Origin of the sequence: Saccharopolyspora mangrovi, assembly GCF_035320975.1 — a bacterium.
Classification (GTDB): Bacteria; Actinomycetota; Actinomycetes; order Mycobacteriales; family Pseudonocardiaceae; genus Saccharopolyspora; species Saccharopolyspora mangrovi.
The window spans coordinates 111935-169605 of sequence record NZ_JAWLNX010000001.1 but is presented as its reverse complement, the minus strand read 5'-3'; the positions used below and the strand labels follow the sequence as shown (position 1 = coordinate 169605).

General features: G+C 70.2%; 50 protein-coding genes, 3 tRNA genes and 1 other RNA gene (2 of these 54 running past the window's edge). 34 read left to right on the top strand and 20 right to left on the bottom strand.

Annotation, left to right across the window (positions count from 1 at the left end; genetic code table 11):
- Positions 1–1052, bottom strand: partial view of a zinc-dependent metalloprotease gene (locus tag R4I43_RS00845; RefSeq protein ID WP_324263526.1) — the 5' portion only. The gene continues 382 nt to the left of window position 1, outside the view; only the first 1052 of its 1434 coding nucleotides appear in the window; its start codon is at positions 1050–1052; its stop codon lies beyond the left edge, outside the window.
- Between the two features lie 106 nt (positions 1053–1158).
- On the opposite strand from R4I43_RS00845, the gene R4I43_RS00840 reads away from it, so the two are divergent.
- Positions 1159–2193: a YlbL family protein gene (locus R4I43_RS00840; RefSeq protein ID WP_324263525.1), complete on the top strand. Its 1035-nt coding sequence runs from the start codon at positions 1159–1161 to the stop codon at positions 2191–2193.
- Between the two features lie 219 nt (positions 2194–2412).
- Here the strand turns inward: R4I43_RS00840 and R4I43_RS00835 are convergent, their stop codons facing one another.
- Positions 2413–2928, bottom strand: coding sequence for a PPA1309 family protein (locus R4I43_RS00835; RefSeq protein ID WP_324263524.1), 516 nt, complete (start codon positions 2926–2928; stop codon positions 2413–2415).
- A 210-nt stretch (positions 2929–3138) separates the two neighbouring features.
- Between R4I43_RS00835 and R4I43_RS00830 the strand changes: the two genes are divergently transcribed.
- From R4I43_RS00830 to R4I43_RS00820, 3 genes are all read left to right on the top strand, one after another.
- Positions 3139–6027 carry a UPF0182 family protein gene (locus tag R4I43_RS00830; protein WP_324263523.1) on the top strand — a complete coding sequence of 963 codons (2889 nt, stop codon included), beginning with the start codon at positions 3139–3141 and terminating at the stop codon, positions 6025–6027.
- A gap of 275 nt (positions 6028–6302) precedes the next feature.
- A tRNA-Met gene (locus R4I43_RS00825) sits at positions 6303–6376 on the top strand.
- A gap of 303 nt (positions 6377–6679) precedes the next feature.
- A tRNA-Met gene (locus R4I43_RS00820) sits at positions 6680–6753 on the top strand.
- A 48-nt stretch (positions 6754–6801) separates the two neighbouring features.
- Here R4I43_RS00820 and R4I43_RS00815 read toward each other — a convergent pair.
- Positions 6802–7026, bottom strand: a complete 225-nt coding sequence (locus R4I43_RS00815; protein WP_324263522.1) for a hypothetical protein — start codon at positions 7024–7026, stop codon at positions 6802–6804.
- A gap of 357 nt (positions 7027–7383) precedes the next feature.
- On the opposite strand from R4I43_RS00815, the gene R4I43_RS00810 reads away from it, so the two are divergent.
- From R4I43_RS00810 to R4I43_RS00775, 8 genes are all read left to right on the top strand, one after another.
- Positions 7384–7881 (top strand): PadR family transcriptional regulator, encoded by a 498-nt coding sequence (locus R4I43_RS00810; protein WP_324263521.1) that lies wholly within the window; start codon positions 7384–7386, stop codon positions 7879–7881.
- A 142-nt stretch (positions 7882–8023) separates the two neighbouring features.
- Entirely contained in the window at positions 8024–9130 is a 1107-nt protein-coding gene (gene prfB / locus R4I43_RS00805) for a peptide chain release factor 2 (RefSeq protein WP_324263520.1), read from the top strand.
- A gap of 102 nt (positions 9131–9232) precedes the next feature.
- On the top strand, positions 9233–9922 hold the full coding sequence (gene ftsE, locus R4I43_RS00800) for a cell division ATP-binding protein FtsE (protein ID WP_125091433.1): 690 nt from the start codon (positions 9233–9235) through the stop codon (positions 9920–9922).
- 74 nt (positions 9923–9996) lie between these two features.
- Positions 9997–10899: a permease-like cell division protein FtsX gene (ftsX, locus tag R4I43_RS00795; protein WP_324263519.1), complete on the top strand. Its 903-nt coding sequence runs from the start codon at positions 9997–9999 to the stop codon at positions 10897–10899.
- A gap of 78 nt (positions 10900–10977) precedes the next feature.
- Complete coding sequence (gene smpB, locus R4I43_RS00790) at positions 10978–11454, top strand: SsrA-binding protein SmpB (protein WP_093414952.1); 477 nt, start codon at positions 10978–10980, stop codon at positions 11452–11454.
- A 1-nt stretch (position 11455) separates the two neighbouring features.
- Positions 11456–12358: an amidohydrolase family protein gene (locus R4I43_RS00785; RefSeq protein ID WP_324263518.1), complete on the top strand. Its 903-nt coding sequence runs from the start codon at positions 11456–11458 to the stop codon at positions 12356–12358.
- A gap of 84 nt (positions 12359–12442) precedes the next feature.
- Positions 12443–12812: a transfer-messenger RNA gene (gene ssrA / locus R4I43_RS00780) on the top strand.
- 265 nt (positions 12813–13077) lie between these two features.
- A complete protein-coding gene (locus R4I43_RS00775; protein WP_324263517.1) occupies positions 13078–13587 on the top strand; it encodes a DUF7144 family membrane protein in 510 nt (169 codons plus the stop codon).
- Positions 13588–13614: 27 nt separating this feature from the next.
- Here R4I43_RS00775 and R4I43_RS00770 read toward each other — a convergent pair whose 3' ends face one another.
- The 3 genes from R4I43_RS00770 to R4I43_RS00760 are packed head-to-tail and all read right to left on the bottom strand — an operon-like array spanning position 13615 to position 17445.
- Positions 13615–14910, bottom strand: coding sequence for a mannitol dehydrogenase family protein (locus tag R4I43_RS00770; RefSeq protein WP_324263516.1), 1296 nt, complete (start codon positions 14908–14910; stop codon positions 13615–13617).
- Positions 14907–16403, bottom strand: a complete 1497-nt coding sequence (uxaC, locus tag R4I43_RS00765; protein ID WP_324263515.1) for a glucuronate isomerase — start codon at positions 16401–16403, stop codon at positions 14907–14909. The genes R4I43_RS00770 and uxaC overlap by 4 nt, the downstream gene beginning before the upstream one ends.
- A 52-nt stretch (positions 16404–16455) precedes the next feature.
- Positions 16456–17445: a LacI family DNA-binding transcriptional regulator gene (locus R4I43_RS00760; RefSeq protein ID WP_324263514.1), complete on the bottom strand. Its 990-nt coding sequence runs from the start codon at positions 17443–17445 to the stop codon at positions 16456–16458.
- Positions 17446–17610: 165 nt separating this feature from the next.
- On the opposite strand from R4I43_RS00760, the gene manD reads away from it, so the two are divergent.
- The 6 genes from manD to R4I43_RS00730 all read left to right on the top strand — a co-directional run bounded on the left by manD (position 17611) and on the right by R4I43_RS00730 (position 27579).
- The gene (gene manD / locus R4I43_RS00755; RefSeq protein ID WP_324263513.1) at positions 17611–18849 is read left to right on the top strand and encodes a D-mannonate dehydratase ManD; all 1239 of its coding nucleotides are present in this window, start codon (positions 17611–17613) and stop codon (positions 18847–18849) included.
- Between the two features lie 88 nt (positions 18850–18937).
- Positions 18938–21457, top strand: a complete 2520-nt coding sequence (locus R4I43_RS00750) for a glycoside hydrolase family 31 protein (RefSeq protein WP_324263512.1) — start codon at positions 18938–18940, stop codon at positions 21455–21457.
- Between the two features lie 11 nt (positions 21458–21468).
- Positions 21469–22503 (top strand): TRAP transporter substrate-binding protein, encoded by a 1035-nt coding sequence (locus R4I43_RS00745; protein ID WP_324263511.1) that lies wholly within the window; start codon positions 21469–21471, stop codon positions 22501–22503.
- Entirely contained in the window at positions 22500–23012 is a 513-nt protein-coding gene (locus R4I43_RS00740) for a TRAP transporter small permease (protein ID WP_324263510.1), read from the top strand. The genes R4I43_RS00745 and R4I43_RS00740 overlap by 4 nt, the downstream gene beginning before the upstream one ends.
- Positions 23012–24316, top strand: a complete 1305-nt coding sequence (locus R4I43_RS00735) for a TRAP transporter large permease (protein WP_324263509.1) — start codon at positions 23012–23014, stop codon at positions 24314–24316. Before R4I43_RS00740 ends, R4I43_RS00735 begins: the two co-directional genes overlap by 1 nt.
- 272 nt (positions 24317–24588) lie before the next feature.
- Positions 24589–27579 carry a glycine--tRNA ligase gene (locus R4I43_RS00730; protein ID WP_324263508.1) on the top strand — a complete coding sequence of 997 codons (2991 nt, stop codon included), beginning with the start codon at positions 24589–24591 and terminating at the stop codon, positions 27577–27579.
- 16 nt (positions 27580–27595) lie between these two features.
- On the opposite strand, the gene R4I43_RS00725 is transcribed toward R4I43_RS00730, so the two are convergent.
- From R4I43_RS00725 to R4I43_RS00710, 4 genes are all read right to left on the bottom strand, one after another.
- A complete protein-coding gene (locus R4I43_RS00725) occupies positions 27596–28165 on the bottom strand; it encodes a hypothetical protein (RefSeq protein WP_324263507.1) in 570 nt (189 codons plus the stop codon).
- Between the two features lie 119 nt (positions 28166–28284).
- Positions 28285–28794: a hypothetical protein gene (locus R4I43_RS00720; RefSeq protein WP_324263506.1), complete on the bottom strand. Its 510-nt coding sequence runs from the start codon at positions 28792–28794 to the stop codon at positions 28285–28287.
- A gap of 131 nt (positions 28795–28925) precedes the next feature.
- Positions 28926–29981, bottom strand: a complete 1056-nt coding sequence (locus R4I43_RS00715) for a sodium:calcium antiporter (RefSeq protein WP_324263505.1) — start codon at positions 29979–29981, stop codon at positions 28926–28928.
- A 144-nt stretch (positions 29982–30125) separates the two neighbouring features.
- Entirely contained in the window at positions 30126–31484 is a 1359-nt protein-coding gene (locus R4I43_RS00710; RefSeq protein WP_324263504.1) for a DNA-binding protein, read from the bottom strand.
- A 139-nt stretch (positions 31485–31623) separates the two neighbouring features.
- Between R4I43_RS00710 and R4I43_RS00705 the strand changes: the two genes are divergently transcribed.
- The 4 genes from R4I43_RS00705 to R4I43_RS00690 all read left to right on the top strand — a co-directional run bounded on the left by R4I43_RS00705 (position 31624) and on the right by R4I43_RS00690 (position 36529).
- Positions 31624–32157 carry a Chromate resistance protein ChrB gene (locus R4I43_RS00705; RefSeq protein ID WP_324263503.1) on the top strand — a complete coding sequence of 178 codons (534 nt, stop codon included), beginning with the start codon at positions 31624–31626 and terminating at the stop codon, positions 32155–32157.
- A 59-nt stretch (positions 32158–32216) separates the two neighbouring features.
- On the top strand, positions 32217–32633 hold the full coding sequence (locus tag R4I43_RS00700; protein WP_324263502.1) for a YkvA family protein: 417 nt from the start codon (positions 32217–32219) through the stop codon (positions 32631–32633).
- Between the two features lie 147 nt (positions 32634–32780).
- Complete coding sequence (locus R4I43_RS00695; RefSeq protein ID WP_324263501.1) at positions 32781–34880, top strand: AfsR/SARP family transcriptional regulator; 2100 nt, start codon at positions 32781–32783, stop codon at positions 34878–34880.
- A 98-nt stretch (positions 34881–34978) separates the two neighbouring features.
- Entirely contained in the window at positions 34979–36529 is a 1551-nt protein-coding gene (locus R4I43_RS00690) for a PstS family phosphate ABC transporter substrate-binding protein (RefSeq protein ID WP_324263500.1), read from the top strand.
- A gap of 125 nt (positions 36530–36654) precedes the next feature.
- On the opposite strand, the gene R4I43_RS00685 is transcribed toward R4I43_RS00690, so the two are convergent.
- Positions 36655–37533, bottom strand: a complete 879-nt coding sequence (locus tag R4I43_RS00685) for a LysR family transcriptional regulator (protein WP_324263499.1) — start codon at positions 37531–37533, stop codon at positions 36655–36657.
- Positions 37534–37624: 91 nt separating this feature from the next.
- Between R4I43_RS00685 and R4I43_RS00680 the strand changes: the two genes are divergently transcribed.
- Together R4I43_RS00680 and R4I43_RS00675 are read left to right on the top strand one after the other, a co-directional pair.
- Positions 37625–37981: a YybH family protein gene (locus R4I43_RS00680; RefSeq protein WP_324263498.1), complete on the top strand. Its 357-nt coding sequence runs from the start codon at positions 37625–37627 to the stop codon at positions 37979–37981.
- A gap of 19 nt (positions 37982–38000) precedes the next feature.
- Positions 38001–38708: a polysaccharide deacetylase family protein gene (locus tag R4I43_RS00675; RefSeq protein WP_324263497.1), complete on the top strand. Its 708-nt coding sequence runs from the start codon at positions 38001–38003 to the stop codon at positions 38706–38708.
- On the opposite strand, the gene R4I43_RS00670 is transcribed toward R4I43_RS00675, so the two are convergent.
- The 3 genes from R4I43_RS00670 to R4I43_RS00660 form a co-directional block, all read right to left on the bottom strand.
- Positions 38675–39343 carry a hypothetical protein gene (locus tag R4I43_RS00670; protein ID WP_324263496.1) on the bottom strand — a complete coding sequence of 223 codons (669 nt, stop codon included), beginning with the start codon at positions 39341–39343 and terminating at the stop codon, positions 38675–38677. The genes R4I43_RS00675 and R4I43_RS00670 overlap by 34 nt on opposite strands.
- A 183-nt stretch (positions 39344–39526) precedes the next feature.
- Complete coding sequence (locus R4I43_RS00665; RefSeq protein ID WP_324263495.1) at positions 39527–41431, bottom strand: UvrD-helicase domain-containing protein; 1905 nt, start codon at positions 41429–41431, stop codon at positions 39527–39529.
- Positions 41432–41538: 107 nt separating this feature from the next.
- Positions 41539–43197, bottom strand: a complete 1659-nt coding sequence (locus R4I43_RS00660) for a DUF885 domain-containing protein (RefSeq protein ID WP_324263494.1) — start codon at positions 43195–43197, stop codon at positions 41539–41541.
- A gap of 76 nt (positions 43198–43273) precedes the next feature.
- On the opposite strand from R4I43_RS00660, the gene R4I43_RS00655 reads away from it, so the two are divergent.
- From R4I43_RS00655 to R4I43_RS00625, 7 genes are all read left to right on the top strand, one after another.
- Positions 43274–44095, top strand: a complete 822-nt coding sequence (locus R4I43_RS00655; RefSeq protein ID WP_324263493.1) for a GNAT family N-acetyltransferase — start codon at positions 43274–43276, stop codon at positions 44093–44095.
- 240 nt (positions 44096–44335) lie between these two features.
- Positions 44336–45586, top strand: coding sequence for an MFS transporter (locus tag R4I43_RS00650; protein ID WP_324263492.1), 1251 nt, complete (start codon positions 44336–44338; stop codon positions 45584–45586).
- Between the two features lie 83 nt (positions 45587–45669).
- A complete protein-coding gene (locus R4I43_RS00645; RefSeq protein ID WP_324263491.1) occupies positions 45670–45906 on the top strand; it encodes a DUF6158 family protein in 237 nt (78 codons plus the stop codon).
- Positions 45899–47242 (top strand): NAD(P)/FAD-dependent oxidoreductase, encoded by a 1344-nt coding sequence (locus R4I43_RS00640; RefSeq protein ID WP_324263490.1) that lies wholly within the window; start codon positions 45899–45901, stop codon positions 47240–47242. The genes R4I43_RS00645 and R4I43_RS00640 overlap by 8 nt, the downstream gene beginning before the upstream one ends.
- A 216-nt stretch (positions 47243–47458) precedes the next feature.
- Positions 47459–47531 (top strand) — tRNA-Ala (locus tag R4I43_RS00635).
- Positions 47532–47831: 300 nt separating this feature from the next.
- Entirely contained in the window at positions 47832–48059 is a 228-nt protein-coding gene (locus R4I43_RS00630) for a DUF2795 domain-containing protein (RefSeq protein ID WP_324263489.1), read from the top strand.
- A gap of 44 nt (positions 48060–48103) precedes the next feature.
- Positions 48104–48973, top strand: a complete 870-nt coding sequence (locus R4I43_RS00625) for a M15 family metallopeptidase (RefSeq protein WP_324263488.1) — start codon at positions 48104–48106, stop codon at positions 48971–48973.
- A gap of 4 nt (positions 48974–48977) precedes the next feature.
- On the opposite strand, the gene R4I43_RS00620 is transcribed toward R4I43_RS00625, so the two are convergent.
- Complete coding sequence (locus tag R4I43_RS00620; RefSeq protein WP_324263487.1) at positions 48978–49604, bottom strand: TetR family transcriptional regulator; 627 nt, start codon at positions 49602–49604, stop codon at positions 48978–48980.
- A 254-nt stretch (positions 49605–49858) separates the two neighbouring features.
- Between R4I43_RS00620 and R4I43_RS00615 the strand changes: the two genes are divergently transcribed.
- Positions 49859–51205: a lipase family protein gene (locus tag R4I43_RS00615; protein WP_324263486.1), complete on the top strand. Its 1347-nt coding sequence runs from the start codon at positions 49859–49861 to the stop codon at positions 51203–51205.
- A gap of 37 nt (positions 51206–51242) precedes the next feature.
- On the opposite strand, the gene R4I43_RS00610 is transcribed toward R4I43_RS00615, so the two are convergent.
- Positions 51243–52682 carry an ATP-binding protein gene (locus R4I43_RS00610; RefSeq protein WP_324263485.1) on the bottom strand — a complete coding sequence of 480 codons (1440 nt, stop codon included), beginning with the start codon at positions 52680–52682 and terminating at the stop codon, positions 51243–51245.
- Between the two features lie 197 nt (positions 52683–52879).
- On the opposite strand from R4I43_RS00610, the gene R4I43_RS00605 reads away from it, so the two are divergent.
- Entirely contained in the window at positions 52880–53638 is a 759-nt protein-coding gene (locus tag R4I43_RS00605) for a PIG-L deacetylase family protein (protein ID WP_324263484.1), read from the top strand.
- A 4-nt stretch (positions 53639–53642) separates the two neighbouring features.
- Here the strand turns inward: R4I43_RS00605 and R4I43_RS00600 are convergent, their stop codons facing one another.
- The 3 genes from R4I43_RS00600 to R4I43_RS00590 all read right to left on the bottom strand — a co-directional run bounded on the left by R4I43_RS00600 (position 53643) and on the right by R4I43_RS00590 (position 55757).
- On the bottom strand, positions 53643–54353 hold the full coding sequence (locus R4I43_RS00600) for a DUF4190 domain-containing protein (protein ID WP_324263483.1): 711 nt from the start codon (positions 54351–54353) through the stop codon (positions 53643–53645).
- A gap of 145 nt (positions 54354–54498) precedes the next feature.
- Positions 54499–54840, bottom strand: a complete 342-nt coding sequence (locus R4I43_RS00595) for a VOC family protein (protein WP_324263482.1) — start codon at positions 54838–54840, stop codon at positions 54499–54501.
- A gap of 116 nt (positions 54841–54956) precedes the next feature.
- A complete protein-coding gene (locus tag R4I43_RS00590) occupies positions 54957–55757 on the bottom strand; it encodes an ion transporter (protein WP_324263481.1) in 801 nt (266 codons plus the stop codon).
- A 228-nt stretch (positions 55758–55985) separates the two neighbouring features.
- Here R4I43_RS00590 and R4I43_RS00585 point away from each other — a divergent pair, with 228 nt between their 5' ends.
- Positions 55986–56909 carry an alpha/beta hydrolase gene (locus tag R4I43_RS00585; RefSeq protein WP_324263480.1) on the top strand — a complete coding sequence of 308 codons (924 nt, stop codon included), beginning with the start codon at positions 55986–55988 and terminating at the stop codon, positions 56907–56909.
- Positions 56910–57115: 206 nt separating this feature from the next.
- Here R4I43_RS00585 and R4I43_RS00580 read toward each other — a convergent pair whose 3' ends face one another.
- On the bottom strand, positions 57116–57671 hold the final stretch of the coding sequence (locus tag R4I43_RS00580) for an acyl-CoA dehydrogenase family protein (RefSeq protein ID WP_324263479.1). The gene runs 653 nt beyond the window's last position; only the last 556 of its 1209 coding nucleotides appear in the window; its start codon lies beyond the right edge, outside the window — the gene reads right to left on this strand; its stop codon occupies positions 57116–57118.

The window sequence follows — 57671 nt, the reverse complement described above, 5'->3', positions numbered from 1 at the left end:
CCCGGCAGCCGGTCGCCCAGCGCGTCGGCCACGACCACGTCCACCCAGCCCTCGACCAGCGCCAACAGCGTTTCGAGCCGGTTCAGCGCGGCCTGCTGCTCGGGAGTGGTCTTCGGCTCGAGCATGCCGGAGCTCATCATCTCCTGCATCGACGCCGGGTTGGTGGGGTCGACCTTGCTCGCCAGGTCCTCCAGCGCCGAGGTGTCGATGTGGATGCCGCGCGCGTACTCCTCGACCGTGGCCAGGAGGCGCTGCGCCAGCCACGGGACGTGCCCGAACAGCCGGTGGTGCGCCGCCTCGCGGGCGGCCAGGAACAACGTGGCCTCGCTCGTCGGCCGGTCCAGCCCCTCGATGAACCGCTCGATGTTGGCCGGCAGCAGCGCTGCCGTCCCGGTCGGCCCCAGCGGCAGCCCGACCTCGGTGGAGGTCAGCACCTCGGCGCCGAGCTGCGAGAGCCCGCTGCCCAGCTGCGAACCGAAGGTCATGCCGCCCATCTGACCGAGCATGTTCAGCAGCGGCCCGGCCGCCTGCTTGGCCTCCTCCGGCAGCGCCTCCAGCCACGCGGCGGACATGCGCTGCGCGATCGGGTCGCACAGCCGCTGCCAGACCGGCAGCGTCTTCTCGACCCAATCCACCGAGGACCAGGTCTGCACCGCGCGCACCCCGGCGGGCAGCGAGGTGCTGGCGTCCAGCCACAGCTCGGCGAGCCGGACCGCGTCCTCGATCGCCTTGACCTGCTCCTGGCTGGGACGCTCGGTCCGCTGGTTGTTGTGCAGCTGCTGCACCGCGAGCTGCTTGGCCAGGTCGTAGTTGACCGGCCCGGACTGGCCGCTGCCACCACCGGAGTGGCTCAGCGCCTGGCCGAGCTGGGTCAGCATCTGGCCGAGCTGCCCGATGTCGAAGTTGCCGCCCGGACCGGGCATGCCGGCGAAACCGAAGGGATTGTCCCCAGGGTTGCCACCGGACCCGCCCTCAGAGCGGCCTTGCGACGAGTCGCCCTTGTCTGGGTCGTCGGGGTCCTGCGAACTGAACCCGAACGGCATATTGGTCATAGTTCCACCGTACGCGGCATGGGCCGTCCCTTTGAAGGAGTCGTTGCACTGGTCGGGTGCGAACACCGGGGACATCGCCAAGAGCGAACACGTACGCTGTCGCCTCGTGAACCGCCGTACCTGGACGCTGTTGACGAGTGTCGTGCTGGTTGTCGCCTTCGGTCTGCTCGGGGCGTTCGCGCGGGTGCCGTTCGTGGCGCTGGGGCCCGGACCGACCTACGACACGCTCGGCTTGGATGGCGACCACCCGGTGATCAACGTCGAAGGGCACGAAACGTACCCGACGGCAGGTCACCTCAACATGACCACGGTATCGGTCACCGACCAGTTGTCGCTGTTCGGTGCGCTGGGCCTGTGGGTCTCCGGTCGCTACGCGCTGGCGCCGCGCGACGTCTACTTCCCGCCGAACAAGAGCGAGCAGCAGATCGAGCAGGAGAACACCGAGGCGTTCAACGACTCGCAGACCACCGCCGAGAGCGCTGCGCTGCGGTTCCTCGGGTACCCGCACAAGGTGCTGGTCGGTCAGATCGTCAAGGGCAGCCCGGCCGACGGCACGCTGGAGCCCGGCGACCGCCTGATCACCGCCAACGGCAAGCCCGTCACCGACGCCGCGTCGCTGAAGGCGGCGCTGGGCGGCACCAAGCCCGGCGACCGGGTGGAGCTCCGCTACCAGCGCGGCGACCACCCCGAGCAGGTCGCCAACGTGCAGCTGGGCCGCAACACCGAGCCGGACGGCGACCAGTCGCAGGGCTTCCTGGGCGTGGGTGCGACCGAGCGCCCGGACGTGCCGTTCGAGATCAAGATCAGCCTCGCCGACGTCGGCGGCCCCTCGGCCGGGCTGATGTTCACACTGGCGATCATCGACAAGCTGACGCCGGGCGAGCTCAACGGCGGCAAGTTCGTCGCGGGCACCGGCGAGATCGACCCGGCGGGCAACGTCGGCCCGATCGGCGGCATCCCGTTCAAGATGGTCAAGGCCAAGGAGGCCGGCGCCACGACGTTCCTGGTCCCGGCGGAGAACTGCGCCGAGGCCAAGTCCCAGGCCCCGGAGGGCCTGCAGCTCGCCCGCGTCGCCAACCTCGTCGACGCCACCAAGGCCCTCGACGCCCTCCGCGACAACCAGGCCCCGGCGGCCTGCTGAGCAGGAACTATTCATTCCGTGGTCGTCTTGCTCAGCGGTGCGGGTAGCGGAACCTGAGGCGCCTTCTGGACTCCGTGCGCCACTCCTGATGCATGTCCTAATGCACGGCGTCGCGGCGTACTCGCCAGAAGGCGTGTCAGAACCCGCGGCGGTGCAGGTTGCGAGGGTGGTCTTCACTGCTCGCGGCACCGCCGCTTGCAGACGTTCGGCCGCGGCGTTTCAGGCGAAGGTCGCCTGCAGGGCCTTGAGCAGGTTCGGGGCCAGCGACGGGTCGCTGAGGACCTCGTCCTCGTCGCCCCGGAGCCGCATCACGCAGGACTGAGCACCGCCGCCGCGCAGCACCGCCGCCACCAGCCGGGCCTCACGGCGGTCCGGGTGCTCGGCGGCGATCTTGCGGGCGCCTTCCTCGTCCTCGGGCAGCGCCGCCTCGGCCTCCGGCGGCAGCACCACGATCTCCTGGACCAGGGCGCAGCCGACGACCTGCTCCGGCCACTCGATGCGGGCCAGCGCCTCGCCGAGGTCCTCGGCGGGCAGCGACTCCTGGGCCAGCGGCGTCAGGGGCGAGGCCATCGGGTCGAGCTGGTCGGCCAGGTCGGGCGCGGCGGCCAGCATCGTCTCGGTCGCCACCAGGGCGAAGATCTGCGTCGGCTGGTCCCAGCCGGCGGCGGCGACGAACTCCTCGACCTCGCGGGTCGCGACGGGCAGGGCGAACCCCAATTCCTCAACGGACGGCATGGCGGCAATCGTCCCAGAACCGGCATCCGCCCGATCAGGCGCGCCGACCCGAGTTGATCGATATCGATCTGTGTCCGAAAAATACCGTTCGCGCGGGGCCTTCCAGGAACTTCTCACCCGGGTCGTAGAGTTGAACATCACGAGGCAATCGTGTTCACGGGCACGATCGCCAAGTTCAGCTGACCGTCCCCAGGAGCGTGCGCTGTGGCCATGCGGCCCCCGGTAGGAATGCCGAAACTATCCCGGCGAAGCAGAATCCTGCTGATTCTGGGCGGAGTGGTTCTGCTCGCCCTGATCCTCGGTTCGCGGGTGCTGGGCGCCTACGTGGACTGGTTGTGGTTCGGCGAGGTCGGATACCGGCAGGTCTTCACCACCCAGGTCACCTCGCGCTTGGGGCTGGGCGTGGTGGCCGCCGTCTTCCTCGGCGGCGTGCTGCTGGTCAACCTGTGGCTGGCCTACCGCAACCGGCCGGTGTTCGTGCCGGTCAGCGGCCCGGACGACCCGCTGACCCGGTACCGCACGATCATCACCGAGCGCTCCCGCCTGTTCGGCCTGGGAGTCCCGCTGCTGATCGCGGTGATCGGCGGGCTGGCCGCGCAGGCCGACTGGCAGACGCTGCAGCTGTTCCTGCACAGCGTCCCGTTCGGCCAGACCGACCCCGAGTTCGGCAAGGACATCAGCTTCTACGTCTTCCAGCTGCCGTTCTGGCGGATGCTGCTGTCCTGGGCGTTCATCGCCGTGACCGTGTCGTTCCTCGGCGCGCTGGTCACCCACTACATCTTCGGCGGCATCCGGCTCACCGGCCGCAGCGGCCAGCTGTCGATGCCCGCGCGCGTCCAGCTGGGCGTGCTGGCCGGGTTGTTCGTGCTGCTCAAGGCCGTGGACTACTTCTTCGACCGGTACGACTTGCTGCTGTCCCAGCGCAACAACTTGTTCACCGGTGCCAGCTACACCGACCTCAACGCGGTGATGCCGGCGAAGCTGATCCTGATGTGCATCGCGGTGTTCTGCGCACTGGCGTTCTTCTCGGTGATCTTCCTGAAGAACCTGCAGATCCCCGCGCTGGCGACGGTCCTGCTGCTGCTGTCCAGCGTCGTGGTCGGCGCCGTGTGGCCGGCGCTGCTGGAGCAGTTCTCGGTCCGCCCGAACGCCAACCAGCGCGAGGCCGTCTCGATCGAGCGGAACCTGGCGGCCACCAAGGCCGCCTTCGGCATCGGCGACGACAAGGTCAACTTCGTCGACTACCCGGGCAAGACCCAGCTGCAGCCCAGCGAGGTCGCCGAGGACTCCGGCACCATCCCGAACATCCGGCTGCTCGACCCCAACATCCTGGCGCCGACGTTCACGCAGCTCACCCAGCAGTACAACTTCTACGGCTTCCCGGACAAGCTCGACGTCGACCGCTACAAGGACGCCAACGGCGAGCTGCAGGACTACCTGGTCGCGCTGCGCGAGATCAACACCGACGGGCTGGCCGTCAACCAGCAGAACTGGATCAACCGGCACACCGTCTACACCCACGGCAACGGCTTCGTCGCCGCACCGGCCGACCGGGTCGACTCGACGTTCAACGAGGGCGCCACGCAGGGCGGCTACCCGGTCTTCCAGATCAGCGACGTCGCCAACAAGGGTCAGGGCGCGATCCCGGTCAAGCAGCCGCGCGTCTACTACGGCGAGCTCGTCGGCCCCGACGACTACGCCATCGTCGGCGGCAACCCGGGCGAGGCCCCGCGCGAGTACGACACCGACACCCAGCAGTTCACCTACGACGGCCGCGGCGGCGTGCCGATCTCCAACCCGATCCAGCGGCTGGCCTTCGCCGCCTACTACGGCGAGCGGAACTTCCTGTTCAGCGGCGTGATCGGGGAGAACTCCAAGCTCATCTACGAGCGCAACCCGCGCGACCGCGTCCAGAAGGTCGCCCCGTGGCTCAAGCTCGACGGCGACCCGTACCCGGCCGTGGTCGACGGCCGCATCAAGTGGATCGTCGACGGCTACACCACGCTGAACAACTACCCGTACTCGAAGACGACCGAGCTGGGCGAGGCCACCAACGACACCCTCACCGGTGTCGAGCGCCAGCCCAACCAGCAGATCAACTACATCCGCAACTCGGTCAAGGCCACGGTCGACGCCTACGACGGCACCGTCGACCTGTACGCCACTGACGAGAACGACCCGGTCCTCAAGACCTGGGAGGGCGTGTTCCCCGGCGTGATCAAGCCGGCCAGCGCCGTCACGCCGGAGCTGCGCGAGCACTTCCGGTACCCGGAGGACATGTTCAAGGTGCAGCGCAAGCTGCTCACCGAGTACCACGTGGACAACCCGGGCGACTTCTTCTCCACCCAGACCTTCTGGGAGGTGCCCAACGACCCCACGGCCCGCGGCACCGTCGGCAGCAGCGAGGGCCAGCAGCCGCCCTACTACGTGCTCGCCCAGGTGGAGGGCCAGCAGAAGCCGAACTTCCAGCTGACCAGCGCCCTGACCGCGCTGCGGCGGCAGAACCTCTCGGCGTGGGTGTCGGTGTCCTCGGACCCGCAGAACTACGGGCAGATGACCGTGCTGCGGCTGCCGACGAACTCGCTGACCCCGGGACCGAACCAGGTCCAGAACCAGATGGAGTCGACTCCCGAGGTCACCGAGAACCGGACGCTGTTCAACAACCCGAACGTCACGGCGATGTTCGGCAACCTGCTCACGCTGCCGGTGGCCGGTGGGCTGCTCTACATCGAGCCGATCTACATCCAGCGCAACGAGCAGGAGTCCTACCCGCAGCTCGCCCGCGTGCTGGTGTCCTTCGGCGGCAAGGTCGGCTTCTCCGAGACCCTGCAGGGCGCGCTCGACCAGGTCTTCGGCTCCGGGGCGGGGCAGGGCACCCAGCCCGGCCAGCCGCAGCAACCGCAGCAGCCCGGTCAGCCGCAGCAACCGCAGCAGCCGGGAACGCCGCAGGCCGGCCAGGCCGTCGGTGACATCCGCAACGCGCTCGAACGGGTCCGGCAGGCCCAGCAGTCCGGCAACTTCGCCGAGATGGGCCAGGCCTACCAGCAGCTCGACGAGGCCATCAAGCGCTTCGAACAGGCCCAGGGCACCGGCGGCTGAGCCGACCGTGTGGAAGTGGGGGGGGGGGGGGGCCGCGGCGGGGGCCCCCCCCCCCCCCCCCCCCCCCCCCGGGGGGGCGGGGAGGGGGCCCCAAAAAACCCCCCCCTCGGTTTGGTTCTGGGGGGGGGTTCTCCGCGGGGGGCCCCCCCCCCCCCCCGACGCATCTCCGGCCGAGGTCAGCGATGGCGTGGACCACTTTCACCACCCCGGGTTTGAAGCCCCGCAACCAGGTGCGTAAGCTGGTGAACACAACAGAGCGGCCATTCGGCCGACGGCGCGGGGTGGAGCAGTTCGGTAGCTCGCTGGGCTCATAACCCAGAGGTCGCAGGTTCAAATCCTGTCCCCGCTACGAGTAGTGTGTTCAAGACCCCCGGCTGGCGCCGGGGGTCTTTTTCCGTTTTTTTGCGTCTTTACGGGGGCCGAGCCCCCGTAGGCCCCCACGGTGCGGTGGTTGCTTCGGTGAGGGCTCCTTGATTTTTTGGTCGTGTTGGCCTGGGTTTTGACCAGCGGTCTTGGTGGGTGCTCGTCGGGTGCTTGAGGGGTGTTTGACCTGGGGGTTTTCTGGTTTGGGGGGTGGTTGTGTTCGGGATTTTGGTGGGGTGTAGAGTTCTATTCACAACAGAACGAAGCGGTTGGAAGTTTCAGCCGACGGCGCGGGGTGGAGCAGTTCGGTAGCTCGCTGGGCTCATAACCCAGAGGTCGCAGGTTCAAATCCTGTCCCCGCTACTAGAGAAAGTGCCTCCGGTGATCCGGAGGCACTTTTCTTTCTCGTGCTCAGTCCTTCAGGCCTTCGGCCCATTTGCGAGCGCAGGCGGGGGAGCAGACCCTGCCCTCGCCGCGGACCACGGCCGTCTGGCGCATGGTGCGGCCGCAGACCATGCAGGAGTCCGTCTCAGCGCCGCGCTGCACCGGGACCAGGGACTTGGCTCGTTCGGTGACCCGCTGGGCCACCTTCTCCTTGCTCTCGTTGACCTTGGTACGCAACCAACTGCGATGCACGCCCGAACCTCCTGCTTTCCATGCCGTGCGCCCGCCGGTGGCCCGGCGGCCTACAGCAGCGTGAGGGTAACCACCTGTAGTTGGGCAGTTTCAGAACGTGATAGCACCTCATTGCGCGTCCAAGAACCCCCATCCAGGCGAACGAAGTGGCGGCTGGTTGCAATCCGTGCATCGACCACGGCTGCATTCGGGTGGGATCTGCGATCGCCGCGCCCTCCGGCGTCGATAATCCGGTGATCCCGGTCTGAGACCAATGGCGGAATCGTTCGTCCACTTGGACCAGTCCAGTGCAACCACTGTGGACAGAAGCGCCGACCACTGTGGACAGCGCACGCGGGACGTGGCACCGTTGGTGTCGTGAGCGAGCTGAATGCGACATCCGCTGCCCTGTTGGGACTACTGCACGAAGGGCCGAAGACCGGTGGCCAGCTGGTCGCTGCGGCCACCGAGCGCTTCGCCGGGTTCTTCAGCGTCACCCGCAGTCAGGTGTACCGCGAGCTGCCCGCGCTGACCGAGGACGGCCTGCTGCGGCTCGGCAAGCAGGGGCCGCGCTCCAGCCAGCAGTACGCGATCACGGCCGCAGGCAAGAAGGCCTTCAAGGCGTGGCTGAACACCGCGCCCGGGCCCGACAACGTTCGCAGTCCGCTGATCCTCAAGCTGGTCTACTCCGGTACCCTCACCCCGCGCCAGCGCGCCGCCCTCGTCGAGTCGGCCCGCGCGCAGACCGCCGTGAAGATGGACGAGGCCCGCAACGCGGCCAAGACGGCCGGCGACCAGTACGAGAAGGCCGCCGCCGACTTCACCGTCGCCTACAACCGGGCGATCATCAAGCTCCTGGACTCGATCCCCGACTGACGGCGGGTCCACGCTCGCGGGAACGGCTGCGCCGCTCGATCGGCGCAGCCGTTCTTCGCGTTCAGCCGATGGCGGAAGCCGATCTCGGTGGTTGCGGCCGTCCTCGTGGGCGGCCGGTTGTGGGTGAAGTACCCTGAGCACTGTGAATCCCGACGTCGCAGCCTCCCTCAAGGAACTGTCCAACACGCTCGAAGGCATCGAGAGCGTGATGGATCTCGACGCACTCCGCGCGGAGATCGCTGAGCTGGAGAAGGAGGCGGCCAAGCCCGACCTCTGGGACGACGTCGAGAACGCCCAGCGGGTCAGCAGCCGCCTCGTGCACCGCCAGTCCGACCTGCGCCGCATCAGCGAGCTCCGCCAGCGGGTCGAAGACCTCGAGGTCCTCTACGAGCTCAGCGAGGACGAGGGCGACAGCTCCGGTCTGGCCGAGGCCGACGAGGAGCGCGAGCGCCTGGCCAAGGACCTCGAAACCCTCGAGGTCCGCACCCTGCTCTCCGGCGAGTACGACCCGCGCGAAGCGGTGGTCACCATCCGCGCCGAGGCCGGTGGCGTCGACGCCGCCGACTTCGCCGAGATGCTGATGCGCATGTACCTGCGCTGGGCCGAGCGCCACGACTACCCGGCCGAGGTCTACGACACCTCCTACGCCGAAGAGGCCGGCCTGAAGTCGGCGACCTTCCGGGTCAACGCCCCCTACGCCTACGGCACCCTCTCGGTCGAGCAGGGCACGCACCGCCTGGTGCGCATCTCGCCGTTCGACAACCAGGGCCGCCGCCAGACCTCCTTCGCCGGCGTTGAGGTGCTGCCGGTCGTCGAGGAGACCGACCACGTCGACATCCCGGAGAAGGACATCCGCGTCGACGTCTTCCGTTCCTCCGGTCCCGGTGGGCAGAGCGTGAACACCACCGACTCGGCCGTGCGCATCACGCACATCCCGACCGGTGTGGTGGTCTCCTGCCAGAACGAGAAGTCGCAGCTGCAGAACAAGGCCGCCGCGATGCGCGTGCTGCAGTCCAAGCTGCTGGCCCGCAAGAAGGAGGAGGAGCGCGCCGAGCTAGACGCCCTCAAGGACGGCGGCTCCAGCTGGGGCAACCAGATGCGTTCCTACGTGCTGCACCCGTACCAGATGGTCAAGGACCTGCGGACCGAGCACGAGGTAGGCAATCCCGACGCGGTGCTCGACGGCGACATCGACGGCTTCCTCGAGGCCGGGATCCGCTGGCGCCGCCAGCAGCAGAGCGTGGCCTGATCAACCCCCTGCGGGTCGATCAAAACCCCTGGTCAAGGCTGGTGCAGCCACCTCTGTGGGTGAGTGCGGGTCGCCCCATCGGGCGGGGGTAAACTCCCCGCCGTGATCCGCCTTGAGCACGTGTCCAAGACGTACAAGACGTCGACCCGGCCCGCTCTCGACGATGTCTCGGTGGGCATCGACAAGGGCGAGTTCGTGTTCCTCATCGGGCCATCGGGCTCCGGTAAGTCGACGTTCATGCGCCTCCTGCTGCGCGAGGATGTGCCCAGCCGTGGCCGGGTCTTCGTCGCCGACTGGAACGTGGCGAAGCTGCCCCGCCGCCGAGTGCCCCGGCTGCGCCAGCGCATCGGCTGCGTCTTCCAGGACTTCCGGCTGCTGAACAACAAGACCGTGGCGGAGAACGTCGCGTTCGCGCTGGAGGTCATCGGCAAGCCCCGCGGCGACATCCAGCGGGTCGTCCCGCAGGTGCTGCAGCTGGTGGGCCTCGACGGCAAGGCCGACCGCATGCCCAACGAGCTCTCCGGTGGTGAGCAGCAGCGCGTCGCCATCGCCCGCGCCTTCGTCAACCGGCCGCTGGTGCTGCTGTGCGATGAGCCGACGGGAAACCTGGACCCCGACACGAGCCAGGACATCATGCTGCTGCTGGAGCGGATCAACCGCACCGGCACCACCGTCGTGATGGCCACGCACGACCACGGCATCGTCGACTCGATGCGCCGTCGCGTCGTGGAGCTCAGCCTCGGCCGGGTCATCCGCGACGACGCCCGCGGCGTGTACGGCGTCGGCCGCTGATCCGGCGCGACCCGATCGCCCGGCCCGTGCACCCGAGGACACACACCCCCGAACGGCAGGAAAGCTGACCCAAGATGCGTGCGAGCTTCGTATTCAGCGAGGTCGTCAACGGCCTTCGGCGCAACGTGACGATGACCATCGCGATGATCCTGACGACCGCCATCTCGGTGGGTCTGCTCGGTGGCGGTCTGCTGGTGGTCCGGCTCATCGACAAGATGCAGGACACCTACCAGGACCGCGTCGAGGTCGTGGTGTTCATGACCGACGACGTCAGCGCCAACGACACCGACTGCAGCCAGCAGCCCTGCGCCGCGGTCAAGTCGGCGCTGCAGGGCGCCGAGGGCGTCGAGTCGGTCAAGTACGAGAACCGCGAGCAGGCGTTCGCCAGCTTCAACAAGGTCTTCGAGTCGCAGCCGGAGCTCAAGGACGTCGCCCGCGCCGAGGCGATGCCCGCGTCGCTGCGCGTGAAGCTCAGCGATGACGCGCGGTTCCCGCAGATCCAGGCTGAGTTCGCCAGCAAGCCGGGGGTGGACAGCGTCGTGGACCAGGCCGAGTACCTGGACCGGCTGTTCGACATCCTCAACGGCGTCCGCAACGCGACCTTCTCCATCGCGCTGGTGCAGGCGTTGGCGGCGCTGCTGCTGATCTCCAACACCATCCAGCTCTCGGCGTTCACCCGGCGCACCGAGACCGGCATCATGCGCTTGGTGGGTGCGACCCGCTGGTACACGCAGCTGCCGTTCCTCCTGGAAGCGATGGTGTCCGGTCTGATCGGTGCGGTCCTGGCGATCGGTGGCCTGCTGATCGCGAAGGCGGCGTTCATCGACAGCGTCATGGGCCCGGTGCTGGGCACCGGCATCATCCCGGCCGTCGAGTGGGGCGACATCGCGCTGATCTCGCCGATCTTGCTGCTGGTCGCGGCAGCGATCTCCGCGGTCACCGGCTACGTCACGCTCCGCCTGTACGTGCGGCTGTAACCTGGTGCTCGGCGGTCCCTCGCGCAGGGGCCGCCGAGTTCGGTTTAAACGGGTGACACGAGGACTAGAGTTGTTCGAATGGTGAAGGAACGCGGCCGCAAGGTCATCTCGCAGAACCGCAAGGCGCGGCATGACTGGTCGGTGCTCGACACCTACGAGGCTGGCATCGCGCTGACCGGTACCGAGGTCAAGAGCCTGCGCCAGGGCAAGGCGCAGCTGGTCGACGGCTTCGCCACGGTGGACGACGGCGAGGTCTGGCTGCGCAACGTCCACATCCCCGAGTACACCGAGGGGACCTGGACCAACCACGAGCCGCGTCGTTCCCGCAAGCTGCTGCTGCACCGGCACGAGATCGAGCGGCTGGTCGGCAAGATCAAGGAGAGCGGGCTGAGCCTGGTGCCGATGTCGCTGTACTTCAGCGACGGCAAGGCCAAGGTCGAGCTCGCCCTGGCGCGCGGCAAGAAGGCGCACGACAAGCGCCAGGACATCGCCAAGCGCGACGTGGAACGCGAGATCCAGCGCGCCATCGGGCGCGCGCGAAAGGGCCGGCGCTGACTTGACGGCACCGCGTGACGACAACCGAATTCCCGCCTGGATCGACGAACTCGGCTTACCGGGCCTGATCGACATCCACACGCACTTCCTGCCGCCGAACGTGCTGGACAAGGTGTGGGCGTACTTCGACAACGCCTCCGAGCACTACGGCACGCGGTGGGACATCTTCTACCGCCACGACGAGCCCACCCGGGTGCGGCTGCTGCGCGAGTTCGGCCTGCGCGCCTACGCCCCGCTGGTCTACGCGCACAAGCCGGCGATGGCCGCGTGGCTCAACGACTGGGTGCGCGACTTCGCCGAGCGCACCCCGGACGCGCTGCCCACCGCCACCATCTACCCGGAGCCCGGTGTCGGCGACTACCTCGCCCGCGCGCTGGACCGCGGTGCTCGCTGCGTGAAGATGCACGTCCAGGTGGGCGGGTTCGACCCCCGCGACCCGCTGCTCGACCAGGCTTGGGGCCTGCTCGCCGAGACGGGCGTGCCGGTCGTGGTGCACTGCGGGCACGGCCCGATCCCCGGTTCCTACACCGGGCTGGACGTGTTCGAGGGCGTGCTGCGCAGGCATCCGAGGCTGACGGCGGTGCTCGCGCACGCCGGAATGCCCGACTACCTCGCCGCGTTGAACCTGGTGGAACGCTATCCGCGGGTCCACCTGGACACGACGATGGTCGGCGTGGTCTTCAGCGAGCAGTTCGCCCCGCTGCCCAAGGACTGGGCAGCCCGGATCGCCGCCCACCCGGACCGGATCGTGCTGGGCACCGACTACCCGAACATCCCGTACCAGTACGCGGATCAGCTCGCGGCCATCGCCGAGTGGGCCGCCGGCGAGCAGCGGCTGGGCAGGACCTTCCTGCGCGCGGTGCTGCACGACACACCGGCGAAGCTGCTGGGCTTGAACGTGTGAGGGGATGTGGGAATGATCGGCAGGACCCGACGCGTTATCCTGTTGGACACCGGTTCGAAAGCCGGATGAGTGGAGTGAAGACATGGGGGTGAACGGTTTCGACTCCGTACGTTGATCCTTGGGAAGCGTGCCGGTGCAGGCGGGAGACCACCGTGAGCGTCGCCGCAAACAAATAAGCGCCGACAAGAGTCAGCGCGAGTTCGCCCTCGCCGCCTGAGCGAGGAGCGACTCTGTCGGACCGGGAAAGCCTCCGTCCCGGAATCCGGCATCAGCTAGGAGGCTCCACTGCGAGGTTCGGTCGCGGGACCTCGTGGGACATCGAACAGCGACTGGGCTCGTCACACCGGCTAGTTCGCGAGACCGGTGGAGCCGAGTAGAGGCATAGCGGACTGCGCACGGAGAAGCCTTGGTGAAGCGACGGAGGACCCGGGTTCGATTCCCGGCACCTCCACTGACCTCGGGGCGAGGTGTGTTCGCGCAACGCGCGAACCACCTCGCCCCGTCGTGTTGGTGGCGGGGGCTGAGCCCCCGCAGGCCCCCACGGCGCGGTGGTCGCCGGTCCCGCTGGTGTTGTTGCGAAGCGTTGGACTTTCTCGCTCGATCTCGGGGCAAGCGCCTGGCGAGCCGCAGCCAGGACGAAAGTCCTGGTCAGGGTGCGTTCTTACCCGAACGGGGTGATGCTGGCCGGAGAGGAGTTCCACTAGGAGGGGGCGGTCGAGATGTCCAGTCCGGAGACCGGCAAGCAGGCCGGTGGCCAGCATCGCGCAGGGCAGGGGGTGCCTGAGCAGCAGGTGTCCGAGCCGCGGGCGCCCGAGGCGGGTCGGGAGTGGGCGGTGTCCCGGGCCAGGTCCGACGCCGCCGGTTCGGGGTGGTTGGCCTTCGGCGGCTGGATGCTGGTGCTGGCCGGGGCCTTCAACGTCATCTCCGGGCTCACGTCGCTGTTGCGGCCCGACTACTTCGTGGCCGACGGCGACGAGCTGCTGGTGTTCGACTTCGGCGCCTGGGGCTACATCTGGCTGGCCGTCGGCATCCTGGCGGTGCTGACCGGTGCGGGCTGCCTCGCGGGGCAGCGGTGGGCCCGGATGATCGGGGTCGGCCTGGCCGGGCTGTCGGCGATCGCGCACCTCGCGTTCATGGCGGCGTTCCCGCTCTGGAGCCTCGCCTCGATCGCGCTCGCGGTGCTCGTCATGTACGCCATGGTGGTTCCGGACCGGGACGCCGTCGCCTGACCGCGGCGGCTCCCGGCCTGACCGGTATCACGAGATGCGCTCGGCGGAGAGCCGCAGGTGCTCGACGTGGTCCTCCACGGCCGAGACCAGGCCGGCGTCGTCGGCCAGGGCGGTGTCCAGCGCGGACAGGACGCGCCGTGCGGCGTCCCTCGACCGGGCCAGCGGGACCAGCTCGTCGGCCCGGGGATCGCTGACCGGTCCGTCGCGCAGGTGGATCAGCCACCCGGCCAAGGCCGCGACCGGGGCCTCCGGCATCCGCTGCACGGCGCGCTCGGCGCGCAGCACCGGCAGGATCCGAGCGGGGAGCTTCTGGGAACCGTCGGCGGCGATCTGCACCAGGTTGTGCCGCACCCCGCGGGAGGAGAAGCGCAGCAGCAGGCGCTGCCGGTAGTCGGCCAACTCCGATGCGGGCAGCGGCGTGTGGCGCGCCGCGACGTCCCACCACGACGCGGTCAAGTTCGCCAGCACCGGGTGCTGGACGGCCTCGTCGACCGTCGCGCAGCCCAGCGCGGAGCCGGCGTAGGCCAGCAAGGTGTGCGCCCCGTTGAGGAACCGGAGCTTGCGCTGCGCGTACACCGAGAGGTCGTCGACGAACCGGGCCCCGGCCTTCTCCCACGCGGGCCTGCCGAGCGGGAAGTCCCCGGACAGCAGCCACTCGCTGAACGGTTCGGTCACCACGGGAGCCCGATCTTCGAACCCGGTGAGCTGCGCGGCGGTGGCGACGTCCTCCTCGGTCGTGGCGGGCGTGATGCGGTCGACGACCGTGTCGACGTAGGACACCTGGTCCTCGAGCCACGAGCGGAAGTCCGGCGCCTCTCCCGCTGCGGCGGTGCGCAGCGCCTCGCGCAGCACGCCGCCGTTGCCGGGGAGGTTGTCGCAGGGGACGAGTGCGATCGGGGCGCCGCCGGCGCGGTGCCGCCCGCGCAGACCGGCCAGGACGCGGCCGATCGCGCTCCCGTCCTGATCACCCCGGTACCCGGCCTCGGTGATCGTCAGCGTCAGCAGCGCCACGTCCGGCGACGCCAGATCGGCGAGCCACTGGTCGGTGTCGCCACCGGGATGAGCCCGGCTGATCGCATCGACGATCACGGCCTCCGGTTGTCCCTCTCCGCGCACCTGCAGCGAGAACAGGCCGTCCTGCTCGGCGAGCCTGCGCGGCAGTTCGGTGTTGCGGAACGTGTACGCCGCGATGCCCCACTCCGGGTCGGCCATCGTGTAGACGGCCTGGTGGGCCCGGTGGAACGCGCCGAGTCCGAGGTGGACGGCGCGCACCGGAGCGGGCGGGCGCGCCTGGGCGGAAGCGCGGGTCAGTCGTGTCGTCACAGGCGGAACGCCCTTCGCGGCTGGCGGTCGTGGAGGTCGTGGATGATGCGGGCGGCGTCGTCCTCGCTGAGCACGTGCTCGGCGACGAGTCCGGCCAAGTGGGCGGCATCCACCCGGCGGGCCGTGTCGTGGCGGGCTGGGATGGAGCAGAACCCGCGGGTGTCGTCGATGAAACCCGCGCTCCGGTAGAAGCCGGCGGTTTCGGTGATGGCGTCGCGGAAGCGGCGCATGGCGCGGGGAGCGTCGAGGAACCACCACGGTGCGCCCAGGTAGACCGAGGGGTAGAACCCGGCGAGGGGAGCGAGTTCGCGGGAGAACACCGTCTCGTCCAGGGTGAACAGCACCGTCTGGAACCGCGGGTTCGTGCCGAAGCGCTCCAGCATCGGTTGCAGCGCGCGGGTGAACTCCGCCTGCAGCGGGATGTCGTGGCCGGTGTCGGGTCCGAACCGGCGCAGCGTGTCCGGGTGGTGGTTGCGCCTGCTGCCGGTGTGCAGCGCCATGACCATGCCGTCCTCGCTGGACATCCGGGCCATCTCGCCGAGCAGCTGCTGCGACAGCAGCCGCGCGTCCTCGGTGGTGGCCGTGCCGGATCGGACCGCCTCGAACAAGCGCCGCGCCTCGGCGATGTCCAGGAACGCCATGCGCGCATCGGGGGCGCTGTGATCGGTCGCGGTGGCGCCGTGCGCGCGGAAGTGCTCCCGGCGGTCCTCCAACGCCCGGACGAGCCCGTCGTAGTCGCCGGTGTCGATGCCGCTGGCGGCGGCCAGGTCGTCCAGCGCCGCCGTCCAGCCGGAGCCGGTCGCGTCGAGGTGGCGGTCGGGTCGGAAGGTCGGCACGACGCGGCCCGACCAGGACGGGTCCTCGGCCAAGGCCCGGTGGTGGGACAGGTCGTCGGCCGGGTCGTCGGTGGTGGCCAGCACTGCGATCGCGAACGAGTCGTGCAGCGCGCGCGGCCGGAACTCGGGCTCGCGCAACCGCGCGGTGAGCTCGTCGAACAGCTCGTCGGCGGTGTCGGCAGAGGGCTGCACCGTCACGCCGAGCACGTCGTGCAGCTCGGCCTCCAGCCAGCCGCGGGACGCGGTGCCGAGGAACAGGTGCCAGTGCTCGCAGAAGGTCCGCCACACCTCCCGCGGCTGGGCCGGGGCGGTGTCGCCGGTGCTGTCGCGCAGTCCGAGGTCGGCCATCGGCACGCCGTGGGAGTGCAGCAGGCGGGTGACGTAGTGGTCGGGCGTGACCAGCAGCGACGCGGGGTCGGTGAACGCCTCGTCGGTCGCGAGCAGCCGGGCGTCGACGTGACCGTGCGGGCTGATCAGCGGGAGGTCGCGCACGCTCTCGTAGAGCCGCCGCGCGATGCCCCGCTGGGACGGTTCCGGCGGGAGGAGCCGGTCCGGGTGCGGGGCCAGCGGTACCCGGCCGGTCGAGCGAGGCGGGGCGGGGGAGTCGTGCTCGTGGCCGTGCGGGGACCCGGGAGTTGCTGCCGTGCCGCGTTCCATACCGGCAGCGTGGTCATCGGGCGCAACGGATGCAACTAGTTGCCATCAGTTGTCATGCGCGTGGAGCGCCGGTGGAGCCCCGGGTCACGAGGTGGGCGTCGAAGAGCGTGGGATCGATCCGCGCGTGATGGGTGAGCTGGGCGTGCAAGGCATCGACGGCGGACCGGCCGAGCCGTTCGGTCGGACCGGCGATCGTGGTCAGGCCGGGGGAGGTCAGGTCCGAGCCGAAGATGTCGTCGCACCCGATGAGGCTGAAGTCCGCGGGCACGCTGACGCCGGCCGCCTGCACGCGCTGCAGGGCGCCGATGGCGATGAGGTCGTTGTAGGCGATCGCGGCGGTCGCGCGCTCCAGCATCAGGGCGTCGGCGGCTTCGTGGCCGCCCTGCACGTTCGGCACGTGCGGGCCCAGGAACGTCGCGTCGAGACCGAGCGAGCCGGATTCGTCCTTCATGGCACGCCAGCGCGCGCTGTTGATCCATGAGTTGCGGGGACCGGCGAGGTAGGCGATGCGGCGATGCCCGATGGCGGCCAGGTGCCGAACGGCCTTGCGCATCCCACCCGCGGTGTCGACCACGAGACTGGGGATTCCCTCGATCTCGCGGTTGACGATGACCAGCGGGCGGTGCTCGGCGATCTGGCGGATGACGTCGTCGGACAGGCGGGAGGTGGCGAGGATGGCGCCGCTGGTGGTGGCCAGCAGCTGCCGCAGGTTGCTGGCCTCGACGTGCGGTGACTCGTCGCTGTCGGTCAGCGCGAGCGTGTAGTCCTTCTCCAGCGCCTGGGACTGGGCCGCCTTGATCAGCGGCACGTAGTACGGGTTGGCGATGTCGGTGACGACCAGGGTGATCGTCCGCGTGCGGCCGGGCGCCTCCGCGCGCGCCAGCGGCCTGGGCAGGTAACCGATCTCCTCCGCGGCGGCGCGCACCTTCTCACGGGTGGCGGGGTTGACCCGGCTGGGGTGCGAGAAGGTCCGCGACACGGTGGAGGCCGCGACGCCGCAGCGCTGCGCGACGTCGTAGATCGTCGGCTTGGTCCCGTCCACCGCGTACCTCCGTGGCCCTGCGCTGTTGATGTTGGCAACAAATGGCAACTGATTGCCAGTCTAGGGGGTGGCTCCTACGTTGAACCGACCACGAGGCGGCCACCGCACCGATCACCAGGACCCGGCGGACAGGCGACCGCTCGTCGTTCCAGTCAAGGAGGACCAGTGCTCATCGAGCGCGCAGACGTCATCGTCACCAGCCCCGGGCGCAACTTCGTCACGCTGAAGATCACCACGGACGACGGGGTGGTCGGCTACGGCGACGGCACGCTCAACGGCCGGGAGCTGGCGGTGGCCAGCTACCTCACCGACCACGTCGTCCCGCTGCTGGTCGGACGCGACGCGCACGCCATCGAGGACACCTGGCAGTACCTCTACCGCGGCGCGTACTGGCGGCGCGGTCCGGTCACGATGGCCGCGATCGCCGCCGTGGACACGGCCCTGTGGGACATCAAGGCCAAGGTCGCCGGACTGCCGCTCTACCAGCTGCTCGGCGGGGCCTCCCGCGAGCGGTGCCTGGTCTACGGCCACGCCAGCGGCAAGGACATCCCCGAGCTGTTCGACTCGGTGCGCGCGCACCTCGAGGAGGGCTTCCGGGCGATCCGCATCCAGACGGGCGTGCCGGGGCTGGACTCGGTGTACGGCGTCGCCTCCAGCGCGGCCGCCTCGATCGGGGACGACACGCGCTACGACTACGAACCCGCCCGCCGCTCGGCGCTGCCCGCGGAGGAGAGCTGGGACACCCGCGCCTACCTGCGCCACGTGCCCTCGGTGTTCGAAGCCGTCCGCGGCGAGTTCGGCGAGGACGTGGCGCTGCTGCACGACGCGCACCACCGGCTCACCCCGATCCAGGCGGCGAAGCTGGGCAAGTCGCTGGAGCCCTACGACCTGTTCTGGCTCGAGGACGTGACCCCGGCCGAGAACCAGGAGGCGCTGCGCTGGGTGCGCCACCACACCACGACGCCGCTCGCCATCGGCGAGGTGTTCAACTCCGTGTGGGACTACCAGCACCTGATCCGCGAGCAGCTCATCGACTACGTGCGCTCGCCGATCACGCACGCGGGCGGCATCAGCAGCGTGCGCCGGATCATGGACTACGCGGCGATGTACCAGGTCAAGTCCGGCATGCACGGGCCGACGGACGTCTCGCCGATCGGGCTGGCGGCCGCAGTGCACTTGGGCATGGCGCTGCACAACTTCGGCATCCAGGAGTACATGGTCCACAGTGAACGGACGCGGGAGGTGTTCGGGCCGACGCACGAGTTCGCCGGCGGTGGCCTGCGGCCGAGCGAGGAGCCCGGTCTGGGCATCCACTTCGACGAGGCCCTGGCGGCCGAGCACCCCTACGAGCGGGCGTACCTGCCGGTGAACCGGCTCCAGGACGGAACGGTCCACGACTGGTGACGTCCGCCACCGCCTCTGCTGCCCCATCCTTGACACCGTCGGCGCTGCCAGCTCGGCAGCGATGCCCGCCAGATCGGGAGAAGTTCACGTGCGCGTCACATCACGAGTCGAGCGAGTGGAACGAGCCGGTGACCGGGTCGACGTCCACACCGATGGCGTCGAGATCCGGCTCATCGTCGTGGCCGACGGAATCCTGCGCGTCCGGGCCGGTTTCGACGGCGATTTCGCCGAGGAGTCCTACACGCTCACCACGACGGCGTGGCCGGACCGGCTCGACGAGTTCATGGGGCCCGAGCGCACGCGGGTGACGCCGCTGCCGCTCGACGTCGACGACCTGGGCGACGTCGTCAGGGTGACCGGCGGGAACCTCCGCGTGGACATCGAGAAGGACCCGTTCCGGATCCGCGTCCACGACGACGAGGGCACCCTGCTGCACTCGGACGTCGTCGGCCTCGGGTACCTGCAGGATTCCAACGGTCGCCGCATCCACACCAGCGAGATCTCGCGGGACGACGCCTTCTACGGCTTCGGCGAGACCACGGGCCCGCTGGACAAGGCGCAGAAGCTCATCACGATGAGCCCGAAGGACGCCCTCGGCTACGACCCGCGCGAAACCGACCCGCTGTACAAGCACATCCCGTTCTACCTGAAGATGAACAGGCAGAACCGCAAAGCGGTCGGGTACTTCTACCACAACACCCACGACTGCGACTTCGACCTCGGCCGGGAGCGCAGCAACTACTGGCCGCCGCACAGCCGCTACCGCGCCGACGGCGGCGACGTCGACCTCTTCCTGATCGCCGGCCCGGGCATCCGCGACGTCGTGCAGCGCTACACCGCGTTGACCGGCAGGCCGCCGCTGCTGCCCAAGTACGCCCTGGGCTACCTCGCCTCGTCGATGTACTACTCCGAGCTCGACGCCGACAGCGACCGCGCGATCACCGAGTTCATCGACATCGCCAGGGCCGAGGACATCCCCGTCGACGGCTTCCAGCTGTCCTCGGGCTACACGGCGCAGGACACGGAGGCCGGGTCGAAGCGGTGCGTCTTCACCTGGAACGAGCGCCGCTTCCCCGACCCCGAGGGGTTCTTCGCCGCGATGGCCGAGCGTGGCATCACCGTGTCGCCGAACGTCAAACCCGGCGTCCTCGACGTCCACCCCCGCATCGAGGAGTTCAGCAGCGCGGACGTCTTCGTCACCCGCAGCGCCGACGCCGCCGCGACGGCCGGTGACGGCCCCGCCGTCGGCGCGTGGTGGGGCGGACCGGGCAGGTTCGTCGACTTCACCAAGCCCGCCGCCCGCGAGGCGTGGCAGCGCTGGCTCACCGAAGCGGTCCTGGACAAGGGCACGACGTCGGTCTGGAACGACAACTGCGAGTACGACGGCATCATCGACGCCGATTCCGGCGTCGACTTCGAAGGCGCAGGCGCGACCATCGGTCGGCTGCGCAACGTCATGCCGAACCTGATGTGCCGGGTGACCCGCGACAGCATCGCCGCGACGAACCCGGCGGCCCGCCCCTACATCGTGTGCCGCTCCGGCCACGCGGGAATCCAGCGTTACGCCCAGAGCTGGGCGGGCGACAACTCCACGTCCTGGGAGTCGTTGCGGCACAACATCGCCACGATCCTCGGGATGGGCCTGTCCGGATTCCCGCACCACGGCTGCGACATCGGCGGGTTCCACGGCCCCGCACCCGAGCCCGAGCTGCTGGTGCGGTGGGTGCAGCACGGCGTCTTCCAACCGCGGTTCTCGATCCACTCGGTCAACTCCGACAACACGGTGACCGAACCGTGGATGCACCCCGCCCACACGCACCACGTGCGGGACGCGATCAAGCTGCGCTACCGGCTCTTCCCGTACCTGTACTCGCTCGCGGCGCGCGCTGCGGCGACCGGATGGCCGATCATGGAACCGCTGGTCAGCGCGTTCCAGAACGACGCCACCCTCGACGAGACGTCCGAGGAGTTCATGCTCGGCGACGCGCTGCTCGTCGCCAACGTGCTCACCCCGGGGGCGAGCACCCGCGTCGTCCGGCTCCCGGAAGGCGAGGTGTTCTACGACGCCTGGACCCGGGAGCGCCACGAGGGCGGGCAGGTCGTGGAACTGCCGGTGGACCTCGGCTCGATCCCGCTGTTCCTGCGCGGCGGCGGCATCGTGCCGGTCGCGGAGAACCAGCTGCACAGCCTCACCCGGGACGCGGTGACGGACCTGCGGTTGATCTGCGTGCCCGAGCGCGACGCCCACTTCACCCTCTACGAGGACGACGGCCTCACCCGCGCTCACGAGGACGGCGCGTTCCGCGAGACCGATGTCCGGATGACCGCGGGCGAGCAGGTGCGCCTGGAGCTGACCCGGCGCGGTGAGCACCGGAGCACCGTCGAGCGACTCCTGTTCGACGTCGTCCGGCCCGGGCAGTGCCCGCACTGGGTCGCCCTCGACGGCACCCGCCTCCCGCAGCACCTCCACCGCGGTCGCTTCGACGCGGCGGAAGTCGGCTGGCACTACGACATCGAGCTCGGATCCGTGCTGATCAAGACCCCCGACCCCGGCGGCGATCTCGCCGTCACGATCTCGTTCGAGCCCGTCGACATGATCGGCATGTGAGAAAGGCAGCCATGAGGAATCGATTGATCAGCGGCACCGTCGCCCTGGTCCTCGTTGCGGCCCTCGCCGCGTGCGCGCCGGCGTCCGGCGCGCGAACGAGCGCTGAGGCGACGCCCGAGAACCCCTTGGTGTTGACCTTGGCGAACAACCTCGATGACGACCACGTCACCTCCCGAGCGCTGGCCTCCTTCGCCGAGGACGTCAAGCGGCGCAGCGGCGGCCGCGTCGTGGTCAAGATCTACGGCAACGGTCAGCTGGGCGCCGAACCCGACGTGCTCGGCCAGCTGCACGAGGGCATCGTCGACATGACCCGCACCAGCGCACCGGGCCTGGCGACCTACGCCCCCGGCTACCACACCTTCGGTCTGCCCTACGTCTTCAACTCCGAGCAGGAGTTCTACGAGGTGATGGATTCGCCTCAGATGGCCGAGTACTTCCGATCGACGGAGGACGAGGGCTTCGTCGGACTCACCTACTACAGCTCCGGCGCGCGGTCCTTCTACACCCGGAACACACCGGTGCGCACCCCGGAAGACCTGCGCGGGATGAAGATCCGCGTGCAGGACATGCGATCGCAGACCGACCTGGTCGGCGGTCTGGGCGCCGCCCCGGTCGTGATGGCCTTCAGCGACACCTACACCTCGCTGCAGACCGGCCTGATCGACGGCGCCGAGAGCAACGAGACGGTGCTCACCGAGAGCGCGCACGGCGAGGTCTCCCACGCGTTCTCGAAGACCGAGCACACCCGGATCCCCGACGTGCTCGTGATCAGCACCCAGACGTGGGAGCGGCTCGCCCCGGCCGACGAGCAGATGCTCGCCGACGCCGCCCGAGCTTCGACCGAGCAGCAGAAGGCCGACTGGGCCAAGACCACCGAGCAGGCGATCGCCGAGGCGAAGGCGATGGGCGTCGAGTTCATCACCGACGTCGACACCACGTCCTTCCGCGAAGCGTCCCGGCCGGTGGTCGACTCCTACGCCCGGCAGCACCCGGAGGTCGCGGAACTCCTCTCCGTCATCACGGCCGGGAAGCGAGGCACACCATGACCGCACTCGATCGACTGCACGGGGTGCGACGAGCGCTCGGCGGCGCGCTGGCGGGCTTAGCCGGTGCCCTGCTCGTCATCATGACCCTGCTGGTGCTGTACCAGGTCTTCACCCGCTACGTCGTCGGCTCGCCCGCGGCCTTCACCGAGGAGCTCGTGCGCTACGCGCTCATCTGGACGTCGATGGTCAGCGCCGCGTACGCGTTCCTCCACCGCAAGCACATGGCGCTCGCCGTCCTGGTGGACCGGTTCTCGCCGGCGACCCGGCGGGCGCTGGTCCTCGGCTCGGACGTGCTCGTGCTGGTCTTCGCCGTGGTCGTGCTGGTGATCGGCGGCACGATGCTGGCGTTCAGCGCGGCCGCCAACTACTCGGCCCTGCTGGGCATCTCCCGGGGCCTGGTCTACGCGATCGGCCCGGTCGCCGGGCTGGCGATCGCGTTCGCGCAGGTGCTCAACATCTGGGAGGACCTCATCGGTGAGGTCTCGATCGAGACGGAGGGGACGGACTGATGAGTGCTCTGGCCGCTGTCGCCATCCTGTTCGGCGCGTTCTTCGTCCTGCTGTTCGGGGGCGTGCCGATCTCGGTCTCGCTCGGGGTCGCCTCGTTCGTCACCGCGCTGGCGTTCCTGCCGTGGGACGACTCGACCTACATCATCGGGCAGCAGATGAACGTCGGCCTCGAGAGCTTCTCGCTGCTGGCCGTCCCGCTGTTCATCTTCGCGGGCAACATCATGAACACCGGCGGCATCGCCCGCCGCCTGGTCGACCTGGCGCTGGTCGTGGTGGGCCGGGTTCCCGGCGCGCTGGCGCACACCAACGTGCTGGCGAACATGCTGTTCGGCGCGCTGTCCGGCTCGGCCGTGGCGTCGGCCGCGGCGATCGGCAGCACGCTGCACGATCGCCAGCGCGAAGCCGGGTACGACCCGGCGTTCGGGGCCGCGGTCAACATCGCCTCGGCCCCGACCGGGCTGCTCATCCCGCCGACGACGGCCGCGATCGTCTACTCGACCGTGGCGGGTGGCGTGTCCGTCTCGGCGCTGTTCATGGCGGGCTACGTGCCGGGCATCCTGATGGGCCTGGTGATCATGGTGATCGCCTTCGTCGTCACCCGGCGGGCGGAGTACCCGAAGGCCGCCCGCGTCACCTCGAGCGAGGCCATCCGGTGCCTGTTCCGGGCGCTGCCCGGCCTGCTGCTGATCGTCGTGGTGGTGGGCGGCATCGTGTTCGGCGTCTTCACCGCGACCGAGGGCGCGGCGGTGGCCGTGCTGTACACGCTGGTGCTGTCGCTGGCGTACCGGAGCATGTCGTGGACGGCCTTGAAGGACGTGGTGACCCGAACGGTCGTCGCGACCGGCGTCGTCATGTTCCTCATCGCGGCCTCCACGGGAATGTCGTGGGTGATGGCCTACACCGGCATCCCGGCGGCGATCACCGAGGCGCTGCTGTCGGTCTCGGACTCGCGGGTGGTCATCCTGGGGCTGATGCTGGTGGTGCTGCTGGTGGTGGGCACGTTCATGGACATCACACCGGCGATCCTCATCTTCACCCCGATCCTGCTGCCGATCTCCGAAGAGCTCGGTATGGACCCGGTCCAGTTCGGCATGGTGCTCATCCTCGCGATGTGCATCGGCACCATGACACCGCCGGTCGGTTCGGTCCTGTTCGTCGGGACCAGCGTGAGCGGGGAGTCGATCGAACGAGTCGTCCCGAAGCTGATCCCGCACTTCGCCGGGCTGATCCTGCTGCTCATCGCCGTCACCTTCATCCCCGCGCTGTCCCTGGCGCTGCCGGGCATGATGGGCCTGCTCGAGTAGCTCCTCCGCTGGAAGAGCGCCCTGCCCCGCGCAGGGCGCTCTTCTTCGTTTCGGGGCGCGCTGCTGATCCGGCAGACCGCGTCCGGTGTGGACGGTGATCGACCGACGTGGGCGGGAAGATCGGGCTGCGGCCTCGTCCGCGTCGAGCGCGGTGGTGGCGCGCTCCCGGCCGATGACGGCGAGCAGCGGCCGAACCCGAGCGTGGCAGAATGCGCGTGTTCGAAAAACCCAGAGTATCCACACGACCACGGGCGATGAAGGGTTCGGAACCGGTGACCGAGAGCAGCACACCGACGATGCAGGACGCGCTGCTGGCGCTGCAGCGCTACTGGACCGGACGAGGCTGCATGATCATGCAGCCGTTCAACACCGAGGTCGGAGCGGGTACCGCCAACCCCGCCACCATGCTGCGGGTGCTGGGTCCTGAACCGTGGCACGTCGGCTACGTCGAGCCCAGCGTCCGGCCCGACGACGCCCGCTACGGCGAGAACCCGAACAGGCTGCAGACCCACACCCAGTTCCAGGTCATCCTCAAGCCCGACCCGGGCAACCCGCAGGAGCTCTACCTGGGCAGCCTCGAAGCGCTCGGCGTCGACACCGAGGCGCACGACATCCGCTTCGTGGAGGACAACTGGGCCTCGCCCGCCCTGGGCGCCTGGGGCCTGGGCTGGGAGGTCTGGCTCGACGGGCTGGAGATCTCGCAGTTCACCTACTTCCAGCAGGCCGGTGGCCTGGTGCTCGACCCGGTGTCGGTGGAGATCACCTACGGCATCGAGCGCATCATCATGGCGCTGCAGGGCGTCGAGCACTTCAAGGACATCCAGTACTCCGACGGCGTCTCCTACGGCGAGATCTTCGGCCAGTCCGAGTACGAGATGAGCCGCTACTACCTCGACGACGCCGACATCGAGGCCACCCAACGCATGTTCGACACCAGCGCCGCCGAAGCGGACCGGCTGCTGGACCTGCGGCTGCCCTCGCCGGCCTACGTGCACGTGCTCAAGTGCAGCCACATGTTCAACGTGCTCGACGCGCGCGGCGCGATCAGCACCACCGAGCGCGCCAAGGCCTTCGGGCAGATGCGCAGCCTCACCCGCCGCGTCGCCCAGCTGTGGGCCGAGCGCCGCGAAGAGCTCGGCCACCCGCTCGGCGTCGTCGAAGCCACGCCGCCCGCCGCGGCCGGCGAGCTGCCGGTGGTGAGCGAACCGGCGACGCTGCTGTTCGAGATCGGGCTGGAGGAGCTCCCGCACGCCGACGTGTCCACGATGGCCGGTTCGGTGCGGGACTCGCTGGAGTCCAAGTTCGCCGGAACCCGCCTGGCGCACGGCGAGATCAGCGCCCACGCCACGCCGCGCCGGATCATCCTGCAGGTCGCCGACGTCGCCCCCGCCGAGCCCGACGCCGAGCGGACCGTGCGCGGGCCGAAAACCTCCGCCGCCTTCGGCGAGGACGGCACGCCGACCAAGGCCGCGCAGGGCTTCGCCGGCAAGCACGGCGTGGCGCCCGAAGACCTCAGCCGCGTCGAGGCCGACGGCGTCGAGCACGTCGCCGTCGTGCGCACCGAGCAGGGCCGCACCGCCCCGGCCGTGCTGTCCGAACTGCTCGCCCAGCAGGTCGGCGAGCTGCGGGCCGACAAGAACATGCGCTGGCGCGACCCGAAGCTGTCGTTCAGCCGCCCGGTCCGCTGGCTGCTGGCGCTGCTCGGCGACACCCCGCTGCCGGTGGCGGTGTCCTCGCTGCTCAGCGGCACCACGACCCGCGTGCACCGCACGGCCGCCGAGCCCGAGGTGGCGGTGCCCTCCGCCGACGGCTACCTGGAGTTCCTGGCCGGGCACGGCATCGTCGCCGACGCCGCCGAGCGCCGCCGCAGCATCGTCGGCACCGCCACCGAGCTCGCCGCGAGCGTCGGTGGCACCGTCGACTTCGCCGGTGAGGCGGGCCTGGTCGACGAGGTCACCAACCTCGTCGAGCGGCCCAACCCGATCCTCGGCGGGTTCGCCGAGCGCTACCTGGAACTGCCCGAGCAGATCCTCACCACCGTGATGCGCAAGCACCAGCGCTACCTGCCGGTGCGTGGCGAGAGCGGTCTGCTGCCGCACTTCATCGCCGTGGCCAACGGGGACTGCGACACCGACCTGGTCCGCGAGGGCAACGAGTCGGTGCTGCGCGCCCGCTACGAGGACGCGGCGTTCTTCTGGCGCGCCGACCTCAAGCGCGAGCCCGAGGAACTGCGCGAAGGCCTGCACAAGCTGACCTTCGAGGAGCGCCTCGGTTCGATGGCCGACCGCGCCGACCGCATCGCCCGCGTCGCCGTCGCCCTCGGCGGCACCACCGGGCTGTCCGAGGACGACCAGGCGACCGTGGCGCGCGCGGGTGAGCTGGCGAAGTTCGACCTGGCCTCGCAGATGGTCGTCGAGCTCTCCGGCCTGGCGGGCACGATGGCCCGCGAGTACGCGCTCCGCGCGGGCGAAACCCCCGCTGTGGCAACGGCCCTCGCCGAGATGGAGCAGCCGCGCGGGGCCGGCGACAAGCTCCCGGAGACCAACCCGGGCGCGGTGCTGGCGCTGGCCGACCGGTTCGACCTGCTCGCGAGCCTGTTCGCGATCGGGGCCAACCCGACCGGCAGCTCCGACCCGTTCGGCCTGCGCCGCGCCGCCGGTGGTGCGGTGACGATCCTGCGCGCCGCCCCGGCCGCCAGCGCCGTCACGCTGCGCGCCGGTCTGGTGGCGGCGCGCGCCGAGGTCGCCGCGCAGGGGTCGACGCTCAGCGACGAGGCGCTGGCCGAGGCGCACGACTTCATCGTCCGCCGCTACGAGCAGCAGCTCCTCGACGCCGACCACGAGCACCGGCTCGTGCAGGCCGTCCTCCCGCTCGCCGACGCCCCGGCCGTGGCCGACACGACGCTGGCCGAGCTGGAGAAGCGGATCAACGACGAGGACTTCGCCGCCCTGGTCGCGGTGATCCAGCGGGCCCGCCGCATCGTCCCGGAGGGCACCGAGCCCACCTACGACGCGGCCGCGCTCACCGACCAGGCCGAGCGCGACCTGCACGCCGCGGTCGCCGAGGTAGCCGAGCGGCTGTCGGGCAGCACCACCCTCGCCGAGTTCACCGCGATCGCCGGACCGCTGGTCGTCCCGATCAACACGTTCTTCGACGAGGTCATGGTCATGGCCGAGGACCCAGGCCTGCGCGCGGCCCGCCTGGGCCTGCTGGCGACCATCACCAGCCTCGCCGACCAGATCCTCGACTGGCGAGCCCTCTGACCCGCGGAGGCGTGGCTCAGCTGGTGAGGTCGAGTGCCGGGGTGCTGGTGCTGCTGGTGCCCACGACGACCTGGCCGTGCAGGTAGGGCACGCGCAGGGCGGTGAACCCGTCGGCGCTGATCCGGGTCGCCTGGGTGGTGGCGCCGGCGAAGGTGAGCTCGGCGGGTTCGGGAACCGCGGCGTTGGCGCGGTCCCAGCTCTCCCTCGGACTGGTCCGCTTGAGCTCCTCGTGGGACTTGTCGCGGAAGCGCAGGAAGTTGTGCAGCACCTCGGTCAGCAGGCGCTCCTCGACGTCCTCACCGGACATCCGGATGCTGGTGATCACCACGACGTCCGGGAAGCGGCCGGTGCCGTAGGCCAGCCGCACGTCCCGCAGCAGCGGTCCGAGCCCGGAGGTGCCGACGACCTCGGGTTCGGTGGGCCCTTCGGCCAGCACCGCGAGCGGGTGGCCGAGCGCGAACTCGGCCTCCTCGACGGTGAGCCTGGTCTTGTGCTCGATGTGGACCAGGCGCAACGCGTCGTCGTAGCTGCGGCCGGTCGTGGCCGCGAGTTCGCGGGCCTGCTCCTCGTGGGGCGGTCGGGTCACGGGCGGTCTCCCGGGGACGTGCGGACGTTGCTCGAACGCTAGCGGCGCCCCGGGGAGGACCCAACCCTGAGATCTGACCCTGATGCCCTCGACCTGCGAAGACGGTTCGAAGTTCCGGGTCAGCAGGCGTCCATGCCGGCCGTGTTCGCCAGGCCGAAGTCGGCGAGGTGGCCGTCCTCCTTGAACGCGAAGACGTAGCGCTGGCCCGGGCGGTCCGGGATGTCGTGGGCGTAGGTGAAGTCCATCGGCGGGTACTGGTACAGGTCCGGGTAGATGGTCTTCACCTGGTCGAGGGTCTGGCCGAAGCCCGCGCCCTCGGGGGTCCGCATGTTGTCGGTGCCCTGGATCTGCACCACGCCCTGCTCGGGGTGGACGAACACGCCGTTGCCCGGGTGGCCCTGGCCCTCCTCGGGCCGGAAGTCCAGGACGTTGCAGCGCGCCGGTTCGCCCGGCGTCTCGTCGACGACCAGGCCGGTGGTCAGCGCGTCCTGTTCGGACTGGCCCAGGCAGAGCGCCTCGTAGCAGTCCGGTCCGAGCGGGACGGGTTCCGGCTCGGCGCTCGCGATCCCGCCGCCCCCGACCGTCACGGCCGCTGCCAGCACTCCCGCGATCCCCAGTGCACGTCGCATGTTCACTCCCCAGTGAGTCGGTACGTCCAACACACAGCAGACGTCCAGGACGCGCCCGGGGTTGCCGCGGCGGTGACGTGCATCTTTGTTCGAGCAGATCGTCTTTCGCCCGGTGGAGGCGGGTTTCCGCCTCAGTCGAGTTCGACGGGGACGATGCCCAGCACGCCGTAGCTGACCGCCCAGTACAGGACGTACCCGGCGAGCAGCACGAAGCCGTGCCAGCGGCGGAGGCGCCCGGTGGACAGGAAGCACGCGGCCAGCGCGGTGAGCACGACCAGCGCGGGCAGGTGCCAGCCGAGCACGCTGGAATCGACCACGAGCCCGCCGGCCAGCAGGATGATGCCGAGCTTGCCGGTCACCGAGAACACGACGCTGCCGATGACGTTGCCGACGCCGATCTCCGGAGCACCGCGCCTCGCGGGCTCGACGGTGAGGAAGATGTCCTCGATGGTCAGCACCAGCGTGGCGATGGTCGCGCCGAACAGGGTGCCTTCCAGCCCGAACTCCTCCAGGATCCCCTCGGTGCCCACGCCGGTGGCCCACGCGCCCACGATCAGGCCCAGCAGCGCGAGCACGGCGAGCGCGGCACCGGCCCAGCCGGGCAGCTCGCGCGCGGAGGAGAACGGCATCCGCTCGGCGAAGCCGGGCTCCTTCGGCACGTCCGGCGGCAGCTCCGCCACCGCCGTGCCACCGCCGTCGTGGACCGCCGCGAACGCCTCGTACAGCTCGGCGTCGCGGAACACCGGCCGCGCACCCCGGGATTCGCGCACCACGACGTAGCCGAGGAACGCCGCGAACAGCGCCAGCAGCACCACGCCGGTGAACGCGCTCATCGGCGCGAACGCCACGAACCCGACCAGCACCAGCGGTGCGCAGGCGAACAGCAGCAGGTAGTCGCGCGGGATGTTCACCTTCGTGGGGGTGAAGATCGCGGCCAGCGCCAGCACGACGCCGGGCAGCGACAGGGCGGTGCCGAACACGATGCCCAGGGCGACCCCGTCGAGGTCCTCCAGGTTGAGCGCAACGCCCAGGAAGATGTCGTCGAACTCGATACCGGTGAAGATGATGGCCAGCAAGAACAGCGAAATCCGCAGTCCTGCCGCCATTCCCACCAGGTAGCCGACCAGCTTCTCCGCGCTGTAGATCAGCAGAGCAGCCCCGGCGGCGAAGATGAGCATCGCTTGCATGACACCTCGAAACCTCGTGCGGGCGGTGCGAAGCCGAAAACACCTGGCCGAATCACCTTGGCGGCGCTGCAACCGGGTGGCAAGCCGTCGCGCGACGGCCGGTGGCCCATCCGCAACGAGCGGGTGCGCGAGGACAACCGGCGGTCACACACCGAGCAGCCGCCGCACCTGCGCCACGTGCCTGCGCGAAACCGGGATGAACTCCGGTGCGCGCGGGTCGGTGATCAGCAGCAACTCGCCCTTGCCGCCCCGTTCGAGCTCGGCGACGCGGCGCATGTTGACCAGGAACCGCCGGTGCACCCGGCAGAAGCCGTAGGGCGCGAGCGCCTGGTCGACGTGGTCGAGCCCGCGCATCGACGCCTGGATCCGGCCGCGGTCGGTGCTCAGCCACACCGTGTTGCGGTCGGCCTCGGCGTAGCGGATCTCCGCGGGCAGCAGCACGACCAGGCGGTCGTTGCGCACGCCGATGATGCGGTCCGGGGCGGAGTTGAGGCCGTGCCCGCCGCGCGGGACGTGCGGCTCGCCGTCCTCGACGCCGAACACGCAGGTGAACCCGACCAGCCGGGCGTCGGCGCGCAGCGGCCGCAGGGTGACCGGGGTGGGCGCCTCGCCGAGGGACACCGCGAGCAGCGCGGATCCCGTCCAGCCAGGGGCACCGGCGGCGCGCCCGGCGGCCCAGCGCACCACCGACGACAGCTCTGGGATGTCGGGGGAGCGGCGCTCGCCCGGCGAGATCATCGGTGTCCGGCGGGGGAGTCCGAGCAGGTCGGCGGCCTCGTCGTTGCCGATCACCGCACGTCCGCCGAGGTCCACGCCCAGCAGCGGGTTGCGCGTCCGGGGCGCCTGCTCGGCGAACCCGGAGACCAGCCGCCTGGCGTCGGTGACGGCGCGCCGGTGCAACTCCGCTTCGACGCCGGCGGCCGCGCGCTCCAGCCATCCCGTGACCTGGCCGGACAGCGGCTCGCCCCAGCGGGAGACGTCGAGCATGCCGATCGGGCTGCCGGTGACCACGTCGCGGACCGCGACGCCCGCGCAGGCCCACTCGTGGAAGCCCGCGCACCAGTGCTCGGCGCCGGTCACGGTCACCGGCCCCGCGGCTTCCAGGGCCGTGCCCAGGCCGTTGGTGCCGGTGGTGTCCTCGGCCCACGCCGAGCGGGGCGCGAGGTTGCTGGCGTCGGCGCGCCGCTGGGCTTCGGGATCGCCGTAGCAGGCGAGGATGCGGCCGCCGCCGTCGGCGACCGCGACGACGCCGCCGGAGCGCTCCACCTCCCGCCCGGCGACGGCCGCGAGCCCGCCGAGCTCGGCGAGGATGACTTCCTGCTCCAGGCAGTGCTCGACGTGCTCAGGCGCGCCGGGCGCGGTTCGCAGCCCCGGGTCGACGTCGTACTGGTCCCGGCAGCGCGTCCACGACGCCAGGATCTCCGGGCGCACGCCGCGCACGACGTCACGACCGGCGGCGAAGTCCTCCCAGGCTTGAGCGAGGGCGCCCGAACTGATCGTCACCGGTAGCCACCTGCCCATCGCGAACGAACCCCACCGTGACCCCCATCACAGGCTATCGATCTCAGCGGGGCCGCTCAACCCGTCTTCGCAGGCCACGCGGGTTGGGTGAGGGTGCCGGGGAGTGCGGGAGACTGGGGGTGTGACAGGTGGGGCGTGGTTGATGCTGGTGTACCGGGTGCCCGGTGAGCCGACGCGGTTGCGGGCCACGGTGTGGCGCCGGTTGAAGGCCGCCGGTGCGGTGTACCTGGCCAACTCCGTGGCGGTGCTGCCGGAGTCGGCGGACTCCGAGCGGACGCTGCGCAAGCTCCGGGCCGAGATCGAGGGGATGGGCGGCACCGCTCAGTTGCTGCGCGCCGAGGCGCTGGCCGGTCAGGACGAGGTCGTCGCCGCTTTCAACGCCGCCCGCGACGCCGAGTACGACGAGGTCCTGTCGCGCTGCGAGGACTTCCAGGCCGAGCTCGACAAGGAGTCCGAGGCGGGCAAGTTCACCTACGCCGAGCTGGAGGAGAACGAGGAGGACCTCGCCAAGCTCCGCCGCTGGCTGGACAAGATCCGGGTTCGCGACACCCTCGCCGCGCCGCGCGGTGCCGACGCCGTCGAGGCGGTCGAGCGCTGCGCCCGATCGCTCGACAGCTTCGCCGAGCGGGTCTACGCGGCCGAGGTGAACGGCTGAGACGTCCGTCGCAGGTGTCACCTCTACCTGCGAAATCTAACCGCGGTTACACTTCCAGCATGACGGTCGTGACCACCCTGCTGAGCGTCGCCGCGGGCCTGCTGCTGGTGTGGCTGGCGCTCGTGGTGGTCCTGCTGGTGATGTGCCCGCGCAAGGGGACGCTCGCCGAGGCGCTGCGGCTGCTCCCCGACACCCTGCGCCTGCTGCGCAGGCTGGCCGCCGACCCGACGATGCCGCGCGGGGTGCGGCTGCGGCTCGGTGCGCTGCTGGCCTACCTCGCGCTGCCGTTCGACCTCGTCCCGGACTTCGTCCCGGTGCTCGGCTACGCCGACGACGCGATCGTGGTGGTGGCGGTGCTGCGCTCGGTGGTCCGCCGGGCGGGCCCGGACGCCGTGCACCGGCACTGGCCGGGTTCCGACGAGGGGTTCGCCGCGCTGTCGCGGCTGGCCGGGTTGCCGCAACGCACGCCGGACTGAGCGAAGATTTCCCACTTTTGGAATACACCGGTGAATCGTCGGCGGCATTTCTCGAGAAATGCCGCCGAATTTCTTGCGCGGAAACCCCGAACCCGAGGAAACTCGATCTATCCGTTCGACATCGTCCTCCTTGGGGGTGCAAATCCGGTGCGGTTCGACGTGCTGGGACCTGTTCGGGTGCGGCACGGGACCGTGGAGGTGCCGGTTCCCGGTCTGCTGCGGCAGCGCTTGCTCGCCCTGCTCCTCGCGCACGCCAACACGCCCGTCTCCGCTGAATGGCTCTCGACCGCGCTGTGGGGCGGCGAACCGGAGCGGCGCGGCGGCAGCAAGCTGCACCTGCTGGTGCACCGGCTGCGAAAGACCCTCGGAGAGCCGGAACGCCTGGTCTCCGACGCGGGCGGCTACTGGTTGCAGGTCGAACCCGACGAGCTCGACGTGGAGCGCTTCGAAACGCTGCTGGACCTCGCCGAGCGCAACTTCGACCCGCAGCGGCGCACCGACATGCTCCGCCAAGCACTGCGGTTGTGGCGCGGATCCCCGTACCAGGACCTCGACCTCGCGGAGCTGGCCGGTGAGGCGCAGCGCATCGACGAACGCCGCCTGGTCGCGTTCGAACAGCTGCACGGGGCCGAACTCGACTGCGGCAGGCACGCTTTCATCATCGCCGAGCTCTCCGAGCTGGTGCGCGAGAACCCGCTGCGGGAACGCCTGCACGCGCTGCTGATGACCGCGCTGTACCGCTCCGGCCGGCAAGCCGACGCGCTGGCCGTCTACCGCCGCGCGCGCCGCACCGTCGTCGACGAGCTCGGCCTGGAACCCGGTCCCGCGCTGCGGGAGCTGGAGCAGCGCATCCTCGCCGGCGAGCACATCGAGTTCGAGCCGCCCACCGCGCGTCCGGCCACGCGCCCGGCTCAACTCCCGCACGACGTACCGGGTTTCGTCGGCCGCGACGCCGCGCTGGCCGAACTCGACCGGCTCAGCGAGAAACCCGAGGTGCCGATCGCGGTCGTCGCCGGTACCGCGGGCGTCGGCAAGTCGGCGCTGGTCACGCACTGGGCGCACGCCGCGCGGGACCGCTTCCCCGACGGGCAGCTCTACGTCGACCTGCGCGGCTACGGCCCGGACCAGCCGCTGACCACCAGCGAGGTGCTCGCCGGATTCCTGCGCTCCCTGGGCATCCCGGGCGATGCGATCCCCGCCGACGCCACCGAGCGCGCCGCCCGCTTCCGCACCGTCGTCGACCAGCGGCGGATGCTCATCGTGCTGGACAACGCCGCCGCACCGGGCCAGGTCCGGCCGCTGCTGCCCGGCACGCCCACGAGCTTCGTGGTCGTCACCAGCCGCGACTCGCTGTCCGGGCTCACCGCCCGGGACGGCGCCTACCGGCTGGTGCTCGACCGCATGGACTCCGAAGAGGCGCACGCGCTGCTCACCGACCGGCTGGGCGAGCAGGTCATGAGCGCCGAGACGTCGCGGCCGCTGATCGAGCGGTGCGCCCGGCTGCCGCTGGCGCTGCGGGTCGCCGCCGAACGCATCCACCAGAGCACCAGCCGGGACGTCGGCGAGCTGCTCGATGAGCTCACCGACGAGCAGCGGGGCCTCGACGCGCTCGACACCGGCGACGAGCACACCTCGGTGCGCGCGGTGTTCTCCTGGTCCTACCGCAACCTGCCCGACGACGCCGCGCGCCTGTTCCGGCTCTACGGGTTCACCTGCAGGCACGCCGGTCACCGCATCGGCGTCTTCGCGCTCACCGCGCTGCTCGGCGCCGACGACGTGCAGACCACCAGGCGGCTGCTGGACGTGCTGGTCCGCGCGCACCTGCTCACCGAGATCAGCTACGGGCGCTACGAGATGCACGCGCTGCTCGGCGACTACGCCGCCGAGCTCGCCGAACTCGAGCAGGACCAGCCGGCGATCGTGGCCCGGCTGCTCGGCTTCTACCTGCACACCGCCGACCAGGCGATGCGGATCCTGCAGCCCCACCGCGATCCCGATGCGGGCGGCCTGCCGCGCCCGGTGGTGATGCCGACCCTGTCGAACCAGGAATCGGCGGTGAACTGGCTGGAAACCGAGCGCCCAAACCTCATGTGCGCGGCCGAGAGCGCCGCCAAGGCGGGCATGCAGGACCTGGTCGGCGTGCTGTTCCGGATGCTGCACGGCTACCTCGCCGACGAGGACCGCTACTACGACGACGCCCGGCGCCTCGAAGCCCTCGCCTCCGGAGCGGTCCCCGACGACTGCTGAACGGGCGGTGAACAGCCCGGGAATTGGTGGCTGAGTCCGGCTGCGCGAGGGGTGGGGGTCAATACCGTTACGACCCAATTCGTTTCGCGGAGGCGGTCGTGACAGGTTTCCCGTGGCAAGAGATCCTCGCCGTCCTCGGTGTGCTGATCCCGGTCGTCGCGTTCGTGTGGGAGTTCGCGATCGTCGGGCGCAAGCGGCTCGGCTACCGGATCCAGATGGACACCACCCCGGCCGGTCTCAACACCGAGCACGCGCGGGCCTGGCAGCGGCTGGAGCGCAAGTCCGGCGAGCGGCTCAAGCACCCGTCGTTCGTGCTGGTGCGCATCGAGAACATCGGCAGCGCGCCGATCAACACCGGCGACTACGCCACGCCCGACGGCGACAACGTCGGCCTGTCGGTCAGGTTCCGGGGGCGCACGGTCGCCGGGGTGCTGGTCACCGAGCTCAGCGACGACAACCTGGAGACCTTCTTCCGCAAGGACAAGTGGCCCGACAGCAGCGACGAGCAGGAGGAGGACGGCCACAAGATCGGCATCGTCAAGCTGCCGAAGGTCAAGCTCAACCCGGACGACCACTACAAGGTCCTGGTGGTGCTGGAACGCGCGGGCAAGCAGGAGGCCGAGCTGGCCGAGCCCGAGGTCGTCGGCACCATCACCAAGGCCGGGGACGGCCGGATCTCCAAAACCCGCGGCCAGACCGGAACTCCGCGCTGGGCCGTCGTGCTGATCTGCTTCCTGCTGATGGTCGGCATGACCGAGCCGTTCATCTTCGGGCAGACCCTGGGCACCGGCGCCCCGCTGGAGTGCGCGTCGGGCACGCTGGTGGTGACCGGCTCGACCGCGTTCACGCCCGTGGTGGAGCAGGCCGCCGAGAGCTACCAGGAGTACTGCCCCGACGCGCGCATCGACACCGGCGGGATGCGCGGCAGCGTCGACGGCCTGCAACGGCTCGAAAGCGAGGCGGACCCGGAGGAGCGGGCGAGCACCGTGGTCTTCTCCGACGGCACCGCGGGCGCCGACTCGCCGGCGCTGGTTCCCCGGCCGAAGGCCTTCATGCTGTTCAGCATCATCACCAACCCCGGAACCGAGGTGCACAACCTGAGCTCGGACGACCTCCGGCGCGTGCTGCGCGGCGAGGTGCGCAACTGGGCCGACATCGGCGGCAAGGACCTGCCGGTCGTGGTGGTGGACCGCGAATCCGAATCGGGCACCCGGATGACGTTGGAGGAGCGGTTCTTCGAGTCGGCGGCGCAGCCCGGCGAGAACTCCACCGACTGCGAACGCCCGCGCGGCGACGCGCAGGGCCAGGTCCTGCGCTGCCGGCGCACCAGCACCCGCGCCATGCTCGACACCGTGGCCGGCACGCCCGGAGCCATCGGCTACAGCGAGACCTCGGCGGCCGGTGAGCGCGACGACGTCACCGAGGTCCTCATCGACGGCCAGGCCGCCGACTTCCGCGCCGCCGAGGAAGGCGCCTACCCCTACTGGCAGACCGAGTACGCCTACACCTACGGCGAACCCGCCCCGGAATCCCTGCCCGCGAAGTTCCTGCGCTTCCTCACCAACCAGGAGGGCGCCGACATCCTCCGCCACGCCGGCCACCGCCCCTGCACCGAACTCCGCGACGCGGTCCGCTGCCGGCCGTCCTGACCATCAGTCCTCGCGGCGCTGCCGGAGTCACTGCGGAAGACTGCTCGGCACAACACGTTTCAGGGTCCGCGTCGGCCGGCGACGTGCAGCCGTGGCTGTCCCGTACCGACGAGGAGCCACCAGGATCACCCCGCCGATGGGAGCCGAAACGCCTTGCGGCAGTGGCTGATCATCTCCCGCGCGGCGACGTTCGCGCCCGGACGCCAGGTGATCGCCAGCAGCGCCGGACCGGTGGCGTCGGTGATCGGCAGCGCGGTCAGCTCCGGGAACGCGGCCGCCATCGACTCGCTGAGCACCGCGACCCCGAGGCCGCGCAACGCGAGGTCGGCGATCGCCCCCGCCGCGCTGGCCTGCAACGCGATCACCGGGTCCACCCCTCGCTCGGCGCACGCCCGGTCGAACACCGCTCGCAGTCCGGTGCCGGGCGGCATGCAGATCACCGGGTGAGCCGCCAGGTCCTCCAGCGAAACGCGTCCTGACAGCTCGTGACCTGTGGGAACGGCGGCGACCAGTGGTTCGCTGAGGATCGTGAGGGAGTTCAGGTCCTCGGGTTCGGACTCGGTGCCGATCAGCGCCATGTCGAGCGCGCCGCTGCGGACGTCGGGGACGAGCCGGTCGGAGTTGTCCTCCCGCAGCGACAGCTCCACGCCCGGGTGCGCACGGTGGAACCCGGCCAGCGCGTCGAACAGCGGCGTCACCGTGCAGCCGATGACCATCCCGACGCTGAGGCTTCCGCGCAGCAGGCCGGTGATCTCGCCGACCGCCTGCCCCACGGCCCCGGCTGCGGCCAGCACGTCGCGGGCGTGCTCCAGCGCGGCCTTGCCCGCCGCGGTGAGCTCCGCCGAACGCGCCGACCGGTCGAACAGCTCCGCCCCGAGCTCCTTCTCCAGCCGCCTGATCTGCGCGCTCACCCCGGACTGGCTGATGTGCACGCGCTGCGCCGCCCGCGTGAAGTTGCGCTCCTCGGCCACGGCCACGAAGTACTCCAGCTGCCGCAAGTCCATAACTGCTGATTCTAGCTCTCATCAGAACCATCTGTTGGACTTCTGAAAGCGCGCGACGCAGGCTGGAAGCACGACCGAGAGGAGAACTCCGATGCGCGAGAAGGCCCGCGAACCCGAAGACCTGACCAGGCTGTTCGTCGAACGCAGCAACGCCGGGGACGCCGAGGGCGTCGCCGAGCTCTACGAGGAGAACGCGGTGCTGGCCTACCCGCCGGGCGAGACGACCGTCGGGCGTCAGGCCATTCGCGAACTGTGGGAGAAGGTGCTCGCCCACCGCCCGCACTTCGACCCCGAGCCGCCGCTGCCGACGCTGATCAGCGACGACATCGCCCTCACCGCGACCCCACCCCAGGACGGCACGGGCGCTCGCGCCCAGGTCGCGCGCAGGCAAGCCGACGGCAGCTGGCTCCGCCTCCTCGATCAACCCGAATTCCGCCCAGCGCCCTGAGACCTGACATGCTCCGGGGATGCGATGGCGGGTGGCGGGACGCCTGGTGGCCGGGGCGGTCGTGCTGGGGCTGCTGGCGTTCGGGTTCCGAGAACTGGTGAGCGCCCGCGGGTTCCAGCTCTTCGGGGACCTGACCGAGCGGGTTGAGACCTCGGAGAAGGTCGTCGCGCTGACCTTCGACGACGGGCCGCACCCGGCAAGCACCGCCGAGGTGCTGGACGTGCTGCGGGAGAAGCGCGTGCCGGGCACCTTCTTCCTGATCGGGCGAGATCTGGCCGCCCACCCGGAGCTGGGGCGGCGGATCGCCGGCGAAGGGCACGAGATCGGGAATCACACCTACTCGCACGAGCGGATGGTGTTCGTGACTCCCGGTTTCGTCGCCGGGGAGATCGAGCGGACCGACTCGCTGATCCGGGCCACCGGCTTCCGGGGCGAGATCACCGTCCGGCCGCCCCACGGCAAGAAGTTCCTCGCCCTGCCGCACTACCTGGCCGAACACCACCGCAGGACGATCACGTGGGACGTCGAGCCGAACAGCTCGGCCGCGGTCGACGCCGACCCGGCCCGCATCGTCGAGCACGTGGTGCGCCACGTCCGGCCCGGATCGATCGTCCTGCTGCACCCCCACTACCCGAGCGGGCGGAACAGCCGCGACTCGCTCGGCCCGATGATCGACCGGCTCCGGGACCAGGGCTACCGGTTCACCACCGTTTCCGGCCTCGGCTGAGCCGCGATCCGCCGCGGCCGACGAGCGAGCACCACGATCAGCACGATCAGCTCGAACAACGGCGCCGGGAAGCCCACCGCGAGCCCCAGCGCGATGTCCGCGACCGGCGCGAACACCGCTGCGGCGAACACCCGGTCGGACGCGGCGGGGATCTTCCGGACGGATGCCCACGGAGTCCGCCGCCACGGCTTTGCCACCGACAACCACGCTTGGAACGCGATGGCCGAAGCCATCAGGGCCGTGCCCACCAGCTGCAGGACCGGAGGGGTCGGGCGACCTGCCTCGGCGGAGACCACGGACGCCTGCAACGCGGCGGACAGGATGAAGATCCCGGCGTAGAGCTGCGCAACGGTGATCCCGAACTTCACCAGCACCCACCAGTTGCGGAAGAACCCCCACGGTGTTGCCGCGGCCAGCACGAACCCGGTGAACGCCGCCGCGTTGGCCGCCGGCGCCAGCAACGTCGTGTCCACCACGTGGGCCATCGTCGTCGCCGACACCCGGACCCCGGCCTGCGCGCTTCCGAAACTCACCGACAGCAGGGTGAACAGCACCAACGCCTGCGCCATCCACCCCACGGACGTCACGACGTGCAACCACACCAGGGCCTGCCGCCACCGCTGAGAACTCGCCATGCGACCACGATGCGACCCGGCCCCACCACCCGGATCCGGGAAATCCCGGGCCCCAACCCTGGTCGCGCCGCAGGGGAAGGACTTCAATATGGAAATCAGACCCCCGATTTCCATTGAAATCAGAAACCCGATCTCAGCGGAAATCCGGTCAGGGACCCGGCGTCGTGCCGGAGGAGCCCGGGGTCAGTGCGGGTGGGAGAGCCAGAGGTGGTCTTGGGCCCTGGCCATGGCGACGAGGCGGCGGCGCTGGTGGGTCTCGCGGTCCTCGCGGGAACCCGGCGGGGGAGCGGACTCGGCGGGCAGGAACACCGTCCGGAACTCGGATCCCTTGGCCTGCAAGGAGGTTCCGACCAGCGTGTCGGTCGTGTCGCGCCCGTCCCACTCGGCCAGCGGGAGCGCCTTGACGCCCGCTTCGCGCAGCACGTGCAGCCAGTGCTCGGCGGACGCCTCGGTCTCGGTGATGATCGCCGCAGACGAGTCGTCGTCCAGGGCGAGCAAGGCGCACAGCAGGGCGCGCTCCTGCTCCAGGCCGTGCCACTCGACGACCTGGCCACCGCCCCGCACCGGCAGCGCGGCGTTCAACGGCAGAGACGGTCCTTCGTCGAACCGGTTGATCGCCTCGACCTGACCGGCGCGCTCCAGCACCCTCCCCCGGTTGCGGTAGTCGTGCTGCAGCACCTCACCCCGGCCGTGCAGCGAGATCCCGGCGTCCGACAACCGCCAACCACCCGCGAGGACCTGCTGCTGACCGTCTCCGACCAGCAGCAACTGGTCGGGCCCGTCACCGCTGATCGCGTGCGCCAGCCGCAGCCCGGTCAACGTCAGCTCCTGGGCCTCGTCGACGACCACACCCGCGTACTGGCGGGGCAGCGGACGCCGCTCCAGCTCCACCAGCGCGCGCTTGAGCACGTCGTTGTGGTCGAAGACGCCGCGCTCGGACAGCTCCCGCTCGTACTCGCAGTAGAAGCGCCAGGCGTGCGAGCGGAATTCCGGCGGCAGCTGGCCGCCGCGCCCCTTGCGCGAAGCCGACCGGTAGGAGTCGAACGTCGAGATCCCGCGACCCTTGATCACCCGGTCGACCTCGTCCTTCCAGTACTCGCGCGAGTTCCGGAAGCCGTGCAGCACCACGTCCCGCGACCACACCGCGTCGAAGGCCCGCCGGACCTCCTGATCGTCGACGTCGGCCGAACGCCCGCGCCCGGCGAGGAAGCCCCGCGCCCACTCGTGCAGCGAGGTGAACTCGATCTGCCCGGACAGCTCCGGCGCCATCTGGTCGAACCGCTTGCCCGCCCGTTCCGGGACCAGCGGCAGCCCCGCGGTGTAGAGCAGCTTCCCGTCGCCGCGCCGCGCCAGGTAGGCCAGCCGGTGCAGCGCCAACGTCGTCTTGCCGGTCCCGGCGGGACCGCTGATCTGCGCCGGACCGGAGTAGCTGCGCCGTACCGCGCCCAGCTGCGCGTCGTCCAGGAAGTACCGCCAGTCCCGGAAGGGCCTGCGTGCCGACGGCGCGACCGGCTCCTGCAGCACCTCGGGAACGCTGCCGCGCTGCCTCGGGATGCGCTGCGAGTTCCACATGATCGGCGTCAGGTCGAAGGTGCGGCTGTCGAGGTGCTTGGCCAGCGATAACGCCTCGTCGGAGGTCAGGATCCGCTCGCCGCGCTTGAGCAGCCGGTCCAGCTCGTCCTCGGTGATCGCCAGGTGATCGGCGCTGCGGCCCTGCCGGCCGGTGTGCTCGATCGGGTGCACCACGACCGTGCGCAGCACCGACTCGCTGAGCATCCCGGACCCGATCGACGCCCCGGCCAGCAGCTCCGCGGTCCACACGAACGCCGCGCGCGAGTCCTCCCAGTCCGGCTCGGCCTCCCGCAGCAGCACCACCAGCACGCCCATCCGGCCGACCAGCACCAGGTCCGGCCGCTGCCGGGGGGTGTGCGGCGCGAACTGGTTGAGCAGCGGGTACCAGCCGTTGTCGCGTTCGGCGGCGAAGCGGTGCAGGACGCGCTTCTGCCACGACGGCAGCGGCCGGTCCCGCAGCTGCACCTCCGCTTCGCGCCGGAGCAATTCCTGACGGTGGTGAAAGGTCCCGGTCACGGCGCCTCCTGTCCAGCTCCCGACAAGCCTGGTCGCGCGCAGCAGTGGACACGCTCGGTATCGACACTAATGCGTTCCGTGTCGATTTCGAGCGTGTTGGAACCGCGTCACCTGGATGTAGCAGGGGGCTGATCGTTGACCAGGAACTCCAGCGCGGAGATCGGCAGCGCACCGTGCCCGAGGACGGTGTCGTGGAACCTGCTGACGTCGAACTCCGCGCCCAGCCGCTGCCGCGCGGCGTCCCGGATCCGCTCGATCTCCAGCCGCCCCACCAGGTACGACAGCGCCTGGCCTGGGTAGACGATGTAGCGGTCGACCTCGGAAGCCGCTTCCAGGTCCGACAGCGTGGTGCTGGAGGTCATCGTCTCCAGAGCGCGCTGCCGACTCCAGCCGAACTCGTGCAGCCCGGTGTCCACGACCAGCCGCGCGGCCCGCAGCAGGTCCTGCACGACCATGCCCAGCCGCATCAGGTCCCCCGAGTACAGCCCCATCTCGTCCGCCAGCCGCTCTGTGTAGAGCCCCCAGCCCTCGGTGTAGGCGTTGAACCCGGCGAGCCTGCGCAGCAGCGGCAGCTCGGTCAGCTCCTGGGCGAGGCTGATCTGCAGGTGGTGTCCCGGCACGACCTCGTGGAAGGCGATCACCTCGGAGGCGAACCGGGGCCGCTGGTCGGCCCGCAGCGTGTTCGCGAAGTACACGCCGGGCCGCGAACCGTCCAGCGCCGGGGACATGTAGAAGCCGATCGGGGTGCTCTCCGACGGCGTGCCCGGCACCGGCCGCACCTCGCACGGCTGCTGCGGCAGCCGCCCGAACCAGTCCGGCGCGGCGGCGGTCGCCTTCTCGATGGCCTCGCGCGCGGCGGTCAGCATCTCCTCGCCGTCGTTCCAGACCAGCGACCGGTCGGTCTGCATCCGCCGCAGCACGGCTGCCGGGTCCGGCTCGCCCCAGAGGCGGTCGCCGAGCTCGGAGATCTCCGCGCGCAGCGAGGCCAGCTGAGCCCGGCCGATCTCGTGCAGCTCACCCGGGGTGTGCTCGGTGGTGGTGTGGGCGCGGATGAGCCGCTGGTAGATCTCGTGCCCGTCGGGCAGCCAGCACAGTCCCGGCCGGTCGGCTCCGCGCGCGTGCGGCGCGATCTCGCGCGCCAGCACCTCGCGGTACTCGGCCAGCGCCGGGTTCACCACGTCGTGGATCAGGCGTCGCCGCTGGTCGTCGAGGGCGTCGGGGAGCTGCTGGGTGAGCAGCGGGTCCTGCTCGGGGTGGGCCAGGTGGGAGTCGAGGGCCGCGATCGCGTCGTCCACCAGCGGCCGCACCGGAACCCGGCCCGCCCGAACGCCTTCGCGGTGGCGCTGCGCGGCGGCGGAGGTGAAGTCGGGGATGCGGGCGATGCGCCGCAGGTAGTCCTCGGACTGCTGCTGCCCGCTCACCGGCACCTGCCCGAGGTGGAACAGCAGGCCGGCGACCGGCGCGAACAGGTTGCCGATCAGCGTGTACTCGGGGGAGCGGGAGTCGAGGCGATCGACCGTGGACCGCGCGTGCTGCACCACGACCGCGATGGTCAGCCGGTCCTCGAGGCCCGCGTGGGTGGTGTCGACGGCCATCGCGCGCACCCGGATGTCCTCGGCGCGCTCGCGCTGGGCGAACTCGGCGGCCGCGGAGATGTCCGGGAGCAGGTGGTCGCGACCCGGCAGGCCGTAGAGCGAGGCACCGATCGGGTCGGAGTCCAGGTCGAGGTCGAGGAGTTCATCGGCGAGCTGATCCGGCGTCGTCACGGAACAATCGTGCCTCTTCGGGCCGACATCCGGCAGGGTGTCGGGTCCCGAGCTCGGCCGGGAGGACAATGGCCGCGTGGACCCGCTGCACGATCCGGACGACGAAACCCTCCTCGACCCCAGGCAAGCCCGAGACCTGGCAGGACTGGTCGAGACCGCGCGTCTGGCCTCGGCCGTGGTCCGCTACGGCCTGCGCACCCGGGTGGGTGTCGCGACGGTGGTGCTCAACCAGGACAACCCGCTGCCGGTGGCCAACCACGCGTGCGCGCTGTGGGGGACCGGCGCCCAGGTCGCCGGCACGCTGCTGGAGCTGGAGCAGGTGTTCGCCGAGGCGGGACGCTCGGAGGCCGTCGTCTACGCCTCGCCCACGACGGTCGGCGAGATCGAGGGCATCGCCGACGACGCCGCGTGGCGCGCGGTCGAGGAGCAGGTGGTGCTGCTGCACCGCACCCGGGGTTTCAGCCGCGGCATCACCCGGCCTGCCGAGGACCGGGACCTGGAGGGCATCGTCGAGCTCTACGCCGACGAGACCGGCCTGTCGGAGGAGGGCGAGCGGCGGCTCGCGCGGCACCTCGGTCACCGCGTCGACGAGAACCGCAGCGTCCTGCTCGTCGTCGACGATCCCGGCGTCGACCGGATCGCCGGTTTCGCGCAGGGCTTCGTCGAACGCGGGGTCGGGCTGATCGAGCAGGTCGTGGTCCGGCCGGGTCGTCGCCGGCGCGGATACGGCCACGACCTGGTCACCGAGGCGTCCGAGGAGCTCCGCCGCATGGGCGCCCTGCTCGTCGCGGGCCACGCCGAGGAAGGTGGCACGGCCCAGCGCTTCGCCGAAGCCATCGGCTTCGAAGTCGCCTACGGCGTCACGGCCTACGCCCGCCGGATCGACGACCTGCTCTGACCACGCCCACCTGCGGTCGCGAGCAGGCCCTTTCCAATTTCGCGCGAAATTCGAGTCCGGAAGTTCCCGCTCGAACTTCGCGCGAAATTCGACCACCCACCCCCGGTCGGGCGTTCCGGAGTGTGGACTGGACCAGGTGGGTGAGGCGCTCGCCACGAAACCCCTCCGGCGGAATTTCGGCGGTACCGGGCGGCGTTGGGGTTGCTGGCTCCAACTGTCCAAAATTTCGGGGAGGAAGCTGTGACCAGCGGCTCAGCGTCAGAGAAGACCACCAAGAGCCCGGGAATCACCTCCCTTCCCCGCGAGATCTGGATCCTCGTCGTGGGCAGCTTCATCGTCGCCGTCGGCATGGGGATCGTCGCTCCCGCGTTACCGGCGTTCGCCACGAGTTTCGACGTGGGCGTGACCGCAGCCGGATTCATCGTGAGCGCCTTCGCGATGATGCGGCTGATCTTCGCCCCGCTCAGCGGACGTCTGGTCTCGGCGGCCGGCGAGCGCACGATCTACGTCATCGGCATCACGATCGTCGGCATCAGCAGCACCGCGTGCGCCTTCGCCGACTCCTACTGGCAGCTGCTGGTCTTCCGCGCGCTCGGCGGCATCGGCTCGACGATGTTCACCGTCTCCGGGGTGGGCCTGCTGATCCGCCTGTCCCCACCCCACCTGCGCGGACGGGCCTCGGGTCTGTGGGCGACGAGCTTCCTGCTGGGCAACATCTCCGGCCCGATCGTGGGTGGCCTGATGGTCGGCTACTCGCTGCGGCTGCCGTTCGTCACCTACGGCATCGCCCTGTTCCTGGCCGCTTTCCTCGGCTGGTTGATGCTGCGCAAGTCCACCTTGGCCGCGCCGCTCGGCGACGACGCCACCCCGGCGATGCCGCTGACCGAAGCCCTCCGGATGCGCTCCTACATCGCCGCGCTGCTGTCGAACTTCGGGACCGGCTGGGCCGTCTTCGGCGTCCGCATCGCCCTGGTCCCGCTGTTCGTGGTGGAGGCGCTGAAGGCGCCGCAGTCGATGTCCGGCATCGCGTTGTCGGTGTTCGCCGCGGGCAACGCCGGGGCCCTCATGCTGTCCGGGCGGATGGCCGACCGGCACGGCCGCAAGCCGATGGTGCTGATCGGCCTGGTCGTCTCGGGCGTGGCCACCGCGTCGCTGGGCTTCACCGGCTCGGTCCCGCTGTTCTTGGCGGCGTCGCTGGTGGCGGGCATGGGTGCGGGCGTGCTCAACCCGGCGCAGAACGCGGCGGTCGCCGACATCATCGGCGGCAACCGGCGCGGCGGCACCGTGCTGGCGACGTTCCAGCAGTCGGCCGACCTCGGCGCCATCCTCGGCCCGCTGATCGCCGGTGCACTCGCCGACACGGTCTCCTACCAGGCGGCGTTCCTGGTCACCGGTGCCACGGCGGCCCTCGGCCTGCTGGCCTGGGTGGGTGCCTCGGAGACCCGTCCGCGCCCGGAAGCCGATCCGGAGCCGATGCGGGCCGCTGCGTGAGGTGTTGATCCTCCCCGTCGCGGGTACTCGGGTGGTGACGCCACCGGCGTCGCGGTTGCCCCTGTCCGACGCGGGAGGACGACATGAACACCACCGGTATTCCGGGGCACGAGCTGTCGGAGGACCTGCTGCTGCGGGAGCTCCGCCACCTGCACCAGACGCGCAACGAGACGTTCCTGCACGGCTCGCCGGACGCGCTGCGCGAGCACACCGCCCGCACGTTCGAGCTGGAGCAGGAGTACCTCCGTCGTCACCCGGAGCGCGCGGTCGACCCGCGTCGCACGCGTGAAGGTGCCCGAGGGGAGCCGCAGCATGCCTAGTCCGCGCGTGGTGATCATCGGTGGCGGTCACGTCGGCCTGACCTTGGCGTTGCGGCTGCAGAAGAAGCTCGACGCCCACGAGGCGAGGGTCACCGTCATCGACACCCAGCCGCACATGACCTACCAGCCGTTCCTGCCGGAGGCGGCGGCCGGTTCGCTGGAGCCCCGGCACGTGGTGGTCCCGCTGCGCGAGGCGCTGCGCCGCTGCGAGGTGCTGACCGCGCAGGTCAGCAAGATCGACCACGCGAACCGGTGCCTGACGGCGACGCTGGGAGACGGCAAGGTCGAGCAGCTGGAGTACGACATCCTGGTCCCGGTTCCCGGCTCGATCTCCCGGGCGCTGCCGATCCCCGGCCTGGCCGAGGAGGGCGTCGGTTTCAAGACCATCGGCGAAGCGATCTACCTGCGCAACCACGTTCTGTCCAGGTTGGACATCGCCGCCAGCACGGAGGACGAGCGGCTGCGCCGGCGTCTGCTGACGTTCCTGTTCATCGGTGGTGGTTACGCAGGCATCGAGGCGCTGGCCGAGCTGCAGAGCATGGCCCGCTACGCGATCCGCAGCTACCCGCAGCTCTCGGAGCACGACATGCGCTGGGTGCTGGTGGAGGCGATGGGCCGCATCATGCCCGAGGTCAGCCCGCACATGGGCGAGTACACCCGGCAGCAGCTGGAGAACCTGGGCATCGAGGTCAAGCTCAACACCACCGCGAACTCCCTCATGGACGGACGCGCCGCGCTCTCCGACGGCGACGAGTTCGACACGGACACGATCGTCTGGACCGCGGGCGTCAAACCGCACCCGATGCTGGAGGACAGCGACCTGCCCCGGGATGCCAAGGGGCGCCTGGAGTGCACGACCAGACTGCAGGTCAAGGGCACGGACAGCGTCTTCTCGGCGGGTGACTGCGCGGCGGTCCAGGACCTCACCAGCAGCGACCCGGAGGCGTTGACGAGCCCGTCGGCCCAGCACGCGGTCCGGCAGGCGAAGCTGCTGGCGGACAACATCGTCGCCCAGCTGCGCGGCGAGCCGCTGCAGGAGTACCGGCACAAGCACGCGGGCTCGGTCGCGGGCCTGGGCCTGTTCCGGGGCGCGGCGGAGGTCTACGGCATCAAGCTCAAGGGCCTACCGGCGTGGCTGCTGCACCGCGCGTACCACCTGATGAAGATGCCGACCACGTCCCGCAAGGCCCGCATCCTCGGCGACTGGCTCCTGGAACTCCCGTTCCGCCGCCAGGTGGTCGCTCTGGGGGAACTCCACGACCCGAGAGCCGAGTTCGTCAAAGCAGCCAACACCAGAGGCCTCCCGAAACCTCACGGAACAACAGCAGCAGGATGATCGAAGTGACCGTCCTCACGAGCCCACGGCAACCCCACGAGGACGAGCACGGGGAAGACGGCCTGCGGTATCGTTTCCGCAGGTCAACACCCCTGATGGGTGCATCGGGACGCTATGGGGACCCCCCTGAAAACGCCCCCGAACGGCTGTTGTACTGTATTGGCACACGAGATGAGCGGGGCGGAAACAAACCGAACACCTCGGAAAACAGAACAAGGGGCTGTGGCGCAGCTGGTAGCGCACTTGACTGGCAGTCAAGGGGTCACGGGTTCGAATCCCGTCAGCTCCACTTCGCGATGGAAACGCTCTGCTCAACGCAGGGCGTTTTCGCTTTTATCGCTCCCATCATGATGTTTGGGGGAGCGACTCGCCCAAACTCCTGCGGTGCGGTGGTCGCTTGACGGCTGCTCCTCGCGTTGAGGGTTGTTCCCGGCCTGCTCACTGACCAGCTTTCCGGGGCCCTGCAGCTTCCGCCTCTAACCGGGGTCGGTGCGTTCGCGTCGGCCCCGGTTTTGTTGTTGGGATTCGGGTTTGGGGTGTCTTGGGTAGTCCTCGGGCGTTGGATGTAGGCGCTCGTTGAGGAGTGGGTATGACGAAGCGGGATGAACTTCGGGTGGAGAAGGCCTTGCAGGGGTTCGAGTTTCCGGCTGAGCGGGAACAGATGCTCGACTTCGCGAGCGATCGTGAGGCTGACGCTGAGACCCTCGCCGCTCTGCGGTCCATTCCTGCTGGTCGGTACGCCAGCAAGGACGAGGTCCTCGAGGCGGTTCCGCAGGAGCCCGAAGGTGATGCCCCTGGAGGTGCTGCGCGCGGCTGAGCGACGGGAGGCCGGGGTGGCGTTCTCGAACTATCGTGACCGACATGGTTCGGGGGTTGATGTCGGTCGTGTTCCTGCTGGTCGTGGCGGCTTGCGGGACGACCGCGCCGCCTGTGCGGGAGCCCGCGCCCAGCCCGCCGGTGCCCAGCCCGCCATCGCCCAGCCCGACCGCTCCGAGCCCCGCTCCGCCGCCTCCTCCCGTGCCGCAGGTGAAGGCTGCGCCGGAGGGGTTCGTGCGGTTGCGGGACGTCGACTCCTCGATCCTCGAGGAGGTCCGGTACGCGACACCGCACAACTTCACCGGGGATCCCGTGCCCGGGTACGACGAGCCGATGTGCGTGCTGACCCGGCCGCTGGCCGAGGCGCTGCGGGAGGCGCAGCAGCGGTTCCGCAGCCAGGGCTACACGCTCAAGGTTTACGACTGCTACCGGCCGCAGCAGGCCGACGACCGGTTCGTCGAATGGGCCAAGGACGTCGATGACCAGCGGATGAAGGCCGAGTTCTACCCCGGGCTGGACAAGTCGCAGCTGTACTCGGCGGGATACATCGCGGAGAACTCCGGGCACAGCCGGGGCAGCTCGGTGGACCTGACGCTGGTCCGGTTGCCCGTCCCGCCGCAGCGCCCGTACGTGCCCGGCGAACCGCTGGTCTCCTGCACCGAGCCGGTGGGCGAGCGGTTCCCGGACAACAGCGTCGACATGGGCACCGGCTTCGACTGCTTCGACGACCGCGCGCACACCGACGACTCCCGCGTCACCGGCGAAGCCCGCGCCAACCGCGATCTGCTGCGCGACGGGCTCACCTCAGTCGGCCTGAAGGGCTACTCGGGGGAGTGGTGGCACTTCAACCTCCCGCAGGAGCCGTTCCCGGACGAGTACTTCGACTTCCCCGTCAACAGCGCGGCCTTCCGGTGACCCGCTAGTACGGCAGGCCTTCGGCTGCTGCGTGCAGGGCTGTGCGCAGGATGGCGGCGAGTTCGACCGGGCCCGTGCCGGGATCGGTGGCGCTGCGCTGGGCGAAGTCCTCGGCCGCGGCGCGCAGGGCGCCGTTGATCGTGGCCGCGTGGACCTTGATGCGCAGGTCGTCGGGGCTGGCCCCGGAGCGTTCCGCGAGGAGCTCGCGCAGCACCGGCAGGGCGTCGTCGTGGGCTTGCAGCCACACCGCGCGCAGTGCCGGATCGGTTCCGGTCATGCGGATCAGGTCGAGCACGGTCGGGTCGGCTTCGGGCAGCGTGCCGTGCTCGCAGGAGTCGATGAGGAACGTCAGCAGGCCCGCGTCCGGCGGGCAGCGGCGCAGCTGTTCCGTTGCCGCGTCCAGGCTTTCGGCCAGCAGCGGGCGAACGCAGCTCTCCTTCGACGGGAAGTGCCGCCACAGGGTGCGGGTCGAGATGCCGACGGCGCGAGCGATCTGCTCGCCCTTGGTGGCTGCCACGCCCTGCGAGGTGAACAGCTCCACCGTGGCGCGGGCGATCTCCAGCCGCAGCGCGGCCTTTCGCCGGTCGGTGAGCGACGGGGTGGCCGCCGCCGGTGTCGCGTCGTCGTTCACTCGATCTCCTGTACCGCCGGTCGCAGCAGTATAGGGGCGCGGCGAATTGACGCCGTAGGACGTCTTGTCACTGAGTGACATCCTGCATAAGCTACCGCCAAGTAGGTACCTGGACGGGCGCGCGACCACGAGTCGCGCGTTCCGAAACGTCGTGCCGGGGCGGTGATTTCGCCCTGCCTGGGCCGCGGTGACCGACCGCTGGCCCGATCGACTTGCGCAGTTCGCACCATCCAATGACGCAGGGAGCGATCCGCATGCCCCGACCCGTTCACCACCCGCCTTCGGCACCGCGGGGCCTGATCACCGCAGCCGCGTTGTCGCTGGTCATCGCCGGTGCGCAAGCCGCGCCCGCGGCCGCCGACGAGGCGCCGGCCACGCCGCCGATGGTCAGCGCCGACTTCTACGACCCGCCCGCCGAACTCCCCGAAGCCGACGGTGCCCTGGTGCGCACCGAGCCCCTGCCGCTCGCGCTGAGCCTGCCGAGCATCGGCGGCCAGCGGCTGCCGGGCACCGCGACCCGGCTGATGTACAAGACCACCGACTCCACCGGCAAGCCCGCGGCCGTGACCGGCGCCTACATCGAACCCGCAGCTCAGTGGCGCGGCGACGGCCCACGACCGGTGGTGGCGGTGGCGCCCGGAACGATGGGCCAGGGCGACTCCTGCTCGGCCTCGATGGGGCTGGAACGCCCGATCTCGCTCAACGGCGACTCGGTGTCGGTCGGCTACGAGGACATCGGGATCTACCGGCTGCTGGCCGAAGGCGCTGCCGTGGTCGTCACCGACTACGTGGGCCTGGGCACCACCGACCGCCTGCACACCTACGTCAACCGGATCGACGGCGGGCACGCGCTGCTCGACGCGGTCCGCGCCGCCCGATCGCTGCCCGGCGCGTCGATCACCCCCGACTCGCGCGTCGGCCTCTACGGCTACAGCCAGGGCGGCGGTGCCACGGCTTCCGCCGCCGAGCTGCAGCCCGACTACGCCCCGGACGTCCCGCTCGCCGGCGCTTACGTCGGTGCGCCGCCCGCGAACCTCACCGAGGTCATCGACGGCATCGACGGCAGCGCGCTGGCCGGTGCGCTCGGCTGGGCGCTCAACGGGTTCATCCAGACCCATCCCGACCTGCAGCCCGTCGCCGACGAGCACCTCAACGACGGAGGCCGGGAGGCGCTGGAGGACCTGTCCACGGCGTGCATCGGCGACGGAATCCTCGGGCACGCCTTCAAGCGCAGCGAGGACTGGACCACCACCGGCCAGTCCCTCGGCGAGGTCGTCGAATCCGAACCGGCGGTGCGCGAGGTCCTCGACGACCAGCGGCTCGGCACCGGCAAGCCCGACACGGCCGTCCGAGTCGCCACCGGCGTGCAGGACGACATCGTGCCGCACGAACAGGCCCGGCAGCTCGCGGTCGACTGGTGCGGGGAAGGCGGCGAGGTCACCTACGAGGCCGTTCAAATCCCGGACCTCGGCAAGGGCCTGCTGACCAACCACCTGGCCCCGCTGCTCACCGACCAGGGCAAGGCCATCTCCTGGCTCACCGACAGGCTCTCCGGAGCCCCGGCCGTCAACAACTGCAACACCCTGCCCGACCAGCCCTGACCGGGCGGGGCCGCGAGCACGACCCTCGCGGCCCCGCTCAGCCGGACCGCCAGGTCTCGACGATCTCCTCCGGGCCCCAGGCGAGTCCGATGCCCGACCCGTCCAGCTGAGGAGCCAGGCCCGAGCGGGAAACCACGATCAGCTCGCCTCGTGTCGGGTCCCAACCGGGAAGAGCGCTGACCGCGCGCTGCAGGCTCGCCCAGTCGTGCTGATCGAACGATGACTCCAGCCACTTGATCGAACCGGCGAAGTGGATTCGCTGCGCGACGGGTTCGCGATCTGCTCCGATGAGGTCGATCTCGGGGTCGAACTGGCGGTTCCACCAACCACCCACCGCTTCCACGTCCGGCCAGGGCAACATGCCCGAAGTCGCGGCCAGACCGAGGGTTTCACGGATCAGCGGCTCGGCCGCCCGGACTCGCCAGCTCGCCCAACGACGCTCGAAGATCCGGAACGCGGCGTCGGTGCGTCCTCGAAGAACGAGGTCGTGGGCGGACCGCAGAACCGCGAGGTAGAGGCGGAGGTTGCTGTCCGCCACCCGGTACAACGCGGGCTTGCCCGGAGATGTCGACAGCGGCTGCTCCTGCGCGAGGACGTGCTTCTCGTTGATCAACCGCTGCAGCAGCGGCGACAGCGTTCCGGATGGGATGCCACCGGCGGTGGCCGCGATCGCGGCGTGCGTGCGGTCGCCACTGCCAACGGCCTCGAGGACGCGGCGGGCGTGATCGGGGGAGGGGAACTCGGCCAGCAAGGTCGATTCCGGGATACCGAACAGCGGTGTGGCCGGGTCCGCGCACTCGGCCTTCACGAACTCCGTCGGGGGCGTGCTGCGCGGCCAGCTGCGCAGGATGCCGGGAAGTCCTCCGGTGATCAGGTGCGCGTCGATCGCTTCGGCCGGTTCCAGTTGAAGTGCCTGACCGGTTTCGGCGACGTTGAGCGGTGGCAGCACGAAGTTGTCCGCCCGGCCGTAGAACGGCCGGTCGTACGAGGTCAGACGCTCCATCATGTGGATATCGCTGCCGAGCAGCAGCAACAGCACGGGCTTGCGGGAGATCAGGCGGTCCCACATGGCCTGGAGCACACCGTCGAACGCCTCGTCCTGCTCGGCCAGCCAGGGCAGTTCGTCGAGGACGACGATCGAGGGCGTCTCGGGCAGTGCCGAGGCGAGCGCCCGCAGGGCGTCCGGCCATCCCGACACGGTTTCCGGGATCGCCTCGCGATCCGCCGGGAGCCCCGAGCTCTTCAACTCCGCCAGGAACAGGCCGGTGGCTTCGGGGAGCGAAGCGCCTTTGATCGCCGTGTAGTAGGCGTAGGGGAGCCCAGACGCATCGCAGAGCTCCTGGACCAGCCGCGACTTGCCGACCTGGCGTCGGCCGCGGATCGTGATCGCCGAGCCCGACCCGGACTCGGCCACGCGGTCCAGCCGCTTGCGCAGCATCGCGAGCTCAGCTCGCCTGCCGATGAATTCCGCAGCCATGCGCCTCCTCGCTCCCTCTGGGTAGATGCAATCTATGTAGATCGCATCTACGTAGATTGTATCTACCTAACTGGCGTGGGGAGGTCCGCGTCGGCCGCCGACGGCGGCAGCGTGATCACCGGAGTGCAGCAGCTCGACCGGAGCGGGGTGGCGGCGGTGGGCGCAGAATCGGGGGCAGCCGATCGAGGGAGGGCTTGATGTCGTTGCCCGCTCTGCCCGACGAGACCTTCCGGCGCGTGCTGTGCGTCGTCGCGCACCCGGACGACATGGAGTACGGCACCTCAGCCGCCGTCGCCCGCTGGACCGCGCGGGGCATCGAGGTCGGGTACCTGCTGCTCACGCGTGGTGAAGCCGGTATGCCGAACCCGCCGGAGGAGACCGCGCGGATTCGCCTGGCCGAGCAGCGCGCCGCGTGCGCGACCGTCGGCGTCGAGCACCTGACCGTGCTCCAGCACCCCGACGGCGTGCTCGTGGGAGGTCTGGACCTGCGCCGCGACATCTGCCGGGAGATCCGCCGGTTCACACCGGACGTCGTGCTCGGCACGCCGTACGAGATCGAAACCCCGATGGGGTTCAACCAGTCCGATCACCGCGTCGCCGGTCTGGCGGTCATCGACGCCATCAACGACGCGGGGAACCGGTGGATCTTCCCCGAGCAGATCGACGACGAAGGGCTGGCGACGTGGAGCCCGCGGTGGTTGCTCATCCCGGGGATCGCCGGCGAGCTGGACGCGACCCACGGCGTCGACGTCACCGGCAGACCCGTGCAGCTCGGAGTGACCTCGCTCGAAGCCCACTCCGAGTACCTCGCCGCGATCCCGGAACACCCCGCGCCCGCCGATTTCATCCCGAAGATCCTCGCCGCCAACGGGAAGCTCATGGGCGTCGAGCACGCGGTCCTGTTCCGGGCCCAAGACCGCCAAGCGCCGCCGGATTTCCTCGAAGACCTGTCCTGAACGCTCACGCAGCACCGTTGAAGTAGGCCGTGGTCGAGGCGAAGGCGTTCGGCTTCACCGACAGCTGGAGATCGCCGGGCGAGCTCTCGATCTCGAAGACCTTGGTGAACGACACGCTCTGACCGGGAGCGAGCGCGGTCTGCGGGAGGGCGTCGTTCTGGTCCGACATGTAGGCCTCCTGCGCGACCCGGCCCGAGTGCTGGGCGGTGAAAGCGGTGGACACCACGTCGTGAGATCCGGTCCCGCCGTTGGTGACGGTCACGTCGACCGCGACCCAGCGCTTGCCGTCAGCGGGGCCGAGGTACGGGTTCTCGGAGCTCACCGGCTGCGGCTCCGATACGCGGATCTGCTCACCGCCGCTCCACGTGGCGGTGCCGCCGAACGCGTGGTTGGTCACCTCAGCACCACTTTCGAGCGCAGGCGGCGCGGTGGAGGTGCTGGTCGTGCTCATGACGCTGGCGAAGGCCACGATCGAGATCACGAACGCCACCACCCCCAGCGCGAGGCCGAAGTAGGACATCACCTTGTTGCCGGCGATCTTCACGTGCGCTCGGCGGACGGCGAGGGCGCCGAACACGATCGCCAGGGCGCTGAGGACGAACCCGATGAACGGAATCCAGGAGAAGACCAGAGCGATGATCGCCAGGACCAGGGCGGCGATGCCGAAGCCGTTCTTCTGCGGGGCAGGCGGCAGTGGGGGGACGGGCTGTGCCATGACGGGTCCTTCACGCGTCGATGTGCCGGGAAGCGACGTCCCGGTGCGCAAGCGCTCTCACCGGCAGTCATCAGCAAGTAGGCGCGTGAAAATCGCCAACTGGAAGAGTCCTTGGTCCGTGCCCCACCGCCCCGGGGACCGGTCGTCAGGTGAAGGCGCCGGTGAACACGCTCCGGTTCCCGTCGGGGTCGAGCACCATCAGGATCCGCGACGAGGTCGCGTTCTGCGGTCCCCCGTGCGCGATGTCCGACTCGTCGAGGTGGGTCATGCGCTCGTCGAGGTCGGTTTCGTCCAGGATCATCGTGCAGCGACCGGCCCGGTCGGGCTCGGCCCACACCTGCACGCCGAAGGTGTCGGCCAGGTGCCATTCGAGCAGGCCCGGCATCGGGCGGGCGTCCGGTGCTCGACCGAACAGCTTCGCGTACCACGGCTCGGCGGTGTCCAGGTCGCTCACGGTCATCTGCGCCAACACCCGCGCAATGCTCATCGCGTTCCTCCTCGAAAACGGGTCCCACCTGTGCAGACCCGTCGCGAGCGCGGAACTCATCGGTGGAGGACCTTTCGATCCCAGCGCTGCACCGACGTGGGTTCAGCGGCGCGGCATCAGCGCTGGTAGTCAGCTCTGTAAGCGCTGGGATCCGACGGGGGTTCGGGGTCCGGGACGGGGGCTTCGGACTCGTGCAGGCCGAGTTGGACCGAGCGGCGGATCTGGTCGCGGTTCTCGCGGACGACCTCGGTGAAGAAGCGGTCGGTCCGCTCGTCGTTGAGCACGTCGAGGATGACCCGGATCGTGGTGTCCACGATGGACTTGACGATCTCGTCGTGGAACGGCAGGTGCTTGATCCGGCCCACCTGCTGGTCGTTCTTGAGCTTCTCGGTGACGATCTCGCGCAGCACCTCGCGGTGCTCGCCCAGCGAGCGCGCGATGTTCTCCGGGTAGTGCCCGGTCTCGACGACCTTGACGACCTCGTCGAGCACCGCGACCGTGATCGGCTTCTTGATGGCCAGCACGATCGGCCGCGAGAAGCGCTCGATCAGCCGTTGCGTGACGCGCTCGCCGAACGCGCGGTCGGCGGTGCGGGCCAGCCGCATCAGCACGACGACGATGCGCAGCAGCCGGAACCCGCGCAGCGCCGGGTGGGCCACCGGGATCATGCCGAGGATCTCGTACCAGCTCTGCAGCGGGAACCGGCGTCGCCAGCCGGTCTCGCGCCACCGCCACAGGAACTCGACGAAGAAGACGCCGCAGATCACCGTGTCGATGACGAACACCGCGTGCGCCGTAGCCGGCGAGGTGTCGACGAAGATCGCGTAGCAGAGCAGCCCGAGCGAGAACACCGCGAGCACGAGCATGGCGATGTCCAGCGTGGACGTCCGGCGTGGTGCCGCGGTAGCGCTGGTCATGGTCATGATTGTGTCTCACGTTTCCGCCGGTCCCGGTGCGCGCACGCCGGAAGACCACGTCTCGGATCGGACTCGAACCGAGACGGGAGGGGATGCGAACCGCAGACGATCACGCACAGCAGCTCCGACTGCGCATCTGCGGAGCATTCCCGTCATCCTCGACGCACATGCGGGTTTCACGCTGCGTGGTGAGTTGTCGTCAGCGGGTTTCGCGCTCACTCTGGTGCGGTGGACAGCGAGAGCTACGCCCGCTTCCTGCCGGATTCCTACCGGCGGCGTGCCTCCGAAGTGGTGCCGACGCCGACCTGGTGGAACTGGCGGGGCGGTCGCGTGCACATCGCGCGGGCCGCGGCTCCGGAGGCGTCCGCGCGAGCGATGGTGATCCACGGCGCCGCCGGCTACTCGGGGGCGCTGTGGCCGGTGTGCTCGGCGGTCGCGGGCATGGCTGATCTGCTGCTCCCCGACCTGCCGCCCTACGGTGGCAGCGTCGTGCCGCATCCGGGCCGGATCCGCTACGGCGACTGGGTGGAGCTGCTGTGCGAGCTCGTCCTCGCCGAGCGGCGGCGCGACGAGCGGCCGCTGGTGCTCTTCGGCGCGAGCATGGGCGGGATGCTCGCCTACGAGGTCGCCGCCCGCACCGGCCAGGCCTCGGCCTTGGTCGCGACCTGCCTGCTCGACCCGGCCGATGCCGCCGTCCGCCGCCGGGCGGCCCGAGGCGCGCTCGGCTCGATCCCGCCCCCTGCGCTGGCGGTGCTGGAGCGGCTCGTCGGCGGAGTCCGGGTACCGATGCCGTGGATGGCCGACGAGCGCAAGATCAGCCGGAACCCGGAGATCTCGGCGCTGTGCGCCGCCGACCCGCGAGGTGGCGGTGCCCGGACGCCGGTCGGCCTGCTGACCAGCTTCGCCCGCTACCGGCACACCCCACCGGAGGACTTCGCGGTCACCCCCGTCGTCCTCACCCACCCTTCGGCCGACGAGTGGACGCCACCGGAGCTCAGCCTCCGCTTCCTCGACCGCATCAAGGCCCCGACCACGGTGGTCATGCTCGACGAGTGCGGCCACTACCCGATCGAGGAACCGGGCATCACCCAACTCGCCGAAACCCTCTACAGCCTCGTCGGCAACACCCTCGGCGAGTGCGCCGAAGGCTGAACCCGCGAAGTCCCAGTGAAAACACCCCACCAGCCAGTCCCGAACCGCCGGGGGTGACCCGATTACCGCCGTAATCGGGGACCGGATTACGGCGGTAATCGGGGCAACACCGGACCACCGCCGCCATCGGGACACCGAAAACCGCCGTAATCCGGGGCCTGAAAACCGCCGTAATCCGGGTGCCGTGCCGCGTGGGCGGGCGGGGGTTACTTGAGCTCGGCGCTGGACTTGCCGAGGAGGCGGCGGGCGACGATGAGCTGCTGGATCTGCTGGGTGCCCTCGAAGATGTCGAGGATCTTCGAGTCGCGGGACCACTTCTCCAGCAGCGATTCCTCGGTGTAGCCGACGGTGCCGCAGAGCTCGACGCAGCGCAGCGTGATGTCGACGACCGAGCGGCCCGCCTTGGCCTTGGCCATCGACGCCTGCAGCGAGTTCGGCTTGCGGTTGTCGGCCATCCACGCGGCCTGCAGCGTCAGCAGGTACGCGGCCTCGTAGTCGGCCTCCAGCTGCAGGTACGCAGCGGCGGCGGCGTGCTGGGAGTTGGCCGGGCGGTCGTAGTCGACCGTCACGCCCGCCTCGGCGAGGACCTTCGCGGTTTCCTCCAGCGCGGCCCGCGCGACGCCGATGGCCATCGCCGCGACCAGCGGGCGGGTGTTGTCGAAGGTCTGCATGACCCCCGCGAAGCCCGACTTGGTGTCGATCTCCGGCGAGCCGAGCAGGTTCTCCTTCGGCACCCGGCAGTTGTCCAGCCGGATGACGGCG

Excerpts from the sequence above, each read along its gene's own strand:
- R4I43_RS00835 (WP_324263524.1), bottom strand. The coding sequence starts at position 2,928 with ATGCCGTCCGTTGAGGAATTGGGGTTCGCCCTGCCCGTCGCGACCCGC.
- R4I43_RS00830 (WP_324263523.1), top strand. The coding sequence starts at position 3,139 with ATGCGGCCCCCGGTAGGAATGCCGAAACTATCCCGGCGAAGCAGAATC.
- ftsX (WP_324263519.1), top strand. The coding sequence starts at position 9,997 with ATGCGTGCGAGCTTCGTATTCAGCGAGGTCGTCAACGGCCTTCGGCGC.
- smpB (WP_093414952.1), top strand. The coding sequence starts at position 10,978 with ATGGTGAAGGAACGCGGCCGCAAGGTCATCTCGCAGAACCGCAAGGCG.
- R4I43_RS00775 (WP_324263517.1), top strand. The coding sequence starts at position 13,078 with ATGTCCAGTCCGGAGACCGGCAAGCAGGCCGGTGGCCAGCATCGCGCA.
- uxaC (WP_324263515.1), bottom strand. The coding sequence starts at position 16,403 with ATGGAACGCGGCACGGCAGCAACTCCCGGGTCCCCGCACGGCCACGAG.
- R4I43_RS00745 (WP_324263511.1), top strand. The coding sequence starts at position 21,469 with ATGAGGAATCGATTGATCAGCGGCACCGTCGCCCTGGTCCTCGTTGCG.
- R4I43_RS00740 (WP_324263510.1), top strand. The coding sequence starts at position 22,500 with ATGACCGCACTCGATCGACTGCACGGGGTGCGACGAGCGCTCGGCGGC.
- R4I43_RS00735 (WP_324263509.1), top strand. The coding sequence starts at position 23,012 with ATGAGTGCTCTGGCCGCTGTCGCCATCCTGTTCGGCGCGTTCTTCGTC.
- R4I43_RS00720 (WP_324263506.1), bottom strand. The coding sequence starts at position 28,794 with ATGCGACGTGCACTGGGGATCGCGGGAGTGCTGGCAGCGGCCGTGACG.
- R4I43_RS00715 (WP_324263505.1), bottom strand. The coding sequence starts at position 29,981 with ATGCAAGCGATGCTCATCTTCGCCGCCGGGGCTGCTCTGCTGATCTAC.
- R4I43_RS00700 (WP_324263502.1), top strand. The coding sequence starts at position 32,217 with ATGACGGTCGTGACCACCCTGCTGAGCGTCGCCGCGGGCCTGCTGCTG.
- R4I43_RS00685 (WP_324263499.1), bottom strand. The coding sequence starts at position 37,533 with ATGGACTTGCGGCAGCTGGAGTACTTCGTGGCCGTGGCCGAGGAGCGC.
- R4I43_RS00680 (WP_324263498.1), top strand. The coding sequence starts at position 37,625 with ATGCGCGAGAAGGCCCGCGAACCCGAAGACCTGACCAGGCTGTTCGTC.
- R4I43_RS00675 (WP_324263497.1), top strand. The coding sequence starts at position 38,001 with ATGCGATGGCGGGTGGCGGGACGCCTGGTGGCCGGGGCGGTCGTGCTG.
- R4I43_RS00670 (WP_324263496.1), bottom strand. The coding sequence starts at position 39,343 with ATGGCGAGTTCTCAGCGGTGGCGGCAGGCCCTGGTGTGGTTGCACGTC.
- R4I43_RS00645 (WP_324263491.1), top strand. The coding sequence starts at position 45,670 with ATGAACACCACCGGTATTCCGGGGCACGAGCTGTCGGAGGACCTGCTG.
- R4I43_RS00640 (WP_324263490.1), top strand. The coding sequence starts at position 45,899 with ATGCCTAGTCCGCGCGTGGTGATCATCGGTGGCGGTCACGTCGGCCTG.
- R4I43_RS00630 (WP_324263489.1), top strand. The coding sequence starts at position 47,832 with ATGACGAAGCGGGATGAACTTCGGGTGGAGAAGGCCTTGCAGGGGTTC.
- R4I43_RS00625 (WP_324263488.1), top strand. The coding sequence starts at position 48,104 with ATGGTTCGGGGGTTGATGTCGGTCGTGTTCCTGCTGGTCGTGGCGGCT.
- R4I43_RS00615 (WP_324263486.1), top strand. The coding sequence starts at position 49,859 with ATGCCCCGACCCGTTCACCACCCGCCTTCGGCACCGCGGGGCCTGATC.
- R4I43_RS00610 (WP_324263485.1), bottom strand. The coding sequence starts at position 52,682 with ATGGCTGCGGAATTCATCGGCAGGCGAGCTGAGCTCGCGATGCTGCGC.
- R4I43_RS00605 (WP_324263484.1), top strand. The coding sequence starts at position 52,880 with ATGTCGTTGCCCGCTCTGCCCGACGAGACCTTCCGGCGCGTGCTGTGC.
- R4I43_RS00600 (WP_324263483.1), bottom strand. The coding sequence starts at position 54,353 with ATGGCACAGCCCGTCCCCCCACTGCCGCCTGCCCCGCAGAAGAACGGC.
- R4I43_RS00595 (WP_324263482.1), bottom strand. The coding sequence starts at position 54,840 with ATGAGCATTGCGCGGGTGTTGGCGCAGATGACCGTGAGCGACCTGGAC.
- R4I43_RS00590 (WP_324263481.1), bottom strand. The coding sequence starts at position 55,757 with ATGACCAGCGCTACCGCGGCACCACGCCGGACGTCCACGCTGGACATC.